The sequence below is a fragment of the Chryseobacterium sp. CP-77 genome (genome assembly GCF_036362765.1).
GTDB classification, from domain to species: domain Bacteria; phylum Bacteroidota; class Bacteroidia; order Flavobacteriales; family Weeksellaceae; genus Chryseobacterium; species Chryseobacterium cupriresistens.
On sequence record NZ_CP143637.1, the window covers coordinates 1 to 57671 of the forward strand.

At 37.4% G+C, this 57671-nt stretch carries 46 protein-coding genes; 33 read left to right on the forward strand and 13 right to left on the reverse strand.

Annotated elements, in window-relative coordinates; genetic code table 11:
• The 5 genes from dnaA (at position 1) to V0410_RS00025 (ending at position 5542) form a co-directional block, all read left to right on the forward strand.
• A complete protein-coding gene (dnaA, locus tag V0410_RS00005) occupies positions 1-1455 on the forward strand; it encodes a chromosomal replication initiator protein DnaA (RefSeq protein ID WP_002980474.1) in 1455 nt (484 codons plus the stop codon).
• Positions 1456-1556: 101 nt separating this feature from the next.
• A complete protein-coding gene (locus V0410_RS00010) occupies positions 1557-2006 on the forward strand; it encodes a low molecular weight protein-tyrosine-phosphatase (RefSeq protein ID WP_330745776.1) in 450 nt (149 codons plus the stop codon).
• A gap of 62 nt (positions 2007-2068) precedes the next feature.
• Entirely contained in the window at positions 2069-2767 is a 699-nt protein-coding gene (locus tag V0410_RS00015) for an SAM-dependent methyltransferase (RefSeq protein ID WP_330745777.1), read from the forward strand.
• Positions 2768-3217: 450 nt separating this feature from the next.
• Positions 3218-5020, forward strand: a complete 1803-nt coding sequence (locus V0410_RS00020) for a lytic polysaccharide monooxygenase (protein ID WP_330745778.1) — start codon at positions 3218-3220, stop codon at positions 5018-5020.
• A gap of 144 nt (positions 5021-5164) precedes the next feature.
• A complete protein-coding gene (locus V0410_RS00025; RefSeq protein ID WP_330745779.1) occupies positions 5165-5542 on the forward strand; it encodes a hypothetical protein in 378 nt (125 codons plus the stop codon).
• 62 nt (positions 5543-5604) lie between these two features.
• Here the strand turns inward: V0410_RS00025 and V0410_RS00030 are convergent, their stop codons facing one another.
• A complete protein-coding gene (locus V0410_RS00030; RefSeq protein WP_330745780.1) occupies positions 5605-6492 on the reverse strand; it encodes a DUF4349 domain-containing protein in 888 nt (295 codons plus the stop codon).
• Positions 6493-6634: 142 nt separating this feature from the next.
• Between V0410_RS00030 and V0410_RS00035 the strand changes: the two genes are divergently transcribed.
• Entirely contained in the window at positions 6635-7702 is a 1068-nt protein-coding gene (locus tag V0410_RS00035; RefSeq protein WP_330745781.1) for a DUF2891 domain-containing protein, read from the forward strand.
• On the opposite strand, the gene V0410_RS00040 is transcribed toward V0410_RS00035, so the two are convergent.
• Positions 7699-8172 carry an Mpo1 family 2-hydroxy fatty acid dioxygenase gene (locus V0410_RS00040; protein ID WP_330745782.1) on the reverse strand — a complete coding sequence of 158 codons (474 nt, stop codon included), beginning with the start codon at positions 8170-8172 and terminating at the stop codon, positions 7699-7701. The two genes, V0410_RS00035 and V0410_RS00040, sit on opposite strands and share 4 nt — an antisense overlap.
• Before the next feature lie 74 nt (positions 8173-8246).
• Here V0410_RS00040 and V0410_RS00045 point away from each other — a divergent pair, with 74 nt between their 5' ends.
• The 7 genes from V0410_RS00045 to V0410_RS00075 all read left to right on the forward strand — a co-directional run bounded on the left by V0410_RS00045 (position 8247) and on the right by V0410_RS00075 (position 17753).
• Positions 8247-9092, forward strand: a complete 846-nt coding sequence (locus V0410_RS00045) for a helix-turn-helix domain-containing protein (RefSeq protein ID WP_330745783.1) — start codon at positions 8247-8249, stop codon at positions 9090-9092.
• 89 nt (positions 9093-9181) lie between these two features.
• Entirely contained in the window at positions 9182-10492 is a 1311-nt protein-coding gene (locus V0410_RS00050) for a TolC family protein (protein WP_330745784.1), read from the forward strand.
• Positions 10493-10514: 22 nt separating this feature from the next.
• Complete coding sequence (locus tag V0410_RS00055; protein ID WP_330745785.1) at positions 10515-11630, forward strand: HlyD family secretion protein; 1116 nt, start codon at positions 10515-10517, stop codon at positions 11628-11630.
• Between the two features lie 108 nt (positions 11631-11738).
• A complete protein-coding gene (locus V0410_RS00060) occupies positions 11739-13331 on the forward strand; it encodes an MFS transporter (protein WP_330745786.1) in 1593 nt (530 codons plus the stop codon).
• Positions 13332-13637: 306 nt separating this feature from the next.
• Positions 13638-15848, forward strand: a complete 2211-nt coding sequence (locus V0410_RS00065) for a TonB-dependent receptor (RefSeq protein ID WP_330745787.1) — start codon at positions 13638-13640, stop codon at positions 15846-15848.
• Positions 15849-15952: 104 nt separating this feature from the next.
• Entirely contained in the window at positions 15953-16765 is an 813-nt protein-coding gene (locus V0410_RS00070; RefSeq protein ID WP_330745788.1) for a siderophore-interacting protein, read from the forward strand.
• 283 nt (positions 16766-17048) lie between these two features.
• Positions 17049-17753, forward strand: coding sequence for a class I SAM-dependent methyltransferase (locus tag V0410_RS00075; protein WP_330745789.1), 705 nt, complete (start codon positions 17049-17051; stop codon positions 17751-17753).
• A 202-nt stretch (positions 17754-17955) separates the two neighbouring features.
• On the opposite strand, the gene V0410_RS00080 is transcribed toward V0410_RS00075, so the two are convergent.
• Together V0410_RS00080 and metG are read right to left on the reverse strand one after the other, a co-directional pair.
• Positions 17956-18621, reverse strand: coding sequence for a hypothetical protein (locus tag V0410_RS00080; protein ID WP_330745790.1), 666 nt, complete (start codon positions 18619-18621; stop codon positions 17956-17958).
• 63 nt (positions 18622-18684) lie between these two features.
• Positions 18685-20721, reverse strand: coding sequence for a methionine--tRNA ligase (gene metG, locus V0410_RS00085; protein WP_330745791.1), 2037 nt, complete (start codon positions 20719-20721; stop codon positions 18685-18687).
• A gap of 336 nt (positions 20722-21057) precedes the next feature.
• On the opposite strand from metG, the gene V0410_RS00090 reads away from it, so the two are divergent.
• The 14 genes from V0410_RS00090 (at position 21058) to guaA (ending at position 41145) form a co-directional block, all read left to right on the forward strand.
• Entirely contained in the window at positions 21058-23796 is a 2739-nt protein-coding gene (locus V0410_RS00090; protein WP_330745793.1) for a SusC/RagA family TonB-linked outer membrane protein, read from the forward strand.
• Positions 23797-23801: 5 nt separating this feature from the next.
• The gene (locus V0410_RS00095) at positions 23802-25400 is read left to right on the forward strand and encodes a RagB/SusD family nutrient uptake outer membrane protein (RefSeq protein ID WP_137904206.1); all 1599 of its coding nucleotides are present in this window, start codon (positions 23802-23804) and stop codon (positions 25398-25400) included.
• A gap of 20 nt (positions 25401-25420) precedes the next feature.
• Positions 25421-26494: a SusE domain-containing protein gene (locus V0410_RS00100; protein ID WP_330745794.1), complete on the forward strand. Its 1074-nt coding sequence runs from the start codon at positions 25421-25423 to the stop codon at positions 26492-26494.
• 81 nt (positions 26495-26575) lie between these two features.
• Positions 26576-28732: a glycoside hydrolase family 97 protein gene (locus V0410_RS00105; RefSeq protein WP_110009357.1), complete on the forward strand. Its 2157-nt coding sequence runs from the start codon at positions 26576-26578 to the stop codon at positions 28730-28732.
• Positions 28733-28970: 238 nt separating this feature from the next.
• The gene (locus tag V0410_RS00110; RefSeq protein ID WP_330745795.1) at positions 28971-30830 is read left to right on the forward strand and encodes a glycoside hydrolase family 13 protein; all 1860 of its coding nucleotides are present in this window, start codon (positions 28971-28973) and stop codon (positions 30828-30830) included.
• A gap of 9 nt (positions 30831-30839) precedes the next feature.
• On the forward strand, positions 30840-31358 hold the full coding sequence (locus V0410_RS00115; protein ID WP_330745796.1) for a nuclear transport factor 2 family protein: 519 nt from the start codon (positions 30840-30842) through the stop codon (positions 31356-31358).
• Positions 31358-32776: an MFS transporter gene (locus V0410_RS00120; protein ID WP_330745797.1), complete on the forward strand. Its 1419-nt coding sequence runs from the start codon at positions 31358-31360 to the stop codon at positions 32774-32776. The genes V0410_RS00115 and V0410_RS00120 overlap by 1 nt, the downstream gene beginning before the upstream one ends.
• A 394-nt stretch (positions 32777-33170) precedes the next feature.
• Complete coding sequence (locus V0410_RS00125) at positions 33171-33899, forward strand: pirin family protein (protein ID WP_330745798.1); 729 nt, start codon at positions 33171-33173, stop codon at positions 33897-33899.
• Positions 33900-33937: 38 nt separating this feature from the next.
• Positions 33938-34489 (forward strand): NADPH-dependent FMN reductase, encoded by a 552-nt coding sequence (locus V0410_RS00130; RefSeq protein WP_110009353.1) that lies wholly within the window; start codon positions 33938-33940, stop codon positions 34487-34489.
• A 308-nt stretch (positions 34490-34797) separates the two neighbouring features.
• Positions 34798-35790 carry a phosphoribosylformylglycinamidine cyclo-ligase gene (gene purM, locus V0410_RS00135; protein WP_330745799.1) on the forward strand — a complete coding sequence of 331 codons (993 nt, stop codon included), beginning with the start codon at positions 34798-34800 and terminating at the stop codon, positions 35788-35790.
• A 74-nt stretch (positions 35791-35864) separates the two neighbouring features.
• On the forward strand, positions 35865-36428 hold the full coding sequence (gene purN, locus V0410_RS00140) for a phosphoribosylglycinamide formyltransferase (protein WP_330745800.1): 564 nt from the start codon (positions 35865-35867) through the stop codon (positions 36426-36428).
• 176 nt (positions 36429-36604) lie between these two features.
• Positions 36605-38122 (forward strand): bifunctional phosphoribosylaminoimidazolecarboxamide formyltransferase/IMP cyclohydrolase, encoded by a 1518-nt coding sequence (purH, locus tag V0410_RS00145; RefSeq protein ID WP_202843950.1) that lies wholly within the window; start codon positions 36605-36607, stop codon positions 38120-38122.
• Positions 38123-38211: 89 nt separating this feature from the next.
• Positions 38212-39450 carry a phosphoribosylamine--glycine ligase gene (gene purD / locus V0410_RS00150; RefSeq protein ID WP_137904208.1) on the forward strand — a complete coding sequence of 413 codons (1239 nt, stop codon included), beginning with the start codon at positions 38212-38214 and terminating at the stop codon, positions 39448-39450.
• A 165-nt stretch (positions 39451-39615) separates the two neighbouring features.
• Positions 39616-41145, forward strand: a complete 1530-nt coding sequence (guaA, locus tag V0410_RS00155) for a glutamine-hydrolyzing GMP synthase (protein WP_330745801.1) — start codon at positions 39616-39618, stop codon at positions 41143-41145.
• Positions 41146-41768: 623 nt separating this feature from the next.
• Here guaA and V0410_RS00160 read toward each other — a convergent pair.
• A complete protein-coding gene (locus tag V0410_RS00160) occupies positions 41769-42095 on the reverse strand; it encodes a hypothetical protein (protein WP_330745802.1) in 327 nt (108 codons plus the stop codon).
• A 90-nt stretch (positions 42096-42185) separates the two neighbouring features.
• On the opposite strand from V0410_RS00160, the gene V0410_RS00165 reads away from it, so the two are divergent.
• Positions 42186-43688 carry a carbon-nitrogen hydrolase family protein gene (locus V0410_RS00165; protein ID WP_062670801.1) on the forward strand — a complete coding sequence of 501 codons (1503 nt, stop codon included), beginning with the start codon at positions 42186-42188 and terminating at the stop codon, positions 43686-43688.
• Between the two features lie 62 nt (positions 43689-43750).
• Here the strand turns inward: V0410_RS00165 and V0410_RS00170 are convergent, their stop codons facing one another.
• Positions 43751-44395 (reverse strand): hypothetical protein, encoded by a 645-nt coding sequence (locus V0410_RS00170; protein WP_330745803.1) that lies wholly within the window; start codon positions 44393-44395, stop codon positions 43751-43753.
• 150 nt (positions 44396-44545) lie between these two features.
• Positions 44546-44710: a hypothetical protein gene (locus V0410_RS00175; protein WP_167497813.1), complete on the reverse strand. Its 165-nt coding sequence runs from the start codon at positions 44708-44710 to the stop codon at positions 44546-44548.
• 212 nt (positions 44711-44922) lie between these two features.
• On the opposite strand from V0410_RS00175, the gene V0410_RS00180 reads away from it, so the two are divergent.
• The 3 genes from V0410_RS00180 to V0410_RS00190 all read left to right on the forward strand — a co-directional run bounded on the left by V0410_RS00180 (position 44923) and on the right by V0410_RS00190 (position 48712).
• Positions 44923-46569: an ABC1 kinase family protein gene (locus V0410_RS00180; RefSeq protein WP_330745804.1), complete on the forward strand. Its 1647-nt coding sequence runs from the start codon at positions 44923-44925 to the stop codon at positions 46567-46569.
• A 122-nt stretch (positions 46570-46691) separates the two neighbouring features.
• On the forward strand, positions 46692-47201 hold the full coding sequence (locus V0410_RS00185) for a hypothetical protein (protein WP_330745805.1): 510 nt from the start codon (positions 46692-46694) through the stop codon (positions 47199-47201).
• Between the two features lie 158 nt (positions 47202-47359).
• Positions 47360-48712: a DEAD/DEAH box helicase gene (locus V0410_RS00190; protein ID WP_330745806.1), complete on the forward strand. Its 1353-nt coding sequence runs from the start codon at positions 47360-47362 to the stop codon at positions 48710-48712.
• Between the two features lie 82 nt (positions 48713-48794).
• On the opposite strand, the gene V0410_RS00195 is transcribed toward V0410_RS00190, so the two are convergent.
• The 4 genes from V0410_RS00195 to V0410_RS00210 all read right to left on the reverse strand — a co-directional run bounded on the left by V0410_RS00195 (position 48795) and on the right by V0410_RS00210 (position 51945).
• On the reverse strand, positions 48795-49451 hold the full coding sequence (locus V0410_RS00195; protein WP_330745807.1) for a GDSL-type esterase/lipase family protein: 657 nt from the start codon (positions 49449-49451) through the stop codon (positions 48795-48797).
• A gap of 63 nt (positions 49452-49514) precedes the next feature.
• Positions 49515-49976: a lipocalin family protein gene (locus V0410_RS00200; RefSeq protein ID WP_110009340.1), complete on the reverse strand. Its 462-nt coding sequence runs from the start codon at positions 49974-49976 to the stop codon at positions 49515-49517.
• 252 nt (positions 49977-50228) lie between these two features.
• Positions 50229-51392 carry an iron-containing alcohol dehydrogenase gene (locus V0410_RS00205; RefSeq protein WP_330745808.1) on the reverse strand — a complete coding sequence of 388 codons (1164 nt, stop codon included), beginning with the start codon at positions 51390-51392 and terminating at the stop codon, positions 50229-50231.
• A gap of 151 nt (positions 51393-51543) precedes the next feature.
• Entirely contained in the window at positions 51544-51945 is a 402-nt protein-coding gene (locus V0410_RS00210; protein WP_330745809.1) for a winged helix-turn-helix transcriptional regulator, read from the reverse strand.
• Positions 51946-52047: 102 nt separating this feature from the next.
• Here V0410_RS00210 and lpdA point away from each other — a divergent pair, with 102 nt between their 5' ends.
• On the forward strand, positions 52048-53448 hold the full coding sequence (gene lpdA / locus V0410_RS00215; protein ID WP_330745810.1) for a dihydrolipoyl dehydrogenase: 1401 nt from the start codon (positions 52048-52050) through the stop codon (positions 53446-53448).
• A gap of 248 nt (positions 53449-53696) precedes the next feature.
• On the opposite strand, the gene V0410_RS00220 is transcribed toward lpdA, so the two are convergent.
• On the reverse strand, positions 53697-54302 hold the full coding sequence (locus tag V0410_RS00220) for a hypothetical protein (RefSeq protein ID WP_330745811.1): 606 nt from the start codon (positions 54300-54302) through the stop codon (positions 53697-53699).
• A 37-nt stretch (positions 54303-54339) separates the two neighbouring features.
• Positions 54340-54744: a hypothetical protein gene (locus V0410_RS00225; RefSeq protein ID WP_330745812.1), complete on the reverse strand. Its 405-nt coding sequence runs from the start codon at positions 54742-54744 to the stop codon at positions 54340-54342.
• A 222-nt stretch (positions 54745-54966) separates the two neighbouring features.
• Here V0410_RS00225 and V0410_RS00230 point away from each other — a divergent pair, with 222 nt between their 5' ends.
• Positions 54967-57501 carry a phosphoenolpyruvate carboxylase gene (locus V0410_RS00230; RefSeq protein WP_330745813.1) on the forward strand — a complete coding sequence of 845 codons (2535 nt, stop codon included), beginning with the start codon at positions 54967-54969 and terminating at the stop codon, positions 57499-57501.
• Positions 57502-57671 lie beyond the last annotated feature (170 nt).

Here is a 57671-nt window from a genome sequence, read left to right on the forward strand (position 1 = left end):
ATGGATGACAATTTAATGATGATATGGCAGAAATGCCTTCAGTTTATGCGTGATAACCTGAACGCTGCTGAAGACAATTCTGACCTTAAAAAACTTGAAAAATCTTTCGATATGCTATTCGATAAGGTTCAGCCGCTTTCATTGGTGGCCAACAACCTTACGCTGATCGTGCCGAGTGATTTCTACAAGGAATATATAGAGGACAATTACCTGTCCTTACTTTCTGCTGCCCTGAAGAAAAATATTGGAAAAGGAGTGAAATTATGGTATTCTGTGATGGAAAACAGACCAAAAGGTGAAGAAAAACCTGTTACCATGAACATCAAGGGACAAAGCGTTCCTACTCCGAAAACACAGGAAACCATGCCGCAAGGTTTTTCTGCTAATATTGTAAACCCGTTTGTCGTTCCTGGAATTAGAAAAGTAAATATAGATTCTAACCTGAAGCCTGACTATTCGTTTGATAGTTATGTAGAAGGAGAAAGCAATAAATTTGCAGCCACTGTAGCCAGATCCATTGCCAAAAGACCTGGAGCAACAGCTTTCAACCCGTTATTCCTATATGGAGGTTATGGAGTTGGAAAAACCCACCTGGGACAGGCCGTTGGTCTTGAAGTAAAAAATCAGTTTCCTGATAAAGTAGTTCTTTATCTGTCTTCTGAAAAGTTTATCCAACAGTTTATCTCTGCGGCTAAGGCTCATAAGCAGACTGAGTTTGCGAATTTCTATCAAATGGTAGATGTACTGATTATTGATGATATTCAGTTCCTATCCGGAAAATCGGCGACACAGGACAGTTTCTTCCATATTTTTGATCACCTGCATCAGAACGGAAAACAGATCATCCTTACTTCAGATAAAGCGCCTGCAGATATTATGGATATCCAGGACAGAATTGTTTCCCGCTTCAAATGGGGACTTTCTGCAGAAATCAAATCTCCGGATCTATCTACAAGAAGACAGATCATTGAAGATAAGCTAAGCAGAGACGGAATTGTTCTTCCTGGCGATATGCTTGACTTCCTTGCTGCTGAAGCCAAAACAAATGTAAGAGAGCTTATCGGGGTTATCAACTCTGTGATTGCATACTCTACAGTATATAAGAGAGACCTTAGTCTTGAGTTGCTTAAAGAAACCATCAACAGAATTGCAGCGAACCAGAAGAAGGTGATCAATATTCCTTATATTCAGGAAGTGGTTTGTGATTATTTTGGAATCAAAAAGGAGCAGCTGCTTTCAAAAACAAGAAAAAGAGAGATTGCATTACCAAGACAGCTTGCAATGTACTTCTCCAAAGAGTTTACCAATTCTACATTTACCAAAATTGGTGAGGAAATGGGAGGAAAAGATCACTCTACAGTAATGTATGCTTGTGATACGATCAAAGACGTTTCAAAAATTGATAAAGAAATCAAGAAATACGTAAAAGACCTTACTGAAAGAATCAAACAATAAATAAGGTTGAGCTTACATAAATTAAAATGAAGGATAGTTTTATTCTTCATTTTTTATTTAGTTTTGTCGTAACAAAAGACTTTTTTTAAAAAAAACAGAATATGAAAATTTTAATGGTTTGTCTGGGAAATATATGCAGAAGTCCATTGGCGGAAGGAATTATGAAAACGAAACTACCGGATCATTATTGGGTAGATTCTGCCGGAACTATTTCAATGCATGAAGGCGAGCATCCGGATAAAAGAGCCATTAAAACTGCAGCTAATCATCATATTGATATATCGCAGCAAAGATCAAGACCTATCACCAGGAAAGATTTTGAAACCTTTGATAAAATCTACTGTATGGATGTTGATGTACTCGGAGATGTTGTTTCTAAAACTAAAAATGAAGAAGAACGTCAGAAAGTATCCTTGTTTTTAGAGGTATTGGGAGATCACAAAAATGCTGAAGTGCCGGATCCTTATTGGGGTGATATGAACGATTTTGAAAAGGTTTTCCAGCTTTTGGATGAAGGTTGTGAAGCTATTAAAAATCAATTATCAAAATAATGAGCATGAATATGCAGAATATTTCCAACACCTTCACTTAAAAAGAACTAAAAAATAATACAATGCTTTTTTTACTCCCTGCTTACTTATCAGAAAATACTTCTATCAACCACTTTTCACCTGTTGTGAAGGATTATATCATGCAGACAGATTATTTCTTTGTGGAAAATGAGAAAACTGCCCGAAAGGTTGTGAAATTTTTTGCTCCTGAAAAAAAGCAGTCTGATCTGAAGTTGTTTTTGTTAGATAAATACACGGAAAATGCAGATATTAAGGAAGCTCAGCAGCTGATGCTGAAAGGGCAGGACTTCGGATTGCTGTCAGAAGCAGGATTACCATGTATTGCAGATCCGGGAAATCTGATGGTGAAATGGTGTCATGAGAAAAACATCAGAGTGATCCCGATTTCGGGGCCTTCATCTATTATTCTTGCTTTGATTTCCAGTGGTTTTAATGGACAGGAGTTTACTTTCCACGGCTATCTTCCCATTGATAAAGGGGAGAAAAAGAAACAGATCATGAACCTGGAAAGTCTTGTACAGAAAACAGGATATTCTCAGATTTTCATGGAAACACCTTACCGGAATAACCAGCTGTTTGAAGATTTGTGTAAGTTTTTGTCACCGAATACAAAGCTTTGTATTGCAGCTAATATCAACGATCCGGAACACGAATTCATCAAAACAAAAACCATAAAAGACTGGCAGAAACAAAAACCGGAACTTCATAAAATTCCTGCAGTCTTCGTACTTGGGAAATAACTCGGATTCTTTGTGAATATAATCTACTGCTGAGAGAATGATCAATTCTCTCAGCTTTTTTATTAAATAGTTTTCAGTACTGCTTACAAATTATATAACTGACATCATTTTATATTTCCATTTTCTCTCCACCTTCTGTTACCAACCAATTCCCATGAAAAATATTTCAATAAAGTGTGATTAATTATATATTTTTTTGTATATTTATGTTTTAACATTTTGTAATTATATGTTAAGGATAAGATGTTATGAATTGTAATTTTATGTTTTAATATCAAATATTGACTAATTCATTTAGTTTAATTTGTTTTTTTTATTAAAAATTCTACAATTCAAATCATTTGATGAATTAAAGCTGTTTTCTTTTCCATTTCTTTAGTTATATCGAGGAAAAGGGTTTCAGAAAATAGTTTTACGGAAGATTGATCAATAACACCAAAATATTTAGTTATGAAGACAAGTAAATTTTTTTTTGCGCTATTGCTGATGCTGGCGATGCTGGTACCATCTTTAATTCATCTGTCTGCGCACGGATATGTATTGAGTCCTGCCTCCAGAGGATATCAGGGTAGCCTTGATAAGGCTGCACTAGGTTATTCTGCTGCATTTAGTATCTATGGATCTGTTATTAATGAACCTGGATCTCTTGAAGCCCCAAAAGGGTTTCCTGCGGCGGGTCCTGCAGATGGAAAGATTGCCTCTGCTAATGGAAGCATTGGTGGAGACACTACACTGGACATTCAGACTGCCGATCGTTGGAAGAAAACCAATATTTCCACTGGTGTGAATGGCTTTATCTGGAAATACTCGGCATATCATGCGACAGCAAAATGGCATTATTATATCACAAAGCAGGGCTGGAATCCCAATCAACCACTTTCCCGTCAGGATCTTGAGCTTATTGGAACTGTTGCACATAATGGGACACCTCCGCAGGATAATGTTTCTCATCAGATTACCGTTCCTGCAAACCGTAGCGGCTATCATATTATTTTAGCGGTCTGGGATGTAGCAGATACCACCAATGCATTTTATAATGTAATTGATGTTAACGTAACCTCCGGAACAGGAGTTTCTGCACCTGCCACCCCGACAGGCTTAGCACAGGTAGGAATAACAAGCACTTCTGCCAAAATAAGCTGGAATGCACAGTCTGACGCGGTATCCTATAACGTTTTCCGCAACGGACAAAACATTCAGCAGGTAACTACGGCTACATTCCAGGATACTGGTTTAACAGCCAATACGACATATACCTATGAAATTCAGGCGAAGGGATCTTCAGGGCTTACTTCAGCGAAAAGTGCACCACTCAATGTAAAAACAAACAGTGAAGGCACTCTTGAAAAGCCTACAGCACCCTCCAACCTGCATTCAATGGCCGTTACTGAAAACTCTGTTTCATTAATGTGGACAGCTTCCACCCATTCGCAGGGAATCAAAAATTACCAAGTATTTGAGAATGGAATTAAAGTAGGAGAGACTGTACAAACAAGCTTTTTACGAACCGGATTGGCACAGGACACAGAATATACTTATACGGTAAAATCTGTTGCAATGAACGATCAGCTTTCTGATGTAAGTAATGAATTAAAAGTCAGAACAAAAAAAATTACATCAGGAAATGGCCAGACCTACTGTGGAGCAGAGCAGTATAATGCTGCCAATGCTTATCCTGCAGCCGGAACGAAAGTTTTTTACTCCTGTAAAATCTGGAAAAACAAATGGTACGCAAATCCGGGAGAAATGCCTGGAATCAATATGGTATGGGAGGAAATAAGTACATGTACTGAAGGGACAGGCTGTGAATCAGGCGGTGCGGTTACCTATTGTGGCGCACAGGAATATAATCCTGCAAAAACATATCCAGCAGCAGGAACAAAGGTTTTCCACGCCTGCAAAATCTGGGAGAACAAATGGTACGCAAATCCGGGGGAAACACCAGGAAATAATACTGTCTGGAAAATTGTAAGCGACTGCAATGAAGGACAGAACTGTCAGACATCAGCTCTTACCAATAAAGAAAATGATCTTTCAGTAATTGTATCCGAACATATGATCAATTTTGCACCGGAAACTTATTATGCTCAAATAAGCAGGGTAGATGTCATTACCCCTCACGGACTTCAGATCATGACTTTTATGAATCCCGATAAAAACAGTATGAACATCAGCCGTCTTCAATCCGGAATCTATTTTGTGAAAATCTTTTATAAGGACGGAAAAAATAGTACTAAAACCATCAGAAAATAACAAAGACGATCTGAAATATCAAAAAAGCCGTCCATATTTTGTGGATGGTTTTTTTGGCAGAATTATAAAAATATTTAACAGCCCTTAACAAGACTATTGCATTATTCTTGTTTTTTAGTATTCATCACTTAAAATTATATGATTATGTCTGATAAAAAATTAGCAGGAATCTGGATTGATACAGAAAAAGCCATTGTAGCCAGGAATCACGATACACAAAATGTTTCTGAATTCATCCTTTGCAAACCGGTGAAAGCAGAGATACAGCACGGAAACTCCAGTGAGAATGCAGGAAATAACGCTGAAATTACCAACAGAAACAAGTTTTTTAAAGAAATTGAAAAGTTGCTGACCAATTCTCAGGAAGTGTATATTACAGGACCGGGTGTAACACAGGAGGAGCTTAAGCACTTCCTTCATGATACGGCTCAGTTCAGAGATTTGAAAATTACATTGGGAACCTCACAGAAAATGGCAGATGAAAAGGTCCTCGAAACAGTAAAAGAATATTTTAATAGTTAAATTGTAGATAATGCAATGAAAATCCGGGCATCGAAGATGCCCGGATTTTTAATAAGTTAATTTTAATCCTTTTTCTTTGATCTCCATTTTCTCCAAATAAAAATAATAACAGGAATAAGCAAAAAGAAAGGCCACAGAGAAATGATTCCAAGCATAAAGCTTATAAAACTGTTCCAGCCTTCTGTTACCGAATCTACAAAACGGCTCCCAAAACCTATTTTTGAAGTGGCGGAACTTCTCACTTTTTCTTTGTATAAATTCAAATTCAGAGTACTGTAATTCACCCGGTCATCAATAAAACGAAGTCTGCCTTCGGCCACATCAATCTCATCTTCCAGTTCACGGATATTTTCCTGGATCTCCAGCATATCTTTTGTGGTAGCAGCACTTTTAAGCATATCACGGTATTTTTCAAGATATATCTTTTTGTTGGCCAGCTTTATCGCTACATCAGTATATTCTTCAGTAACGTCATTGGATGAAATGTTTTTAGACAAAACGGTTCCAACGCCATCTGAAAAAGAATTGATCAGAGCATCAAAGTTTTTATGCGGCACACGAATGATCAGACTAAGATTATCATCCATATCCGTATTTTGAAACTCCTCTTGCTGGATATAAGCATTGTTTTTTCTGATGATTTCATTCACCTGGCTCTGTGTCTTTTTAATATCACCCACCTGAATTTTCATATCTCCGTTTTTGATGATTTTTTTGGAGATCGTATCTGTTTTTTTAGGGGTATAAACGTCCTTGTTGGTGCCATTTTCATCAGAAACTACCTTTTCAGAGATAGGAAGTGGTGGAGGAGGAGGCGCCGCTGCAGGAGAAGGTGCTCTATCTTCAGTTATAACTTCCATCAGGTCGGCTTTCGCTTCATGTTTTTCGCCGCCTGATTTGCTGCAGTTGATCAGAATAAGACCTGATAACAGGAAAATAATTTTCTTCATAAGTTAGTTAGTTTTTATGAGTATGATCAAAAAGTGTGCACAAAACTGATGATGGGTAAGATTGATTAAAATTTAAAAATAATTCGCTGTAAAACCGATCTGAAAATTGCTGAGACTGCTAAATTATTTCTATTTTTAATTCATGAAAAAAAGTCTTTTAGCATTAGCATTTTCTCCATTTCTGATGTATGCCCAGGAAGCTCCGAAACTTACAGACGAAATGGCGATGAAATTATCCGATAAACCTCTTCACTGTATCAACCAGGAGTATCCTAATAAAACTGCCCATATCATTAATAACGCAGGCGAAGTTTCTTTAACTCCAAAAGATCTTCACCCTAGTTTTTATGGATGTTTCGACTGGCATAGCTCTGTTCACGGGCATTGGATGCTGACGAGACTTTTGAAAACGAAACCCAATCTCTCCAATGCCAAAGAGATTGAAAAAATTCTGGATGAATCATTTCAAAAAGAAAAACTTCAGACAGAAGCAGATTACTTTACAAAATATCAGCTGACAGGAACTTTTGAAAGAACCTATGGCTGGGCGTGGATCTTAAAGCTGGATGAAGAACTCACAACCTGGGATCATCCGAAAGCTAAAATATGGCACCAAAATCTGAAACCGCTGACAGATCAGATCCTGAAATCATGGAAAACTTATCTTCCAAAGCAAACGTATCCTAACAGAACCGGAGTTCATCCTAACACGGCATTTGCCATGTCTTTTGCCATCGACTGGGCAAGAGCCAATAAAGATAAGGAGTTTGAAAGCCAGTTGACGGAAAAGGCAAAATACTTTTTCTTGAAAGAACAGAAAACACCTGCTTATCTGGAACCGGACGGATCCGATTTCTTTTCGCCAAGTCTTGAAATTGCAGACCTGATGCGAAGAGTGCTTCCTCAAAAAGAATTTGTACAGTGGCTGAATGCTTTCTATGAAAAAAGAAGTCTGGAAAATGTTGAAAAAATTCCTGTAGTAAGTGATCTGAGCGATTACCAAACTGTTCACCTTGTAGGACTATCTTTTTCTAAAGCATGGTGTATGAAAGGAATTTCAAACGCACTTCCGGCTAATCATCCCCTGAAAAAAGATTTTAAGAAAACAGCAGATGTATTTCTCAATAATGGATTACCATTACTTTTTCAGGGAAATTATGGAGGAGACCACTGGCTGGCCAGTTTTGCGGTATATGCGCTGGAAGATTAATATCTGATTCCTGTCTTTTTAAGAACAAAGCCTAAAAGCCATATGGGTCCTATCAGAAGAAACTGGAGATCTTTAAGGAAAGTAGGCTTTTTTCCTTCAATTTTATGCCCGATAAACTGAAAAATCCATGTGATGATAAACACAGAAAGGTAAACCATCCATGATTGTCTTCCGAAACTAATATTGGTGAGATAAATGAAATGTTCCATGATAAGCATAATCACGATCATTATGAGAGCGATCAATAAAGACAGCCTTATATAGAACAGGGTGATCAGAATAATCACAATAAGGCTTACGATACTGGCACATCCGAAATAGGAAGCGCAGAAATGAGGGGAAGGAATCAGGGAGGCAAACCCCAGAATCGTCCAGAAAATTAAGGGTACACAAATCCAGTGAATGAACTTGTTGGTCGGATTTCTATGGCTTTTACTGTATTCTGCAAATAATAGATCAACCTTTCTCATACTAAAGGGAAATTGGATTCCTGCTAAAATAATAAAATTTTGTAATCACTGGTAAGATTGCTTACATTTGTCTTATGTCTGCCCTGGAAAAATTTGGCGTTGATATTTTTACCGAACATAATATTTTCGAGCGAATCGCTGTAGGTAAACCGTTTCGTCCCGAAAATCCTGCATTTATATTTATTAAATCAGGAACTATAAAACTTCGCCAGCACTTCAGTGATCTGGAGGTTTCTGCCAATATGTTTATGGTAACCGATCCCCAAACCATTTATGAAGTGGTGGGAGTGACTGATGATTTTCAGTCGAGAATGGTTTCTTACAAAAGAGAATTTATTTCTGCCTTATCATTAAAATTCAACCGTCTGATAACATATCGGTATTTCAGACAGCAGATGAATAAAGGAGTTCCTTTTCCTGAGGATGAAATGGAAGTCGTATGGAAAAGTGTCAATTTCCTGAAATATATCCTGGATTCTGATACCGAAATGCTTTATAAGAAGGAAATGGTAGAGCACCTTTTTTCTGTTTTCTGCTATCAGATGGCAGGAATTATTTCCAAGGAGGATAACAGCTCTATGAACCAGATGTCCAGACAGGAAGAAATTGTATTTGTCTTTCTTACCGATCTTGCAGAGCATCACCTTACTGAAAGAACTGTTGAGTTCTACGCCGAACGACAATCAATTACAACCAGACATCTTTCTTCTGTAGTAAAGACCATTACGGGAAAATCTGCAAGTCAGATCATTGCTTTAATTGTCATTAATGAAGCGAAAGTGCTCTTAAACTCTTCCAATAAACCGGTTTCGGAGATTTCCGCTATTCTCGGATTCAGTGATCAATACTCATTTTCTCATTTTTTTAAGAAGCATCTTGAGGTAAGCCCTAGACAGTACAGACATCAGTTCGAAAACTAAAATCTTACATTTGAACATCTTTTTCCAAAAATCAAACATTTGATTGATTTTGTTGCTGACCTAACTTTGCATCTGTAAAACAAGGTAAAATGACAAAGAAAATAAAAACAGCACTATCTGTATTGATAGCAGCTTTTCCTGCGCTGTTTTTTTCACAACAGATCAAACAGATGACCGCAGGTGAGGTGGCGGAACTCGCTGTTCAGAATCACCAGCAACTCAAAGTCTCCGCACAGAATATTGATATTGCAAAACAGCACACCAATGTGGTTAAGCTTCAGAAACTTCCCACAATTACGGCTTCTACAAGCCAGTTCTATTTAGGAGATGCAGTAGCCATTGATAAAGATTTTTCGAATTCCACAAACGTTCCGATGCCGCATTACGGAAGTTCGTATGCGGTACAGGCAACACAGCTGATCTTCAAAGGAGGATTGGTGAATAAGTCCATCGAAATGGCAGGGCTTCGCGAACAACTTTCCGAACTGGATTTAGAGAAAAACAAACAGGATGTGAAATTTTTAGTGATTTCCAACTATCTGGATGTCTATAAAATCATCAATCAGGAAGAAGTATTTCAGAATAACAAAAAACTGGCTCTGGAACGTCTGAAAAATATCCAGAAGTTCTATCAGCAGGGAATGGTAACCCGAAACGAAGTGATTCGTGGAGAATTGGCTATCAAAAACCTGGACCAGGGAATTCTTACCCTTACGAATAATAAGAAAATCCTTAATTATAATCTGAATATTGCCTTAGGATTATCTTCTGACACGGAGATTGTTCCTACAGAAAGTCTGGAGACTAAAGAATCCGGAATTGGCATGGAGTATTATACAGATCTTGCACACGAAAGCAATCCTTTGCTGAAATCTGCTCAAAAAAACATTGCGGTAGCAGATAAGAATATTGAAATCATCAAAACAGACAATTCACCTACGCTGGCCGGATTTGGCGGATATACGCTGCAAAGACCGATCACGACGAGAAATCCTGTTTTGGATATGTATTCAGGGGGCTGGCAGACTGGGGTTTCTCTGAGCTACAACATCGATACCCTCTATAAAACAAAAGAAAAAGTAAAATTAGGGGAATTGCAAAAGAATCAGGCAAATGATGCCATGACTCTGGTGCAGCAGAATGTAGATATGGCAGTGAATGCAGCCTATACCAAATATCAGGAAGCGATTCAGCAGGCAGATATTCTGAATGATTCCAAAAGACTGGCGGAAGAAAACTACAAGATTACGGAAGCCAAATATCTGAATCAGCTGGCCGTGCAGGCGGAAATGATTGATGCACAGAACCAGAAACTGCAGGCGGAGCTTGATTACGCCAATGCTGAAATCAATGTTTTATATCAGTATTACAACCTTTTGAAATCTACAGGAACACTTTAATTTAAAACTGAAAATCAACACAATGGAAAACAAGGGACAAACCACTCAAAATACAACATCTACTCCGGCAGCATCTGCTGCAGAGAATAAGAAAAAGAAAAATAAAACCAATAAAATCAGAGCCATTATATCCAATATCATCGTTTTTCTGGTGATCGGTTTCGGATTATTCTGGTTAATACGCGAATATTTCCATATCGGAAGCAAAACCTATACGGAAGCGGCACAGGTAGAAGAATTCATCAATCCTATCAATACCAGAGTTTCTGCCTATATCAAAGAAATTAAGTTTATTGAACATCAGCGTGTAAAAAAAGGAGATACTTTGGTCATCCTTGACGACCGTGAAATTCTTACGCAACTGGGACAGGCTGAAGCCGCTTATCAGAATGCTATGGCTCAAAAAACAGCTACAAGCTCTTCTGTGAACACGGTTTCCAACAATATCAACGTGATGCAGTCCAATATCGCAGGCGCAAAAGCAAGATTGTGGAATGCTGAACAGAATCTAAACCGATATAAAAACCTTTTGGCAGCTGAAGCCGTTACGAGACAACAATATGATCAGGTGAAGACAGAATATGATGCTCAGAAGGCTGCTTATGAAACCTTAGTCAATCAAAAGCAATCTGCAAACCTTTCTACAGCTGAAGTAAAAAGCAGATTGGGAATCAATGATGCTGAAATTAAAAGAACAAAATCTGCTTTGGACATGGCGAAGATCAATCTTTCATATACTGTTATTACAGCGCCTTATGATGGAGTAATGGGAAGAAGAACAATTTCTGAAGGTCAGCTGATCCAACCAGGACAGCAGGTTGCAACAATCGTTCTGAACGGTCAGAAGTGGGTAACTGCCAACTTCCTGGAAAGCCAGATGCCGAATATCAAAGTAGGAGAAAAAATTTCTATGACAGCGGATGCTTTAGGAGGGAAAAAATTCGAAGGAATTGTGACTGCTGTTTCAGCGGCTACCGGATCAAGATACTCAAGCGTGCCTACGGACAATTCTACCGGAAACTTTATCAAAGTACAGCAGAGGATCCCTGTAAGAATTGAGTTTACAGCTTCCAACAAAAAAGAAGATCTGGATAAGCTGAGCGCCGGAATGAATATGAATGTAAATATCGGCCAGTAATTTAAAAATTTAATCATTGAAAGATTAAAAGATTAGAAAATACACAAGTTAAGCTGAAAACTTCAGTTACTAACTTCTAGTTTCTAACCTCTAACTTCTAAATTCATCATGTACAACAAAGGATTATATAGCGACTGGGTACCCAAGCCCGTACAGCTGCTGCTGATTGTATTACTGCTTGCCGTGGTAATGCCCATCGGCGGGGTGTATACGGGAAATATCAGTTCTCTGGTAAGTGGTACCGGCGCCATGACAGAATATTTTATGTGGGCCAATTACGCCACTACCATTGGGATGGGAGCTTGCATGCCTGTTGTCCTGAGAATCAAAATGAGATTCAAAGTAAGGGACAAAATGGTGTTGCTTCTGGTACTTTTAGGGTTGCTGAGCTATGTGAACGGGACTACTTTACAGCCAATGATTTTTATTTTTACTTCTTTAATGATTGGCTTTATGAAAATGATGGTTACCATAGAACTGTTTCTGCCATTAATGGTTATGATCGGAAATCGTGGAGTATTTTACGGAGCTTTCTATACCTTCGTTCTTGTCATGAACCAGGTGGCAACCTATTATGCCGCTGAGTTTGCTCTTCTTTACAACTGGCAGCAGTTCTATCTGCTCACAGCAGTTTTATGCTTTATTTTAGCATTGATACACTGGATTTTTATGCATGACAAATATTTTGCATTAAAAGTACCGCTACATTATATTGACTGGCTGAGTATTTTGCTTTTCATTTCAACATTCATGTTTTCGGCTTATGTGTATTCATTTGGAAGACAGCAGGACTGGTTCAACTCCAGGAACATCATCTATGGAAGTATTGCAGCTTTTGTCAGCTTTGCACTGCTTTCTATCCGTCAGCTGACTTTAAAACGACCCTACCTTTCGTTTAAAATTTTCACAAAAAATAATGTGCAGCACGGTTTGTTCATGCTTTTCTGGCTGGGAATGTTTCTGGGAACAGCTTCTATTCAGAATACGTTTGCGGTAGGAGTTTTGGGATATGATCAATTGACCAATACCAGGCTGAGTCTACTGATGATCCCCGGAATTATCTTAGCCGGAGCTCTTGCTATTTTCTGGTTTAAAAAAGAAAAGCCATTGAAAATGTATATTTTTTCCGGTTTTGCCGCTATGGTTGGATATGCTATTATTATGTACTTTTCCATGGTGCTGGAGTTCAGTTATGACAACTGGTATCTGCCCATGTTTTTAAAAGGCTACGGAATGTGTTCATTGTTTATCTCCGTATGGTTTTATACGCTGGATAAGCTTGAAATGGATGAAATGCTGGCAGCTATCGGACTTGTTCTGGTTTGGAGAACTTTCCTCGCTGTAGGAATCTTTTCGACCCTGTACTCTTGGTTTCAATACCGTTTTCAGGTTACGGCAATAGGAGATCTTGCCGTTTATATGGACGGAATGACGGTGACTCCTCAGAATGTAGCAGCCAATATGAAAGCCATTCAGCTTAATGCCATTATTATTGCCACCAAGAAGATATTCGGATATATTATTTTAGTCGGATTTGGAGTACTGATTTATGTTGCGACTCATCATTTCGGAGCAAAACGATTCCAATATTTCAGATTTGTAAGAGTTCTTGGCGGTAAATCGGTCATAGCGAGAAGAAGACTTCGCGAAAGAAAAAAAATATTAGAAGAAATAAAAGATGCTGCAGGACCTGCAGTATAAAAAGAAACCTTGTTTTTACCAGTAAAATCCTGGTCCTTCGTTGGGCTGGGATTTTACGTTTTTGCTAGGGAAGCTGGATACTGGAAGAAGGAAGTTCTAAAAGACGATTTATAACTATTTGTTTTAACTTAACATTTTTATTCCAAAAGAGGTTCTTAAAACTTATCTTGATTTACAGGTCATCAATAACTTCCAGCTTCCATCTTCCTCCTTCCATAAAAAAAAGAAAAATCTCCTATTTTATTATTTTTATTCTTTCTAAATAAGAATTATCTTTGCAAGATTATAAAACGTTGAATAGAAAGAATGAAAAAGCAGTACGCGTTCATAGGTCTTTTGGTTTCGGGATTGATGCTTTCCCAGACCGTAAAAGATTCTATTGCCTCTAAAGGTATTGAAGATGTGGTAATCGTAGCCTCCAGAAAACCTACAAAAATCTCTGAAGTTCCGGGAACGGTCTGGGTAGTACAGAAAGAAAAGATTCAGGAACAGGCGAAAAGCGGAGTTCCTATCAAAGAAATGTTGTCGATTCTGATTCCTTCCATGGATATTGGTCCACAGGGAAGAACCAATTATGGTCAGAATATGAGAGGACGTTCTGCCTTGGTGATGATAGACGGTGTTTCTCTGAACAGTATCCGTGCGATCAGCCGCCAGCTGGATGCCATTGATCCTTTTAACATCGAAAGAATCGAAGTGCTTTCAGGAGCAAGCTCAATTTACGGAGGTAACGCTACCGGTGGGATTATCAATATAATTACAAAAATACCTTCCAAAAAAGGAATCAGTGGAGAAACAGAATTGGGCGTACGTACAGGTTTTATGGGAAAAGATGACCATGATTTCCGTGCCGCTCAGTCTATTGCGGCTAAAGGAGATAAGTTCTTCGGAAGACTGGGAGTAGCTTATCAGCAGAATGGTGGAGTGTATGGAGCAGATCAGAAACAGCTTTTTACCGATATTACCCAGACTGACCTTCAGTATAATCAGTCTATTGATATCCTGGCTACCGGAGGATATCAGTTTAACAATAAACATAAAATAACAGCCTCTGTTCAGTATTACAATTCTAAATTTAATGGCGACAGAAGCTTATTTTTAGGAGAAAATCTGAGTGCATTTACAACAAAAAATGCTTCATTACTCGAAATGAGAGATGGGTTTTCATCTGATAAAAATGTAGGTACAGAACGTTATATGGCAACTGTAGCTTATAACGCAAACGGAATTTTAGGCGGACAGGATTTATATGTGCAATTGGCTACGCGAGGTGAAAAGTTAGGATTCTACCCATTCCCGGGAAATGTTACCTTACAGACTGGAAAAATACCTTATATGTCTTCTTCTCAGCAGGATACTTATTATTCCGGGATTAAAGCTTTATTGTCAAAATCATGGAGAGGACTGAACGTTACCTATGGAGCAGATTTCGATTTTGAAAAATTTGAAGGAACTCAATCTGTTTATGACATTGCAAAGACAATGTCCAGCGGTGGTTTAGTGAATGAAACAAAGTACAGCTTGGGAAGATATCCGACTAATCATTCGCAGAGCTATGCAGGATATGTTCAGGCAAAATATAATATTCTGCCGAAATTACAATTGAATGCAGGAATCCGTTATCAGCATATCAACGTAAAAATGGATGATTTTGTAGGTTCTGAACAGCAGACCCAAATTGCAATGGGCTATGGAAGCTCAGCATCTGCAATTCCGGGAGGTGAAAGTTCTTATAATGTAACCTTAGCTAATGCAGGGCTATTATACAAATTTAATGAGCAGCATCAGGTTTGGGGAACTTTTTCCCAGGGAGCAAGTTTAGCTGATCCTGCTAAGTTTTATGGAATCGGGCAGTACAAATTGGTAGGAACAAACTGGAATGTTGTATCCAGCATCAATGTTAAAGAACAGCCGCTGCAGGCCATCAAAACCAATCAGTTTGAAGTAGGATACCGTGTGAACAGAGGGGGGTTAAGAGCGCAGATTGCCGGATTTTTAAGTAATTCTGATAAAACGGTTGCTGTAGATAAAAAGACCTTTCAGATTCTTGTGAATGATTTGAAATTAAGAAATATGGGAATTGAAGCTGAGGTTTCTTATTCTTTAAGCAATGGCGTGTATTTCGGTGCCAGCGGACTTTTGATCAAATCTGAGGTAGATAAAGAGGGAGAATGGCAGAAACAGGAGATTTACAATGCTTCCCCTTCAAAATTGGTGACGTATATCGGATATAATATTAAGAACTGGTCATTCAGATTCCAGTCGTTACAGAATTTCAAGCAGAAAGACGAGCTTAATAATGTTGTTGAGGGCTACAATACCTCAGATCTGATAATGGGATACCGTTTCAACTGGGGAAAATTCAACGTAGGAATTCAGAACCTGTTTAATACCGATTATCAGACGATCTGGAGCAAGCGTTCCCAGGTTTTATATGCTACTTACGGACTTCCGGAACTGTTTAATTATAAAGGCAGAGGGAGAACATTCAACCTTTCCTACACTTTTGAATTTTAAAAAAATGATCGGGATTTAAAATACCCTGATCTGAAAACATATTGTATTTCAAATCCGGTTTCTGAGCTTGATCGGAAACCGGATTTTAATTTAAAAAATCAGTTATGGCTAAAATTTCAACAGGGCAGATTGTTGCCGAAGTCACCAGAAAAGAATACATTACTGACCATTTTATCAGAGTGTACCTCTACTCGCCGGAAGTTCAGGTATTCAAAAATACTGTGGTGGGTGATAATAATAAAATTGCAGTTCCTCCGGCTGGTCTCAATGAGATTCATTTTCCGACGCTGGATGAAAACCATCAGTGGGTGTATCCGCCAAAAGATGTGGCTCCTTCCATCAGAACCTATACCCACAGAGGAATTGATCTGGAAAAAAATGAGCTGATCATCGATTTTGTAGATCATGGAGACGGCGGACCTGCTTCCAGATGGGTAAGAGAAGCTGAAGCAGGCTCCAAACTGGGAGTGATGATGCGTCTGGAAGGTAAAGAGCTCTACCCTGCAGCAGATTGGTACCTGCTGGCCGGTGATGCTACGGCTATTCCGGTGATCAGCGCTATTCTGGAAACACTTCCCGAAACAGCAAAAGGAACCTGTATTATTGAAGTTCATGGAAAAGAAGACGAACAGCTGCTTGAAACCAAAGCTCAAATTGATTTTAAATGGTTACACAATCCACAGCCTCAAATCGGCAGTGAAATTTCAAATGCCGTAAAAAGTATTGAAATTCCGGAATCAACAAAGTTTGGCTATGTAGCCTGTGAATTTTCAAGCGTGAAAGAAATCCGTACCTATCTGAGAAAAGAGAAAAACTGGACTTCACAGGAATTGTACGCCTATTCTTACTGGAAAGCAGGTGTAGCAGAAAATGAATCTCAAGCGGACAGACATGAAGAGAAAGAGTCAATAGGATAACCTGAATTTATTCTTTTAATGCTGGGATCGCAAAGTTTTTTAATCTTACTTGAAAATAATTTCGTTCGCTAAGGCATTTCATTTAGCTAAGATATTTACTGTTTCATTGCTGAGTGAAACGCCTTAGCGAACTTAATGAGTACGCGATCTCAAAAAAAATTGCGATCTATTGCGTTATAATAATGGCACCCAACCGCTTTAATGAAAAACAATAAGAGCTCGTAACTCAAAAACCTGAATCACAAACTTTGAACTTTGCATCCCGAAGACCTATCTTTGCACTATGAAAGATTTAATGGGCAGAGCGATCTGGGATTATTACCACAATGAAAATCCGGAGGATCTGCAGACTGAAACGTCAATTTCTGAGCTGGATGAACTTCCGGTGGATTATTTATTCAGAGATTTTGAAGAAATGAATGATATTGAGCAGAAAGCGCTGCAGTTGTCCAACGGAAAAGTTCTGGATATCGGAGCGGGTGCAGGTTCTCATTCTTTATACCTTCAGAATGAAAGAAATCTTGAGGTGACCGCTTTGGATATTTCACCAAAATCTGTTGAGGTTTGTAAGCTGAGAGGGATTAAAAAGGCAGTTTGCGAAAATATGCTTGACTTTTCAGGAGAAACTTTTGATACGATTTTACTGTTAATGAACGGTACGGGAGTTTTTGAAAGCCTGGCAAAAATAGATACCTATCTTCAGAAACTGCATACTTTAATTAGTGATAAAGGGCAGATCCTGATCGACAGCACGGATATCCTGTATATGTTTGATCGTGATAAAGATGGCGGAGTATACATTCCTGCAGGCGGATATTATGGCGAGCTGGATTATGTGGTTCATTATAAAGGCGAATCTGAAGAACCGATTACCTGGCTGTACCTTGATTTCAATACCTTGAAAAATGCTGCCACAAATAATGGTTTCAAAATAGAAAGAGTATTGAAAGATGAGGATTCTTATCTGGCAAAGCTGACCAAAAAATAATTTATAACAAGTCATTGCTGAAAGCGAAGCAATCTCATGAATTCATACATTGTCATTCTGTACACCGGAATGACTTTTTTTGTACTTATCCTAGCCCCGATAGAAACGGTTACCCCGCAGCAAAGAAGAGGCCCTTCGGCTACGCTCAGGGTGACAGCCGGGAGCGAGGAGTAAAAGTGGATAGCGGGAATCAGCTTCTTAATTATTGTCTGAATATATTGATAACCGTTGCCAGCGGATAAAAAGAAAACCATTCCGGGAAATAGAAATACATCATAACAACGGTTACAACACATAAAATTACCGGAAATACATAAGATTTTGCACGGTAAGGGAGTTTTTGAGGAGTTACTAAAACACTGATGACAAGTAAACCCAAAGCTCCTGCTGCAATGACCCCAATTTCGGGACTGTATCGGGAAGTTGTACCGAAATCAAAATGGGAAAACAGAACGTACTTCTGAAATATAAAAAAAAGCACGCCAAATGCCAGTGTCAGAAAGGCAGGAAAGTATTTTCTGAGTTTTATTAAATTAAGAGATAGTAAAATAGCTCCGGGAATCGTACTGAAAAGAACACTGCTGACAAAAATAGTCATTCGTGAATAAAGCCTGATAGCATCCGGATCTTCTGTAATATGATCTTTCCAGACCTCTACTTCTTCTGCATGTTTTGCTTTCTCTTCCTCTTTTTTACGCTGAATCAGCTGCTGAACAGCCGTTTTTTCCTGCTCGCTGAAAACCCGTCCTCTTTCTTCCAGAATTTCCAAAGCTGCCTGAACGGCCTCCGGAACAAAGCGGTTGCCTTCTTTTAAATATCCTTCTAATTCCAGATTGGAAAGCTTTCTTAAAACATTTTTGTTAACCATAAGCTGTAGATAAAAGAAAGGCTGCTTCCAGAGAAACAGCCTGTGATCTTATAAAGATGGTCATTATCCGATTTCAATACCGTTTTCAACATTGCTGTCGTCCGGTGTAACGAAAGATAACTTTCCGTCTGGTTTTGTTGTTAATAATAACATTCCCTGAGATTCAATTCCTCTGATTTTTCTTGGCGCAAGGTTCAGAAGGATCATTACCTGCTTCCCGATTAATTCTTCAGGAGTGAAGCTTTCTGCAATCCCGGAAACAACAGTTCTTACATCTACTCCTGTATCTACAGTAAGTTTTAGTAATTTATCTGCTTTTTCTACTTTTTCAGCTTCTAAAATGGTTGCTGTTCTAAGATCTATTTTAGTAAAGTCATCAAACGTGATCTCTTCTTTCATAGGGTTTGCGTTAGGGTTTGTTTTTTTATTGTTTTGTTTTGTGTTTTCCAGTTTTTGGATCTGAGCTTCGATGACATCGTCTTCAATTTTTGAGAAAAGAAGGGAAGATTCATTGATTTTGTGACCTGTCTCAATTAATACAGATTGGTTTTCAATAGAGTTCCAGTCTTTCTTCTCAACATTGAACATGTTCAATAGCTTATCAGAACTGAATGGCATGAAAGGTTCGCATAACTGAGCCAGAGCAACAGCTATTTGCACCCCAACGAATAAAGATTGAGCCGCTTTTTCAGGATTATCTTTAATCGTTTTCCAAGGCTCTTCCGTCTGAAGATACTGGTTTCCAAAACGCGCAAGGTTCATTAATGCAGTTAATGAATTTCTGAACTCATAATTTTCAAGGAATCCTGAGATTTCTTTTGCAGATTTACTTATTTCCTGCAGTTCAGGGCTGTTTACATCGCCTTGTGGAACAACACCGTCATAATATTTATGAATAAGAACTGCAACTCTATTGATAAAATTTCCGAAGATCCCTACCAATTCAGAATTATTCTTAGTCTGGAAATCCTTCCATGTAAAGTTATTATCCTTAGTTTCCGGTGCTGATGAAAGAAGAGCATATCTTAACACATCCTGCTGTCCGGGGAAGTCTTCCACGTATTCATGAGCCCATACCGCCCAGTTTCTTGACGTTGAGATCTTATCATTCTCAAGGTTCAGGAATTCAAAAGCAGGAACATTAGCCGGCATAATATAATCTCCGTGCGCTTTCATCATCGAAGGGAAAATAATACAGTGGAATACAATATTATCCTTTCCGATAAAATGTACAAGGTCACTTTCTGGACTTTGCCAGTAGTCTTTCCAGTCTTTTCCGTTTTTCTCTGCCCATTCTTTGGTGAAAGAGATATATCCGATAGGAGCATCAAACCATACGTACAATACTTTTCCTTCTGCATTCGGAAGAGGAACCGGAACTCCCCAGTTCAGGTCTCTGGTCATGGCACGAGGCTTAAGGCCATCATTCAGCCAGGATTTAACCTGTCCGTATACGTTAGGCTTCCAGTCATCTTTGTGGCCTTCAATGATCCATTCGTTTAAGAAATCTTCATATTCATTTAATGGCAGATACCAGTTTTTGGTTTCTTTAAGGATAGGAACATTTCCGCTAAGCATTGATTTCGGGTTGATCAGCTCAGAAGGAGAAAGGGTAGAACCACATTTCTCACACTGGTCTCCGTAAGCGTTTTCGTTACCACAATTAGGACATGTTCCTACAATATAACGGTCAGCAAGGAATTCTCCAGCCTGCTCATCAAAATACTGCTCAGAAACTTCTTCCGTGAATTTTCCTTTTTCGTATAAAACCTTGAAGAAATCCTGGCTGGTTTCATAATGCTTCTTAGATGTTGTTCTGGAATATTCATCAAATGAAATTCCCAGATCAGAAAAAGATTTTTTGATGATCTCGTGATATTTGTCCACGATATCCTGAGGAGTTACTCCTTCTTTTTTAGCTCTTATGGTGATAGGAATCCCGTGCTCATCTGAACCACAGATAAACGCTACATCTTTTCCTAATCTTCTCTGAAATCTTGCGTAAACATCCGCAGGAATATAAACACCTGCCAAATGTCCTATATGAACCGGCCCGTTTGCGTAAGGCAAAGCTGCCGTAATCATCTTTCTGTTTGACATTTATAGTAAAGTTTTGACTGCAAAGATAAGGAATATCTGTTGAATACCGCTATTGGTGGTGTTATTATGCTGCAGAATACAAATTTTAAGGGCCGAACACCAAATTAAGTTAAACAATTGTTTAACATTTTCTTAAATTAAAACAAATGTTATGTAATACATAAGACGTTGTAAAATATTGTATCTTAAAAAACTAACTAAAATGGGTTTCGTAATATACATAATTTTAACTAAAATTATATTAAATTTATAATAATTCTAATTTTTTTTTAAATTGCGAGTCTGGCTTGAGGCCTAAACATGACTAAAAAAACGAAACTATAAAAAAATAAGATTGTGAAGAATTTTACAACAGTATTAAAAATCGCGCCCGCTTTTTTACTGGCCAGTACAGTAATGCACGCGCAGAAAAAAGATTCTCTTCCTCAGGAGAAGAAGATTGACGAGGTTGTCTTGATTGGATATGGTAAGCAGAAAAAAACAGATCTTACAGGATCTATTTCTTCTGTGACATCAAAAGATTTCAATGGGGGAGCAGCTACTGCTGATCAACTGATTGTTGGTAAAACTCCTGGGGTACAAATTACCGGCAACAGCGGTGCTCCTGGCTCAGGTTCTACAATTAGAGTAAGAGGAGGTTCTTCATTTATTAATAATGATCCGCTAATTGTTATTGATGGTGTTCCTATTGATTTTAACAATTTAAGCGGAGCAACAAATCCGTTATCATTGATTAATCCAAATGACATCGAGACATTTGATATTTTAAAAGATGCATCTTCTGCAGCTATTTACGGTAATAGAGCTTCGAACGGGGTTATATTAATTACAACGAAAAAAGGTACCGCAGGAAAATTCAAAGTTAATTTCAATACTAATTTTTCTGTGTCTACAAAAATGGGTAATGTAGATGTTTTGGATGCTGATCAGTTTAGAAGTTTTGTGAATACTTTTGGTACAAATGTTCAGAAGTCTTATCTCGGTACTGCAAATACTAATTGGCAGGATAAAATTTATCAACAAGCCTGGGGAACAGATAATAATGTTGCATTTTCAGGTGGTGTAAAAGGTTTGCCATATAGAGTATCTTTGGGGTACAATGAGCAAAACGGGATCGTAAGGACAAATGAATTCAGAAGAACTTCATTAGGGTTAAATTTTTCGCCTAAATTTTTTGATAATCATTTAACTGTTAATGGTAATTTTAAAGGAACTTTTTCTGAGAACAGATTCCCAGATGCTGGAGCTATCGGCGCTTCTATTTATTTTGATCCAACGCAACCAGTATATTCAGGGAATTCTAAGTATGGAGGATATTATGAATGGTTAGATCCTGCCAATACTGCTACAGGTTTAAATGTAAATGGAACAAGAAATCCATTAGGTTTATTATATGGTAAAAGAGATATTTCATCTGTCTTTAGGATTATTCCAAGTTTACAACTAGATTATAAGTTTCATTTTTTACCTGAATTAAGATTGAACATAACAGGATCTTATGATTATGCAAAAAGTGATGGTTCTGTTAACACATATAAAGAATACGCTCAAGGTATTGGAACTTTAGGATCTTATCGTTCATATTCTCAGGAGATTAAAAGTAAATTATTTGAATCTTATCTAAATTATGTAAAAAAGATTAATGCGATTAATACCACTGTAGATATAATTGGTGGTTACTCTTATCAAGATACACGATCGATTACTCCAGCAGCGCCTACATATTATGGAAATGGTCAAAAGACCGATTTTTCAACTGCTGGAGATACGCAGAGAACTTTACTATCTTTTTACGCCAGAGGTATTTTTACCATAGCAGATAAGTATATTATCAATGGTTCTATCAGAAGAGACGGTTCTTCAACATTCTGGAATGGAGCAGATAAGAACCAGTTATGGGGTAATTTCCCAGCAGTGTCAGTTGCATGGAAAATTAATGAAGAAAGTTTCTTAAAAAGTATTTCATCGATTAATTCATTAAAAATAAGAGCAGGTTGGGGTAAGACCGGTCAGCAAGAGACCGGTAATTTCTATCCTGCATTTGGTTCTTATTCTTATAGTAATAGTAGTACTGCACAGTATCAGTTTGGTAATAGTTTCTATACATTACTTCGTCCGGATGTTTACAATCCAAACTTGGTTTGGGAAACAACAACTACTAAAAACATAGGTTTAGACTTTGCGATTTTAAATAATAGAATTAGTGGTTCAATAGATTATTTTGATAAAAAATCTGAAAACCTTATTGCAAAAGTACCTACATGGGCAGGTGATTTAAGTAACTTTAATATTAAAAATGTTGGAATTATTGCCAACAAAGGTTTTGAAGCTAACTTGAATTTGGTTCCTGTAAAAAATGAAAGTATAACCTGGGATGTAAATCTTAATGCTACTAGATTTAATCCTAGGGTTACAAGCTTATCTCAATATGTAGATTCATCATATAAAATTCAAGTAGGGACACTTACCGGTATTAATAACTATATTCAAGCAATTACAGTGGGTCAGCCCCTTAATGCATTTTATGTTTACCAGCAAGTTTATGATAATAATGGAAAGCCTTTAGAAGGAGCTTATGTTGACAGAAATGGTGATGGAAAATCTACTGAAGATGATAAATATTTCTATAAATCTCCAAATCCTGATGTAATCCTGGGTTTTTCTACAAAGGTAAGTGTAAAAAAATGGGAATTTAGCACATCGCTTAGAGCTGTTTTAGGAAATTACGTTTATAATAATTCTGCGTCTAATAGTTCAATTGCAAATATTCAGGCGAATAATTTCTTGAGCAATACAAATTCAAGTGTTCTAACAACACAGTTTGCTACAACACAACTTTTCTCGGATATGTTTATTGAAGATGCATCCTTTCTTAGAATGGATAATTTATCAATTGGTTATAATGCAGGAGAATTTATGGGAAAAGGAACAAATTTAAGAGTAAATGCAATGGCACAAAATGTTTTTGTGATTACAAAATATAAAGGTGTAGATCCTGAGGTATTTGGAGGAATTGACAATGGTTTCTATCAAAGACCGAAAGTGTATTCAGTAGGGTTTAACTTCCAATTTTAATCAACATGAGAAATAAATATTTATATAAAAAAATAATAATAGGGTCTATTACTCTAGGGGCTCTATTCTTTGCAGGTTCTTGTACCCAAGATCTTGAAAGAGAACCAAGTTTAGGATTAACAGCTACAGTGTTATACAAAGATTTTAGTAACTATAAACCTGCCTTAGCTAAAATTTATGCAGGGCTAGCAATCGGGGGGCAGGGAGATCAAAATAATGCAGATGGAAATACGGATATAGGTGGAATCGACGGCGGTTTCTCAAACTATCTTCGTCAAATGTACAGTATGCAGGTTTTAACAACAGACGAAGCTGTTATTGCTTGGGCTGATGCAGGTCTTCCAGATATGCATAATATGACTTGGAATGCTTCCAACCCTTTTGTTGCAGCAATATACTATAGAATATTCAATGTAATTGCTGTAAGTAATGAATTTATTAAAAATACGACTGACGAGAAACTTTCCACAAATGGAATCACAGGAAGTAATCTTACAGAAGCGAAATATATGCGAGCTGAAGCTCGTTTTCTAAGAGCTCAATCTTATTATCATGCAATGGATTTGTTTGGAAATGTACCAATGGTAACTGAGGCTACTGATATCATTAATACTCCTCCTCCGAGAATTGCAAGAGCAGAACTATTCAAATATATAGAGTCTGAGCTTTTAGCTTGTGCAAATGATCTTAAAGATGCTAGAAGTAATGAATATGGCAGAGCAGATAAAGCTGCTGCTTGGTCTTTATTAGCAAGACTATATTTAAATGCACAAGTTTATACGGGCACAGCAAGATATACGGATTGTATTACATACTGTAATAAAGTAATAAATGCTGGATATTCATTAAAGTCAAACTATTCATCATTATTTATGGCAGATAATAATGTAAATAATCCTGAAGTTATTTTATCTGTAAACTACGATGGTACAAGTACAAAAACTTACGGAGGTTCAACTTTTATGGTACACGCTGCAGTGGGAGGTTCTATGCCTGCTTCTGAATTCGGAATCAATGGAGGTTGGGGTGGTATAAGAACTACAAAATCTTTTGTTAATCTATTTGCTGGTTCCCCAAGCGACAAAAGAGGAAATTTCTATACAAATGGTCAAAATTTAGAAATAAATAATATATCAACATTTACAGATGGCTATGCGTTTATTAAGTATAAAAATATAAAGTATTCTAATGGTGCTCCTGGATCAGATGTATCAGGTAATTTTGTTGACGCGGATATTCCTTTATATCGTTTAGCGGATATTTATCTTATGTATGGTGAAGCTGTTTCAAGAGGTGGATCAGGAGGAGATGCAGCCACTGCACTAGGGTATGTAAATGCCTTAAGGACGAGAGCGGGGGGAACTACTGTTGCTTCAGTTAATACCGATTTTTTCTTAGACGAGAGATCTAGGGAAATGTCTTGGGAAGCAACGAGAAGAACAGACCTGATTCGTTATGGTAAATTTACGTCAGGTTCATATCTATGGCCTTGGAAAGGTGGTGTAAAGGAAGGTAAAGGTGTAGATGAATATAGAAATCTTTTCCCTATACCGGCAAATGATATAGTGGCTAATCCTAACTTGGTTCAAAACCCTGGATATTAACTTTTAAACAGAATCTAAAAATGAAAAATTTTTTTAAAATTTTAGCAATAGTATGTATTGGAATTTTTGTTATTTCATGTGAAAAAGATGAAGATCAGGTAATTATTACAGAAACTGTAAAAAGTAAGATTACACCAGATAAGACAACTATTGTTTTAGATAAGGCTAATCCTGACAATGTAGCTCTAAACATCACTTGGAATAAATCAACCTTTAACGTAGCTGTAGTTTATACACAACAGTTACAATTTGCAATAAAAGGGAAAAACTTTAAGGATGCTTCTACTATGGAAGTGACAACTTCTCCTCTGAGCTTTACTAATAAACAGCTTAATAATATAGCATTAGGATTAGGAGCTGCTACTAATGTAGCTGCTGAGATTGAGGTTCGGTTAAGAACTTTGGTTGGTGCTGCACCTTTCTATTCTGATGTTAAGACCTTAACAGTAACGCCCTATCTTTTAGGTCCGGTTTACAATTATAATGATCTATATCTGATCGGGGATGCTACAGCGGCTGGATGGGATAATACAAATACAAATACGAAGTTTCTTCCATTACAAAAAACAGCTGCAGCAGGAGTGTATTCTTATACCGGATATTTTGCACAAGGCGGTTTTAAAATGATTAAAACTCCAGGATCCTGGAATACTCAATATGGAATGGGTAGTATTTCAGGTACATTAAGTACAAGCGGTTCTTCAGGAAATATTTCTGTATCTGCTGCTGGATATTATAAACTGACAGTTGATACCAATACTTTAACATATACCTTTACTTCAATTGGATCTCCAACAGTTACCTATAATACGATTTCAATGATCGGAACTGCATCAGGAGATTGGAATACAGATCTGGATTTACAGAAGTCAACTTTTGATTCTCACATTTGGGTTAAGAAAAATGTTACTCTGAATTCAGGTGAATTCAAGTTCAGGGCAAATCATGATTGGGGAACAAACTGGGGAAAAGCTCAGGAGTTTTTTGGTGTAGCTGAGCTCAGCGGAGGAAATATTCCGGTAAGTGAAACCTTTAAGTATGACGTATATTTCAACGATATAACCGCGGAGTATTCGGCAATTCCAATATTTTAAAACAATTAGAAATCAAACTCAAATAAAGCAAAGTGCTGCTTTACCGCAGCACTTTATTTTTTAAGTTAATAAATAGTCATTATGAAGAAAATTACAGTTGGAGCGCTTTTGCTCTCAATGATGTTTACAGGTGTGAAAGCCCAATCTTTAAAGTCTCCGGACGGGAAGTTCGAAATGAACTTTCAGCTGAAAGAAGGAGTACCTTACTATAACCTAAAGTATAATGGTGCGGTAGTGGTGGAAGATTCTAAATTGGGATTGCGATTATTTAAAGACACAGCCATAAAATTTGCTTCTGAGATTGCCAAACCAGAAGATGCAAAATACGATCTGAACAACGGTTTTGCAAAGACAGATGAAAAAAGAGACTCTAAAAATGAAACCTGGCAGCCGGTTTTAGGAGAAAAGAAAAATTATATCAATCATTACAACGAGCTGGCAGTTACCCTGAACCAGGCTTCTACAGACAGAAGTATTGTGGTAAAGTTCAGATTATTCAATGATGGATTGGGTTTCAGATATGAATTCCCACAGCAGAAAAACCTTAATTACTTTGTGATCAGAGAAGAAGACTCTGAAATCGATTTCCCTACCGATATGAAGGCATGGTGGATGGTTGCCGATTACGACTCTCAGGAGTATCAGTATCAGGAAACTAAAGTATCCGAGATTCCTTCAAAATGGGATAAAGCATATGATGCCAACGCTTCCCAGTCATTGGTGAAAAATGCAGTTCAGTCTCCTTTAATGCTTAAAAAAGAAGGAAAAGAACCATTGTATATTAATGTTGCAGAAGCAGCCGTATTGGATTATCCGGCTTCACATCTTGAGGTAGATGCACAGAATTATAAATTCAAAACGCATTTGACTGCCGACAGACAGGGAGCGAAAGGATATATTCAGACACCGTCAGTAACGCCTTGGAGAACGATTATCGTTGCGCCGAAAGCAGAGCAGGTAATGGATTCCAAAATGATCTTCAATCTTAATGAGCCTACAAAATATACCGACACTTCTTACATTCACCCTACAAAATACATGGGAGTCTGGTGGGAAATGATCATCGGAAAATCACAATGGGCTTATTCTACTGCTGAAAATGTGCATTTAGGTAAAACGGACTTTGCAAAATTAACTCCAAACGGAAAGCATGCTGCTAATAATACAAAAGTTAAGGAATACATTGACTTTGCGGCAGAAAACGGATTCCAGGGATTACTGATCGAAGGATGGAACATCGGTTGGGAAGACTGGTTCGGACACTCAAAAGAGTTTGTTTTCGATTTCATTACTCCTTACCCGGATTTTGATATTAAAATGTTGAATGAATATGCGCATTCAAAAGGAATCAAGCTGATCATGCACCATGAAACTTCAGGTTCTGCCACAAACTATGAAAGATGGGCTGATAAAGCTTTCCAAACCATGAATAAATATGGATATGATGCTGTGAAAACAGGATATGTAGGAGATATCATTCCTAGAGGAGAACATCACTATTCTCAATGGACAATCAACCATTATTATAGAATTGCAGAAAAAGCAAACGACTATAAAATCATGGTGAATTCTCACGAATCCGTGCGTCCTACAGGAGAAAGCCGTACCTATCCGAACTATATCTCTGCAGAAGCAGCTCGTGGAACGGAATATGAAGCATTCGGAGGAAATAAACCGGACCATCAGACGGTTCTTCCGTTTACAAGATGGATGGGAGGTTCTATGGACTATACTCCGGGAATTTTCCAGACAAAACTGGACTATTATTTCCCTGGAGATAATCGTTTCGTAAAAACTACGCTGGTAAAACAGCTGGCGCTTTATGTAACGATGTATATGCCGCTTCAGATGGCTGCAGACCTTCCTGAAAACTACAAAAAGCATATGGATGCGTTCCAGTTTATCAAGGATGTAGCAGCAGATTGGGATGATACAAAAATATTATCTGCAGAACCAGGTGATTATGTGGTGACAGCAAGAAAAGCAAAAGGAACTGAAAACTGGTTTGTAGGAGGTATTACCGATGAAAACAAACGTGAGTATACAGTAGATTTCTCATTCCTGGATAAAGGAAAGAAATATGAGGCAACCATCTATGAAGATGGAAAAGATGCCGATTATATCGATAATCCTCAAAGCTATAACATCTACAAGAAAGAGATTACAGGAAAATCGAAAATTAATTTTAAAATGGCAAGAAGCGGCGGTTTCGCAATTTCTATTAAACCAGTAAAATAATTGTAAGATACACTAAGGTGCCCCGGTTCATTGATTTTTTAATGTTCCGGGGTATTTTTTTAAGTATTTATCCGCAGTCTGGCTGATTTTCACATTTTGTCCAAATCCAATTATTCATGATGAAATCTATATGAAGATACCTAATCTTATCGTTGTTGTAAAAAGAGATCAAAAAATAGACTTTCTCTTATATTTTTCGATGTATATATAAAAATTTAATGCTAAATTGAACACTAATATGAAGACAATATATGCAGCATTCGCCATTTCTATAGCTTCTTTCGCTTTTTCCCAGAAAAACCTGGAAAGAGTAGAACCGGCTTTCTGGTGGAAAGGAATGAAAAATCCTGAACTTCAGATTCTTGTGTACGGAAAAGATGTGGCTAAAAACGAGATTACGCTTTCAGATGGAATACAGATTAAAGACATCCGGAAAGTAGATAACCCCAATTATGTTTTTATTACAGTTGATACCCATGAAATAAACGTCCCGAAGTTTATCATCAATATTAAAAAAGGTAAAAAGAATCTTACTTCGTACACCTATGAATTAAAACAAAGAAATCCCGGATCTGCGAGCCGCGAGTCTTTTACTTCAAAAGACTTTATGTATCTGATCATGCCGGACCGATTTGCCAACGGGGATGAAAAGAATGATTCAAAACCGGAACTTACCGAAAAAGCGAACCGCAGTCTTCCCAACGGCAGGCATGGAGGGGATCTTCGCGGAATTATCAACAACCTTGATTATATTCAGAATCTGGGCGCAACAGCAGTCTGGCTTACTCCTGTAAATGAGGATAACGAAAAAGTGTATTCCTACCACGGCTATGCTCAAACTGATCTCTATAAAATAGATGCCCGCTACGGAACCAATGAAGACTATAAAACATTATCCCAAGAGTTGAATAAACGAAAGATGAAGCTCGTGATGGATTATGTAACCAACCACTGGGGTGGATCACACTGGATGATCAAAGACCTTCCTTCAAAAGACTGGATTCATTGGTTTGATGAAGGAGAAAAAGGATTTAAACGTTCCAACTATAAAACGACAACACAGTTTGATACCAATGCTTCAGATATTGATAAAAAATACGCACTGGACGGCTGGTTCGATACGACCATGCCTGATATCAACCAAAAAAATCCTTTAGTCCTGAAGTATCTGATTCAAAATGCAATCTGGTGGATAGAATATGCAGAACTGGGAGGATTTCGTGTAGATACCTATCCCTATAATGATAAAGATGCCATGGCCAAATGGGCCAAAGCAATCACTGATGAATACCCAAAATTCAATATCGTAGGAGAAACCTGGCTTTATACAGCAGCACAAATTGCAGCATGGCAGAAAAATTCGAAAATAGGAGAAATAGAAGGGTACAATTCAAACTTACCTTCTGTGATGGATTTTATGCTGTTTGAAAATATGCCTAAAGCCCTTCAAGAAAAAGAAAGCTGGGATAAAGGAATGATTCGTATTTACGATTCTTTTACCAGCGATTTCCTTTATCCGGATATCAATAATACGCTTGTTTTCTTTGAAAATCATGATACCGAAAGATGGAACGAAATCTTTAATGCAAATCCAGATGCCTATAAAATGGCACTTACCCTGATCTCGACAGTAAGAGGAATTCCGCAGATTTATTACGGATCAGAAATAGGAATGAGAGGAGACAAAAAGACAGGCGGCGATGCAGATATCCGCAGAGACTTTCCCGGTGGCTGGAAATCTGATGCACAAAATGCTTTCAATCCATCCGGTCAAACTGCGGAGCAGAAAGAATTTTTCCGGTTTACTCAGAAGTTATTGAACTGGAGAAAAGGCAAAGACGTGATACATCATGGAAAAACTAAAAATTTCGTTCCTCAGGATGGTGTTTTTGTTTATTTCCGATATAATGAAAAAGAAACGGTAATGGTGGTGGTCAACAATAATGAAAAAGATCAGACATTAGATATGAAACGGTTTGCAGAATCACTGAATGGATTTACAAAAGGAAAAGAAATCATTTCAGACAAAGAAATTTCATTGCAAAATACAATGAATATTCCTGCAAAAACTCCACTGATTATTGAACTGGAAAAATAATTAATACATATGAAAAAATTAACGACTGCTTATACACTCATCCTTTTTTTACTGGGATTTTCTTTACTTACGGCACAGTCGAAAATCGGATTTGAAAAAGAAAAATCGGAAATCAGTACCATGCTTGATACCTTCAATGCAATGGCGGCAAAAGCAGATTACAATGCGTATTTTAACCTATTTGCGGATGAATCTACCTTCATCGGAACAGATGCTACCGAAATCTGGGATAAAAAAGCATTTATGGTGTGGGCAAAACCTTATTTTGACAAAAAGAAAACCTGGAATTTTAAAGCCCTTAAAAGAAATATTTACTTCAGCAAAGACGGAAAACTGGCATGGTTTGATGAATTACTGGATACCCAGATGAAGATCTGCAGAGGCTCGGGAGTGGTAGAGAAAATCAACGGAAGCTGGAAGGTTAAGCAATATGTTCTTTCTGTGACAGTGCCGAATGAGGTGGTAGATAAAGTGGTTATTGAAAAAGCACCTATTGAAGATGCATTAATTCAAAAACTGAAGTTGTAATGGCAATAATGATGAGGAAATATGATACTGGGAAGGTAGGAAAAAGGAAAAAACCAGACCTATCCATGCTCCAGATTATCAATATGAGCATGGGATTCCTGGGAATTCAAATGGCATTCGGATTACAAAATGGAAATGCAAGCCGTATTCTGGGGAATTTAGGAGCAGATGTTCACGAATTATCCTGGTTCTGGCTGGTAGCTCCCATTACAGGTCTGATTGTCCAGCCTATCATCGGTCACATGGGAGACAATACCTGGAGTCCGTTGGGAAGAAGAAAACCTTATTTCCTGATTGGAGCTGTCCTGTGTGCAATAGGGTTGGTTTTACTTCCGAATGCAGCTTCTGTTACTCAGATGTTTGCGGCCAATGCGCTTTTGTTAGCCGTAATATTTCTGGCCATGATGGATGCTTCGGTGAATATTGCAATGGAGCCATTCAGAGCTTTGGTAGGAGATATGCTTCCCAAACATCAAGGTACGATAGGATTTTCTGTACAAACAATTCTGATTGGAATCGGAGCAGTACTAGGCTCTTATCTGCCGGATTGGTTAACAAAAATGGGAATTTCCAACGAAGCACCAGCAGGATTTGTAGCAGATAATGTCATTTATTCTTTTTATATCGGTGCGGGATTGCTTATCATATCAATTCTATACACCATCATGACAACCAGAGAATATTCCCCACAGGAATTTGCTGATTTTGAAGATGGAAAAGAAGTAGAAAAACATGAGTCTAAGTTTTCAGATATTTTCAAAGACTTTGCAGCGATTCCTTTGCAGATGAAAAAACTGGGAATTGTTCAGTTTTTCTCGTGGTTTGCCTTATTTACCATGTGGGTTTTCACAACCAGTGCACTGGCAACTCATCATTTTGGTCTTTCTCCTGAAGATACCCATTCCAAAGCATTTAACGATGCTGGTGACCTTACCGGAAAGCTTTTCGGAATGTACAATCTCTGGGCGATTCCGTTTGCATTTCTGCTGACTCCAATAGCAAAAATGATTGGTAAAAAGCAGACTCATGCTTTAGCCTTATTGTGTGGAGGTTTGGGACTGGTTTCCATGTATTTCATTAAAGATGTCAACAATTTATGGATCTCAATGATCGGATTAGGCTTTGCCTGGGCAAGTATTTTAGCAATGCCTTATGCAATGCTTATTGAGGTGATTCCACAACGGAAAATGGGCGTTTATATGGGAATATTTAATTTCTTTATTGTGATTCCGCAGATCATCAATGGTTTGTTCGGAGGTCCTATCGTAAGCGGGATTTTCGGAAAACAGGCGATGGATTATGTTGTGGTAGGAGGCGTTTGCATGCTGATCGGAGCCGTAGTAACCATGATTTTTGTGAAATCTGAAGATGAAACTCCAAAGGAAATTGAAGAAGAAATCAAGCAGGTGCATTTTTAAAATTAAATAATTTTAAATATCAATAGGAGCGGGCTTTAGCCCGCTTTTCCTATAAGCACTCATCAATGGCTTTAGCCAAAACTTACATCAATAATGGGATACTACAATCTCCCACAGATTTTCATAAATAACACAGATGTTTGCATTTATACAATTGGTTCAATCCATCAATCTTTAGAAGAAAAAATATTTGACATAAAATTTTACCGCAGATAAAATCCTTGCGCCGTAAAAACATATCAAATGCAAAAAAAATTGCGTCTTTGCGTAATCCAACCTAGCCTATATTTTCACTTTTTGACCCTTTTTACTTCTCCAAATTTCCTTTCTTAACCTACATCAACTTTTTAAACGTTCACATCCCGTACATTTGTACCATAAATAATCACAGAAAATGAAAACAGTATATCATAAAGCAGATTCAAGAGGCCATGCCAATCACGGATGGTTAAATTCTTACCATACATTCAGTTTTGCCAACTATCAAAACAGAGACAGAACAAATTTTGGCGTTTTAAGAGTATTGAACGATGACACCGTTTCTCAGGGAATGGGCTTCGGAACACACCCGCACAGAGATATGGAAATTATATCCATTCCTCTGGAAGGCGATCTGGAGCATAAAGACTCCATGGGGACCACGGCAGTGATCAGAAAAGGAGAAATTCAGGTGATGAGTGCCGGAACCGGTGTTATGCACAGCGAATACAATAAAAATAAAGATGAAGAAGTAAAATTCCTTCAGATCTGGGTGTTCCCAAAAGAACAGAATGTTGAACCGAGATACGATCAGAAAAGTATCAAAGAAGGGGAAAAAATCAATGGATTCCAGCAGATTTTATCTCCCGATAAAAATGATGACGGAGTTTGGATTCATCAGGATGCCTGGTTCAATCTGGCCAACTTTAAAAAAGGAAATGGCAAAAACTATATGCTCAACAAAAAAGGAAACGGAGTGTATGCATTTGTATTAAAAGGAAGTGTAAAAATCGGAGACCGCGTTCTGAACGAAAGAGACGGATTAGGAATCTGGGATACTCAGAGCTTTAATATCGAAGCCGTGGAAGACACTGAAGTATTATTAATGGAAGTCCCAATGGAACTGCCGTCTTATCTTAAATAAAAGACTAAATTTGTAATTTTAAAAAATAAACCTCACCTATGAAAATTTTAGCAATAGCAGGAAGTAATTCAGAAGTTTCAATGAACAAGCAGTTGGTAGCCTATGCATCAACTTTATTTGAAAATGCAGACGTAGAAGTGATCGATTTGAATCCTTTCGAAATGCCAATCTATAAACATGAAAGAGAATTAGCGGGCGGTGTTCCTCAGGAAGCTCATGATTTCGCAGCAAAAATTGACGGTGCTGATGTATTACTGGTTTCTTTGGGAGAGCACAACGGAACGTATTCTACAGCATTCAAAAATGTGTTCGACTGGGTATCCAGAATCAAAGACAGAACAGTTTGGAACGAAGTACCAATGCTATTGATGTCTACATCTCCGGGCGGTAGAGGTGGAGCAGGTGTTTTGGAAGCAGCATCAAAGCGTTTCCCTTTCCACGGAGGAAATGTGGTGGAAACTTTTTCACTTCCTTTCTTTAATGATAACTTTGATAAAGCCGCTCAGAAAATTTCTAATGAAGAGAAAGACAGCGAGTTAAAAGAAAAAATTAAGAAGATTGCAGCCATTGAAACAATCCTTGAAAAATAGAATTTGAATATTCATTTAAAATTACTATTTTTGCAAAAAGAAAAGAGATGAAAATTCAGACCTCCTATAAACAATGTTTTTCTCATAAAGGGAAAGTTGTGGGCTCTGAAATTCTGAGATAAAATAACGGCCGATAATCTGAAAAGATTGTCGGCTTTTTTGTTTTCTAAAATCGAGTATAAAAGTAATTATTAAAATAAAATGTATCAATATACTAATGTACCAGTTTACCAATTCTCCGGTTTCCAAAGTGAAGCTATTGTTACATTGCTAAACTGATATATTGTTACATTATTAAATTATTAAACATGAGCAACACTTACAAATCAGCAGGAGTAGACAAAGAAGAAGGATACAAAACGGTTGACAAGATCAAAAAAGCGGTCGGTGAAACCCACAATTCCAATGTACTGAACCACTTGGGAAGTTTTGGTGCTTTCTATGAAATCGGTGGATACAAAAATCCGGTTCTTGTATCAGGAACAGATGGAGTAGGAACAAAGCTGAAAGTAGCTTTAGATACTAAAAAATATGATTCTATCGGGGTAGATTGCTTCGCAATGTGTGCCAACGATATTCTTTGTCACGGTGCTAAACCTTTATTCTTCTTAGATTATCTGGCTTGTGGAAAGCTGGATTCAGAGATCGCTGCAGAAATCGTTTTAGGAATGGTTGCTGCTTGTAAGGATAACAACTGTGCACTGATTGGCGGTGAAACTGCTGAAATGCCAGGGATGTACCAGCCTGGAGATTATGATGTTGCAGGATTCTGTGTAGGAATCGTAGAAAAAGACCAGATCATTGACGGTTCTAAGATCAAAGCTGGTAACAAAATTATTGCATTGCCAAGCTCAGGATTCCACTCAAACGGATTCTCTTTAGTAAGAAAAGTATTCCCGGATTTTGAAGAGGAGTTTGAAGGAAAACCATTATATGAAACACTTCTGGTTCCTACAAGACTATACTACAAAGATATTCACAAAGTATTGGAAGAAGTAAGAGTAGAAGGAATTGCCCACATTACAGGAGGTGGTCTTTACGAAAACGTTCCTAGAATTATTCCGGAAGGACTTTGTGCTTCTATTGACGAAACAAAAATCAGAATTCCTAGTGTGATGCTTGAACTTGAAAAAAGAGGTGGAGTGGCACGTGAAGAAATGCACGGAACATTCAATATGGGTGTAGGAATGGTAATTGTTGTAGATGCAGAACATGCTGAAAAAGTATTACACCTTTTAGATGACGCTTACGAAATCGGTGAAATCACTGAAGGAGCAGAGAAAATCAATTTGAAATTTTAAATGACATCAGATTTCAGATCTTAGATATCGGACGTAAGTCTGTAATCTTTAATCTGACATCTAACATCTGAATAATGAAGAATATCGTTGTACTCGTATCCGGTTCAGGAACCAATCTGCAGAGAATCATTGACACTATTGACTCAGGAGAAATCCAGAATGCAAAAGTAACTCTGGTGGTAGCAGACAGAGAATGTTTCGGACTGGAAAGAGCAAAGAATCACAATATAGAAAACATACTGATTCCGAGAGGAAAGAACTTCAGCAGTGAGTTGGCTAAAGTAATCCCTGAAAATACAGATTTAATCGTATTGGCAGGATTCTTATCCATCTTAAAATCTGAATTCTGTGAAAACTGGAATGGTAAAATAATCAATATTCACCCGGCTTTGCTTCCGAAATTCGGAGGAAAAGGAATGTGGGGGATGAACGTTCACAATGCAGTTATTGAAGCCAAAGAAGTAGAGAGTGGGGCAACTGTACATTTTGTGACACCAGGGATTGATGAAGGAGAAGCTATTCTTCAGAAGTCTTTCGAAGTAACCGCAGAGGATACTCCTGAAACGCTGGCTCAGAAAGTTCACCAGATTGAATATGAAATATTCCCAGTCGCGATCAATAAGGTCCTGGGAAATTAATAAATATAACCAATGTACCAGTGTACCAATTTACCAATGTTAAAGGTATTGTTACATTGCTAGACTGATACATTGCTGCATTAGCAAATAATCTAAGTAAAATAAAAGTAAGTTCGGAGGTGAAAGACCCGGACACAGTTTGAAATAGCTGTAAAAAGTAAAAAATTGAAAGTAAAATGAGTAAAAAGAGAGTTTTAATCAGTGTTTCTGACAAAAGTGGATTAATTGAATTCGCGCAGTTTTTGGAAGCTCAGAATTATGAGTTGATTTCTACAGGAGGAACGTTCAAACATTTGAAAGACGCTGGTTTAAATCCTATTCAGATTGATGAGGTTACCAATTTCCCTGAAATGTTGGATGGAAGAGTGAAAACTCTACACCCGAAAGTTCACGGTGGATTGCTGGCTGTTCGTAACAATGAAGAGCACATGAAAACCGTTCAGGAACACGGAATTGGTCTGATTGACATGGTGATCGTAAATCTTTATCCTTTCTTTGAAAATGTAAACAAAGACATTTCTTTACATGAAAAAGTAGAGTTTATCGATATCGGAGGTCCTTCAATGCTTCGTTCTGCAGCGAAAAACTTTGATTCTGTAACGGTAATCACTGATGTGGAAGACTATGCAGCAGTGAAAATTGAAATGGAGCAAAACGGTGATACATACATCGAAACCCGTAAAAAACTTGCAGGAAAAGTATTCAACCTTACCTCTGCGTATGATGCGGCTATTTCCAGAATGCTTTTAGATGAAGAATATCCTACTTACCTGAATGCTTCTTATAAAAAAGTAGCAGATCTAAGATATGGAGAGAATCCTCACCAGACAGCAGCTTACTACGTTTCTACTTTCGAAAACGGAGCAATGAAAGATTTCGAGCAGCTTGGAGGTAAAGAACTTTCTTTCAACAATCTTCGTGATATGGACCTTTGCTGGAAAGTGGTAACGGAGTTCAAAGAAGAAATGGCTTGTTGTGCCGTAAAACACTCTACCCCTTGTGGCGTTGCGATCGGAACTTCAGCTTTGGAAACGTATCAGAAAACTTTCGAATGTGATCCGGTTTCCATCTTTGGCGGAATTGTTGCAATGAACTATACAATTGATGCAGCTACAGCTGAAGAATTAAATAAAACTTTCCTTGAAATTGTAATGGCTCCTGAATTTGATGAAGAAGCCCTTGAAATTTTAAGAAAAAAGAAAAACCTGAGAATCATCAAAATCGTAAACCCTGTTTCAGACAAACAGACCTGGGTGAAAGTAGACGGAGGTATCCTTGTTCAGGATAATGACCTTCACTTCTCAGATGATATCAAAGTGGTAACTGAAGTACAGCCTACAGAAGAACAGAAAAAAGCATTACTTTTCTCTCAGAGAGTCGTAAAATATGTGAAGTCAAACGCGATTGTAGTTTCCAACGGAATTCAGGCATTCGGTATCGGGGGCGGTCAGGTAAACAGAATCTGGGCAACTCAGCAGGCTATCGAAAGAGCAAAAGAAAAATTCTCCGGAGATTTAGTACTGGCTTCAGATGCATTTTTCCCTTTCCGTGATGTGGTAGATTTCTGCGCTCAGGAAGGTATCAAGGCGATTATTCAGCCGGGTGGAAGTGTAAAAGATCAGGATAGTATAGAGGCTGCCAACGAGCACAAAATCCCGATGATGTTTACAGGTGTCAGACACTTTTTCCACTAATTAAAATAGAATTAAAAAATAATTAGGGATTGTATTTTTAGCATTCAAAATTATATATTTGTAAAATAAGACTAGATAATAAATAAAGTATGAGAATATTAATCATAGGTGAAGGCGGTAGAGAATCTGCTTTAGCGGCAAAGCTTCAGAATGACCCAAGAATTTCTAAAATGTTTTTTGCCAACGGGAATGCTACTACCGATGTAATAGGGAAAAATGTTCATTTATCAGAAATCAAAGAACTTAGAGATTTCGCGATTAAAGAAAAAATTGATCTTACGATCGTAGGTCCTGAAGCTCCTCTTGTAGCGGGTATCAAGGACGAATTTAAAAAGCATGATCTTAAAGTTTTCGGGCCTACTCAGAAAGTAGCGAGCCTGGAAGGAAGTAAAGCTTTCTCTAAGAAATTTATGCAGACCTATGATATCAAAACAGCTAAGGCTGTCGTATTTGATTCATACAATGATGCTAAAGAATATGTGCAGACACAGCAGTATCCTTTGGTAATCAAAGCTAGTGGTTTAGCAGGCGGAAAAGGGGTGGTTATCTGTGACAACCTTGAAGAAGCTGAAGCTACAATCCACGATTTCATGATCAGAAGAATCTATGGTGATGCCGGTATTCGTTTAGTTATTGAAGAATATTTACAAGGTTTTGAAGCTTCAATCATTGCTTTCTCTAACGGGGAAAAATTGTTCCCTTGTGTAGCGGCAAAAGATTATAAAAAAGCTGGAAACGGAGATACAGGACCTAATACGGGAGGTATGGGTTCAGTAGCGCCAAGCCCGGAATTTACTCAGGAGCACTACGCAGATTTTGAGAAAAATATTCTGGAACCTACTGTTAAAGGTCTTAAAGCTGAAGGTTTCGGATTTAAAGGAATCATCTTCTTCGGATTGATGGTGACGAAAAACGGAGCTTACCTTCTTGAATACAACATGAGATTCGGAGATCCTGAAACTCAGGTGTTGATGGCATTAATGGAAAACAATCTTTTAGATGTTATCCAGGACTGTATGGAAGGGAAAGACATTGAGCTTAAGTTTAAAGACGAAAAAGCAGTTTGCCTTGTTATGTGTTCAGGAGGGTATCCGAGAAATATCGAAATAGGTTTCGAAATTACAGGAGAAGACAAACTGAAACATAGTAAACTTTTATATGCAGGAGCAGTCACGAAAGGTGATAAAGTGGTTTCCAATGGCGGTAGAGTACTGAACATTGTGGCTACAGGAGCTACCTACGAAGATGCCCGCAAAAAAGTTTACGAAGATGCAGCGCACGTACATTTCGATTACGGCTTCTACAGAGAAGACATCGGAAAGTTTTAATAAAAATCGCGAAAAAAGATTTGGAGTCATTCCAAGTCTTTTTTTGTAAAACAGTTAAGTAAGCGATAAGCTTTAGGCTAGAGGCAATATGTGCAGTATAGAAAGCTTATAGCATGAAGCCTATAGCTTAAAGCTTTTAATTTAATCATTTATCAATTATCAAAAATGAACAACGGTATTATTATTTTAGATTTCGGATCCCAGTACAACCAGCTTATCGGAAGAAGAATCCGTGAGATGGGTGTGTACTCTGAAATCTTGCCTTACAATACACCATTACAAGATATTTTAGCAAAACAGCCAAAAGGGATCATCCTTTCCGGTGGACCAAGTTCTGTAAATGCAGAAAATGCCCACCTGGTTGAAAAAGAATTATATGAGCAGGGAGTTCCTGTATTGGGAATCTGCTACGGAATGCAGATGACGGCTCACCTTTTAGGAGGAAAAGTAAACAAAGGAGAGAAAGGAGAATACGGTAAAGCCAATTTAGAGATCGTTAAAGAAAGCTCTTTATTAAAAGGGGTAACTCAGAACTCTGTCGTTTGGATGAGCCACTTTGATGAAGTAGGAGAATTGCCTGCAGGTTTTGAATTAAATGCAAAATCAGGCGTAATTGCTTCTATCTCCAATGAAGATAAAAAAATCTTCTGCGTTCAGTTCCACCCGGAAGTTTCTCATACAGAAGAAGGTGGAAAGATGCTTGAAAATTTTGTTTTCGGAATCTGTAACTCAGAGAAAAACTGGAAACTGACTAACTATATCGAAAAAACAGTTGAGGAAATCCGTGAGAAAGTAGGAGATAACAAAGTAATCCTTGGACTTTCAGGAGGTGTAGATTCTTCTGTAGCCGCTGTTTTGATCCACAAAGCCATCGGTGATCAGTTAACTTGTATCTTCGTAGATACGGGATTATTGAGAAAGGATGAAGGGAAAAAAGTAATGGATCAGTATGGAGAGCATTTCCATATGAACATTAAAATGGTAGATGCTAAAGAAAGATTCCTTTCAAAACTAGCCGGAGTAGACGATCCTGAAGCGAAGAGAAAAATCATCGGAAACGAATTCATCCACGTATTTGACGAAGAATCTCATAAAATTGAGGGCGCTAAGTTCTTAGCTCAGGGAACCATTTATCCTGACGTAATTGAAAGCCAGTCTGTCAACGGACCATCTGCAGTAATCAAGTCTCACCACAACGTTGGAGGACTTCCTGAAGATATGGAATTCGAGTTATTGGAGCCTTTAAGAGAGCTTTTCAAGGACGAAGTAAGAAAAGTAGGAGAAGAATTGGGTATTCCTCATCACCTGGTATACAGACACCCTTTCCCTGGTCCTGGATTAGGAATCAGAGTATTGGGAGCGGTAGATGCTGAGAAAGTAAGAATCCTTCAGGAAGCTGATGATATCTTCATCGAAGAATTATACAAAAATGACCTTTACGAAAAAGTATCTCAGGCATTTGTAGTCCTTCTTCCTGTAAAATCTGTAGGAGTAATGGGTGACGAAAGAACTTACGAATACACAGCGGTAGTTCGTTCTGCTAACACCATCGATTTCATGACAGCAACATGGAGCAGACTTCCTTACGAGTTCCTGGATACCGTTTCCAGCAGAATCATCAACGAAGTAAGAGGAATCAACAGAGTAGCTTACGATATTTCAAGCAAACCGCCTGCAACGATTGAGTGGGAATAATTTTTAACTTGAATTTACTTATATAAATCCTGCCCGCTTTGGGTGGGATTTTTTCGTTAAAACTGTTTTAATGAAAAAACGATCAATAAGATATTTAAAGCAATTAATAAGCAATATATCAGCTTGAAGAGTATATGTTTATGGAAAATGACATAACTTGTTAACATAGTACCTATTAAATAAAAGTAAATAAAACTTTTTGCTTCCTGGGGTTTTATTTCAGATGCTGAAAACAAGTTTAAATTATGCGAAACATTGACTAATGTATCAGCATAAAAGATTCTTAAAATAAACATAATGGTGACGCTTATGAGTAAAATTACTGCGTATGGTTTCATTAGCTAATAAAAAATTTAATGTAATCATTTTAGTCCGATAAAAAGTATAAATACATTGGAAATATCAATACTCATATCATGAATTAACAGGTCGCTCCTCCGTAGCTTTATTTTTATGAGAACTTCTTTTTTCTATTAACAACAGATCCCGATGGGATCAAATCCAGCTCTACTAGGAGCGACCTGTTAATTACGCTTTAATTTTAATCGGATAAGAATGATTTTTAATTTACATTGTAAAAATAAAAATCTTCAGCAGAAAAAACATTCAGGTTTTCCATAAAATCAAAATAAAGCATTATAAATATCAGGATCTACAGTCAAATATGAATTAGATAGTGTATCGACAATAATGTATTCTATATCATGAAATGTATGCAGGATATTTTTTACCTGTAAAGCATATAGCTTTTCTATAAAAATCAGAGGATAATTCAGACAGATATATCCCACAGTTTTATTTCCCAAATTCAGAATAGCAATTTTTTCTGTTTCCTTTTCTATATCAGTGTGATAAGGAAATGAAAGTACCTCGATTACAGAACTGAAATCAGAATGTTTCCAGTAATTATTTGAGTGAACTGCTGCTTGTAAAGTTTCGGTGATATCCACTGTTAAATTTTGTATAAATAGTTGGGGAAGTACTTATCTATAGGGATTTAAGTAAAATATTTTCACTAAATTTAAGTAAAATTACATCAAATGCAAATAGAAACAAGAAACCTGACCCTTCAGGATTATGATGAACTGGCGGAAACGATGAAAAGGGCCTACCCACAGATGTCGGAGTCTATATGGTCCAAAAAAAGTATTGATAAACTGACCAAAATATTCCCTAACGGACAAATTTGTATCACGGTTGATGGAAAACTCGCTGCTGTAGCGCTTTCCATTATCGTCAATTATGAAGAATTCGGGGACGATCATACCTATAGTGATATTACAGGAAATTATACATTCAATACCCATACTTCAACGGGGAATGTTCTCTATGGAATTGAAGTTTTTGTAGATCCTGAGTTTCGTGAGTTACGTTTGGGAAGAAGGCTTTACGATGCACGAAAAGAACTTTGTGAGTTATTAAACCTGAAATCGATTATTCTTGGAGGCAGAATCCCCAATTATCACAAATACAGCCACGAACTTTCTGCAAGAAATTATATCCGGAAAGTAAGAGATAAAGAGATCTATGATCCGGTATTGTCTTTCCAGCTTTCCAATAATTTTCTTCCGATAAAAATCCTGAAAAAATATCTTCCGGAAGATGAAGCTTCCAGAGAAAATGCAGTTCTTTTGCAATGGAACAATATTTATTACAGCAGAAAACCGAATACCATGCAGGACAGCATTATCCGTCTCGGATTGGTGCAATGGCAGATGAGGCATTTTAAAGATATTGAAGCTTTTTACGAGCAGGTAGAATTCTTTGTAAACGTAATGGGAGATTACAAATCTGATTTTGTCCTTTTCCCGGAGCTGTTCAACACACCTTTGCTGGCACCCTTCAATAATCTTTCCGAAAGGGACAGTATGATAGAACTGGCTAAGCTGACAGAGGAAATTAAAGAAAAAATTTCAGAGCTGGCCATCAGTTACAACGTCAATATTATTTCGGGAAGTATGCCTGTTTTTGAAAATAATGAACTGTACAACGTAAGCTATCTTCTTCACCGTGACGGCCGTATGGATGAATATAGAAAAATTCATATTACTCCGAATGAAAAGAGATATTATGGAATGAAAGGCGGAAATGAAATCAAAGTTTTTGATACCGACTGCGGAAAAATAGGTCTTGTCATCTGCTATGACGTGGAATTTCCGGAGTTACCAAGAATTCTGGCCGATCAGGGAATGAAAATTCTGTTTGTTCCTTATCTTACAGACACTCAGAATGCGTATATGAGAGTGCGCCACTGTGCCGCAGCAAGAGCCATTGAAAATGAATGTTACGTTGCCATTGCCGGTTGCGTAGGAAACCTTCCGAAGGTCAATAATATGGATATTCAGTTCGGACAGGCTGCCGTATTTACCCCTTCAGATTTTGCCTTCCCATCCAATGCCGTGAAAGGAGAAGCAACTCCCAATACAGAAATGACCCTGATTGTGGATGTAGATCTGAACCTCCTGAAAGATCTCCATCACAACGGTTCTGTTCAGGTTATGAAAGACCGTAGAAAAGACCTTTACGAAACTTATCTTAAATAATAAAACTTCGGGGCGGCTCCTATGGAGCCGCCCCGAAGTTTTAAGTATTAACACAAACTGAATTATCCTTTCTTAACAGATTCCCTGATTAAATCCTGGTTGTTTTTATACACTTCATATTGCTCAGGACTTAGTACCTTTTTAAAATCTTTATCCAGTGCTTTAAAATCACTGATGATAACCTTTTTTGCCTTATTGCTGTCAGCATCTTCAGGACCTGCATTTTTCTTGTTGAGACGCTTTCCAAAATCTTTCTGAACCTTCTGTACTCCTTTAAAGTTGATCTCATAGGCCTGCTCAACCTGTCTTTCAGTCAGATCCAGAATAGGGATCATAATCAATGTTCTGAAAAGAGCAATCTTTTCTGCTCTGTCTTGTTTTACAATTGCCATCTGCTCAGGAGTAAGGATCTGTTCCATCGCCTGATGACGTTGGGCAATGATGCCTACAAATTCGTCAGCAATAATTTTGTTGTTTTCAGGGCTGTTATTGTTACCGGCTTTGTTATCAAGAGCAATAAGTGCATCTGCTGTAGTATTATTGATCTCTACAACTTTATTCACCTGCGACTCTGTAAGTCCCAAATAACTCATTTCTTTTGTGGCTACTTCGGCAATAGAACGAGCTGATGCTACCTGAGCTTTTATTTGTGTTGTAAACAGAACTGCCGATACAATAAGACCAGCTGAAATAATTTTTTTTAACATAGTGTTGTATTTAAATATTATAAATTTTTTTTGTTCTTCCAGATAGAAATAATGTGCCAGAAATTGAGGTACGTAGGCATTTTTTAGGGCAAAAAAAATACCCGAAGAATATTTCTTCGGGTACTGTATAATTCTGTATAAAATCTGATCTTACATATACTGAGGGCATACTACAGCAGGGCAGATCAGTCCAGGACATTTTGGTCTTCCGTCTGTAGGGCAGCATTGGTTTGAGCAGTTTCCGATAATGATTCCGCTTCCTGCAATTCCTTTTAATTGCTCTCTTGAAAGTTTGTTGTTACGTAAATTTTTCATGTTCTAATACTTTTGATTTGTTTTAATTTGTACGTTGTAAATATATTAATTTTTACAATATATGATGTGTTTTTATTGATATTGGTGTATTTTATTCTTTAAAATGCTGATTATGTGTTGTTATTTTTAATTTTATTTGTTGGCGTTGTTGTCATAATTGTTTTCATAAAGGAACAATTTTTGGAGTAAATTGCACCTACTATTGATACACTATGTTTGATAAACCTCAAAGAAAACTGAAAAGATCCGCAAGACTGATTTCCGTACTCAGTAAATATGGATTCAAAGATCTTCTGGCCAGAATGAACGGGAATAAGCAGGAAGAAACTTCCGGTCATTCAGATGAAATCATCTCAAAAGGAACCGTTTACGAAAGAATTAGACTGGCTCTTGAAGAGCTGGGGCCTACCTTTGTAAAATTGGGTCAGACATTCAGTAACAGGGAAGATTTATTGCCGCCGGAAATGATCCAGGAACTGCAGAAACTTCAGGACAAAGTGGAAACAGTAGATATGAATGTGGAGGAAGCACTGGAAAGTGAATTTAATATTTCCGTGAAAGACTATTTCCGTGAAATTCAGAAAAAACCTTTGGCTACAGCTTCTATTGCTCAGGTTTACAAAGCTGTTCTGCTGGATGGCAGCCCTGTGATTTTAAAATTGAGAAAACCCGATGTACAGTCCGTCATTGAAGATGATTTACTGTTGATTAAAGATATTGAAAAACTGATATCCGCTTATTCGGAAATAGGAGAAAAACTGAATCTGAAACAGGCCATTTCTACCTTTGAAAAATCTTTACTGGAAGAAGTTTCTTTGATCAATGAAAAAAACAATATCCAGCAGTTCCGTGTGAATTTCAAGAACAATAAAGAAACTTATGTTCCCAAAGTGTACGAAGAATTTTCCAACAACAATATTCTTTGTATGGAATTTATCGATGGGATCAAAGTAACCGACAAATCTGTTTTGCTGGCCAATGGTATTGATCCTGTAAAAGTTTCGGAAGAAGGACTAAGGCTTTTTGTATCGCAGATTTTAGATTATGGATTTTTCCATGCCGATCCTCATGCCGGAAATATTCTGGTAAAAAAAGATGGCAGAATTGTTTTCATTGATTTTGGAGCGGTAGGGAAAATTCAGCCAAACGATAAAGAAATTCTTGAAAATCTTATTGTCAGTTTTGTTGCTAAAAATTCGCATAAAATAGTCCGTTCACTCAAAAAAATGGCCATAAGCTATGAAATTCCGGACGAAAGACGCTTTGAAAATGATGTGGAAGAAATTCTGAATTTTGTACACAGTTCATCATTACAGGACATTAATGTACAGGTAATCATCAATAAGATGAAAGACATTTTAAAAGACAACAGGCTTTATATGCCGGATTATTTCTATCTTCTGTTCAAAGGAATCAGCCTGATAGAAGGAGTGGGAAGGAGCATTAATCCTGATCTTGATATTGTTAAAAGTCTTCATCCTTACACCAAAAAGATTTTTACCAAGAAAATCAGCCCTAAAAATCTTTTAAAAACAGGGATGGACCGTATGATGAATTTCACGGATAATGTAGATGAAATTCCGAAAGAACTTCGTTCCGTTCTTCAAAAACTGGATGATAATAAATTCACTGTTTCCAGCGAAATCAAAAATATAGAGAAGACCAACCAGCTCATCAAATCCAGTGTCATCAATCTGATTCTGGCCATGGTTTTAGGAGCGAATATCATTGCCACGGCTATCGTTTTTTCCTCAGAATCCGGACCAAGAATCGGAGAACTGTCGTTAGTTGCAGTTCTAGGTTTTATTTTTTCAATTCTTTTAGTCATTATCCTTCTGCTAAGAGTAACCAGAAAATAAAAAGGAAGTTGACTTTGAACTGGAAGAATGTATAAACGCAAATCCCACACCTCGTAACCCGCAACCCGAATCCCGCCACCCCGTAACTCCAATCCCGCCACCCCGTATTTAAACCAAAAACAATGAAAACACTTATTATAACATCCATCACCTTATTCAGTTCACTTTGTATGGCTCAACAAGGAAATGAAGAAAAACTTCAGGGAGATTTTGACGGAAACGGAACAAAAGAATACGTTTACACAAAAGTCACCGACTGTGGCGACGAATGTGAAGGAAAGTGTGAAACCACCATTTATTTCAGCGATAAAAATATACAGCCGATCACTATTACTCCTGCAAACCAGGGAAGTCTGTATAACTTAGGAGATCTTAATGGTGACGGAAAAGAAGAGATCGGTTTTTATCCCAATTGGTGCACCAGCTGCTGGCATCCGTTCTATGTGTACACTTTAGGTAAAACGGGTTGGAAGCCATTATTGCCTTCTATCTCAACCCATTGTAATCAGTGGGAAGAAGATCAGTTTCCTATTAAAAAAGATCCGAAAAAGAAAGGATATGTTATTGTTACCTCCAGCAAATGGGAAGATGATGATATTAAAATCAGTAGTAAGAGTGTAAAAGTGAACTGATTACAATCGCTTGAGGCTGGAAGAGGGAAGGAAATGACCTGTGTTAATACATTAATCTGTTTCATTGTACATTCAAAAAATTAAAAGAACGCTTGATAATCTTCCAGCTTCAGACTTCGTGCTTCCATACTACAAAATTAAATACCTATCTTTGCAAAATGGAAAAACTCACTTTTGCGGATTTTGACCTTCCGGTTAAAATTCTCGATGTTTTAGCGGATCTGGAATTATTTGAACCTACTCCAATTCAGGAGAAGAGCTTAAAGCCTATACTTTCGGGAAGAGATGTAATGGGAATTGCGCAGACAGGAACCGGGAAAACATTAGCTTATCTTTTACCTGTTCTTAAAACATGGAAATACAGCAAGACAGGAAATCCAACTGTTTTGGTGCTTGTTCCTACAAGAGAACTGGTGGTACAGGTAACAGAAATCCTTGAAAAACTGACAGAAAATATTACGGCAAGAGTAATCGGAATATACGGTGGAAAAAATATCAATACTCAAAAACTATTGTTTAATGATGGTTGTGATATTCTGGTAGGAACACCGGGACGAGTGATGGATCTTTCCATAGACAACGCAATTTCTCTGAAAGAAGTTCAGAAGCTGATCATCGATGAGTTTGATGAGATGCTTAACCTTGGTTTCAGACCACAGCTTACCCACATTTTTGAAATGATGAAGGAGAAGAGACAGAATATTCTTTTCTCTGCAACCATGACGGAAGCGGTAGACGAAATGCTGGATGTTTATTTTGCCAATCCGATTGAAATTTCATTGGCTAAATCAGGAACACCACTTGAGAAAATCGAGCAGATTGGTTACAAAGTAGAAAACTTTAATACCAAGATCAATTTACTGGAGCATTTGCTTAAAAGTGATGCAGATATGTCCAAAGTATTGATATTCAATAACAATAAAAGACATGCAGACCTTCTCTTTACTAAAATCGATGAGCTTTTCCCTGAACAGTTTGATGTGATTCACTCTAATAAATCGCAGAATTACAGACTGAAAGCGATGAAGAGGTTTGAGAACGAAGAGATCAGAGGTTTGATTACTACAGATGTCATGGCAAGAGGTCTCGATATCTCGAACATTACACACGTCATCAATTTTGAAACACCTGATATTCCGGAGCAGTATATCCACAGAATCGGGAGAACAGGTAGAGCAGACAAAGAAGGGAAAGCTTTGGTTTTTGTAACAAAAAAAGAAGAACCTTTGCTTCTTGATATTGAACTGTTGATGGATAAGGAATTGAAATTTAATGAATTCCCTGAGGAAGTTAAAATCAATCCTAAAAAGATTGCTGCCGAAGAAGATCAGGTAGTTATGAAAAATCCTGTACAGGTAAAACTGAACGAAGGAGGAGGAGCTTTCCACGAGAAAAAGGCTAAAAATACCAAAGAGAACTGGGGTGGTCCTTCCAAAAGAAAAGCTCCTAAGAAGTTTGGAGCCAACAGAGCGCAGCAGAAGGCAAAATCCAAATCGAAAAGAAAGAAATAAAATAAAAAAACGATTCCAATTTCAGGAATCGTTTTTTATTTTTAATCGAATTTGATATTATTGTTTTTATCATGGATTGAGCTTACTTCATATAAGGAGTGATCACCTCAGCCCAGATTTTATATCCTTCCGGCTTAAAATGAAGCATGTCTTCCACAAAAATATCTTTTCTTACATTTCCGTTAGCATCTTCCATTGCCTTGGTAACATCAATAAATTCTGCGTTTGGTTCCTTTTTCATAAAAGCAGCAATTTTTTTATTGGCAACTTTCATCTGTGGCCAGATCACTTCTCGGCTCGGCGAATATTTGATGGAGATATAATCTACTTCAATATCAGGAAACCGCTCACGGATTTTTTTGTAGAAAGCTTTGAACCGGTCAACGACTACTTTGGCTTTTAGCTTATGATTATCTGCAAAATCATTTTCACCACAGTAAATGATGATCTGTTTGGGCTGATAAGGCGCTAAAAGGTCATTCGCAAAATCATTAAGATCTGTAAGTCTGGATCCTCCAAACCCTCTGTTAATGATTGTTTTACCAGGAAAATAATCTGCTACATCAGTCCACTTTGTGAATGATGAGCTTCCGATAAATAAAATAGCATCCTTTTGAGGCGGGTTTTGCTGGTCCAGCTTTTTAAACTCCTGGATGTCCTGCCAGAACATCGGTTTTTTCTCCTGTGAAAAGGCAATAGCAAAATACAGCAATAGAAATGCTGATAGAATCTTCTTCATTATATTCAGTTTTAAATTAGATATAAAAGTAATAAAAAACTCCCGATTAGCGGGAGTTATAATTTATCTTTTGTAGGTAACGTAAGGTACATCCGGTATTTTATCTCCATCCATATCAAAGATTCCTGACTGCTGGGCAAGTTTAAGATCTTTGGCTGTCAGAATATCAATTCTGTAGTTTACTGATCCTTCATCACCAAGTTTAATTCCAATGATTTTTGAATCGGCATCGTAGGTAAATGTTCCTTCAGTTTTTGGCGATGGGGTACAGTCTGCACCTTCTCCCGTATACGCTGTATAGCTTACATAATAATCTGTTCTGAAGAAAAGAGTATTTTTAGCTGCACATCCTGTTAAAGTTTCAGTATAAAGCACTGTTTTATTATCTTTTCCGGAAATTACTTCCCTTTTAACTTCCTTCCAATCTCCCTTCATGATTTCCATATCATAAGCTTCGAGATTGTCATCTTTACAAGAAGTAAGCGCCAAGGCAGAAAAGGCAAATAAAAGTAGCTGTTTTTTCATTTTCACAAATTTAAGAATATGCTAAAATATAAATAAATTTGAAATATATGTAATGAAATAATGAATTTTTAAACGAATGTTTGTAAATTAAATAATTTTATGAATGCCGCGATACGAGATACGAGTTTTGGGTTATATATTTTCAACTTGAAAATGAATATAAACATTTTCGTTTTACTACAAACCCATTCACCCAAATCTCGAAATAGCGTAGCTCAAACCTGGTACCGCGAATCCCGCACCCCGAATCCCTTAATAGCTCATCTCTACAATCTTATAAGCATCCTGCGGAGTCAGTTTTTTATATTCTCCAAGGCCTAGCCAGTTTCTGTCTGTAAAGGCTTTTTCAACCTTTTCAGCGGTTCCTTTAAAGTCCTCCGTATATTCAGAAAGCTTGGTTTTGATATGAAGACTGTGGAAAAATTCTTCCAGTTTTTTAATGCCCAGTTCAGCCTTTTCCTCTACACTTCCGTCTTTGATTCCCCAAACTCTTTCAGCATACTGAGCCAGTTTTCCTTTTTTATCTTCAAAGTTGTAACGGTAATGGGATGGAGCAATAATGGCCAGTGTTCTTGCATGATCAATTCCGAAATAAGCGGTCAGCTCATGTCCCATTGCATGCACGGCCCAGTCTGTAATAACTCCTTTCTGGATCAATCCGTTTAACGCCATGGTACAGCACCACATAAAGTTTCCTGCAGCATCGTAGTTGAAATCATCAGCCAATACTTTTGGAGCCGTTTCCTGCAGGCTGATCAGGATGCTTTCTGCAATTCTTTCCTGAAGGTCGGCAGAAGAAGGAGCAGTCATATATTGTTCCAATACGTGAGTATAGGCATCTGTGATTCCGTTCACAATCTGATTTTTTGGAATAGATCTTATTACTTCCGGATCCAGTACAGAAAATTGTGGGAAAAGTCCCGGTCCTCCTGAAGATAATTTCTCATGGGTTTCCCTTCTGGAGATCACATACCCGGAATTCATTTCTGATCCCGTTGCAGGCAGTGTTAAAATACTTCCGAAAGGCATTCCTTCTCCTTCAAAAGTTCTTACCGATTTTCTCAGGATATCCCATGGCTCACCGTCATAATTGGCTGCTGCAGAAAGGAATTTTGTACCATCAATGACAGATCCGCCGCCTACAGCAAGAAGGTAAGTAATGTTTTTCTCTTTAATAAAGCTTAAAGCATTGATCAGAACTTCATATTCAGGGTTGGCAGGAACTCCGCCAAACTCGTATAATTCATGATCTTTTAAAGCCTCTTTTACCTGATCGTAAACACCATTGTTTTTGATGCTTCCGCCACCATAAATCATTAATATTCTTGCGTCTTGAGGAATTTCTTTGGAAATTTTAGCGATTTCGCCTTTCCCGAAAAGTATTTTTGTAGGGTTTTTAAACTCGAAATTAAGCATTGTTCTAAATTTATTTAAGTCAAATTTACGGAATGAAAAAAGAAAAGTAGGTTAATGAAATTTTAAAATTGCTATTATTCCATTTTATGAAAGCTATTGCTTTCAGCTTTTCCGATTCCTATTTCCGATTCTCTTGTAACATGTATTATGTCTAAGAAGAAAGAAAGGCCTTTGCTCTTTTTATAAAAGCTTCCTTATCCTTTTTAATCTCGTCCAGCAATTTTTTCCGGTCATCAGGAATCGTAAGATACTGATCACCCCAAAGATTGATTTCAACGATTACAGGAATCAGGTCAATTCCTTTCTGAGTCAGAAAATAAAGAATCTTCAGCTTACTGTCCGGATGTTTTTTTTTATCAATGATTCCATGGTCCAAAAGGTTTTGAAGTCTTGCAGCCAGAATATTTGTTGCAATTTTTTCATCAGCTTTGAGGAAGTCTCCGTAAGTACATTCCTTTTTCAGCATGAGATCTCTTATGATCAACAGAGACCATTTGTCTCCCCACATTTCAAGTGAGCAGCTGATGGGGCAGTCTGATCTTTTTTTACTCATTTTGTTAATTTAAAAAAAATAATACTTGCAAATTGAAAGTGTTTGATTTAAATTTGCTTTTGTTTTGCAAGTAAATTTAATCATAAAAAATTAATAAATCAAATGGATCATTATGACATTGCCGTAATCGGCTCAGGACCCGGCGGATATGTAGCGGCAATACGAAGCGCTCAGCTGGGATATAAAACCGTGATTATCGAGAAATATGATACTCTGGGAGGAACATGTACCAATGTGGGCTGTATTCCGACTAAAGCTTTATTGGACAGTACACATCATTATTCAGAAGCACAGCATCAATTCAATGAACATGGGATTAAGCTGGATCATATAGAACTGGACTTTTCTCAGATGTACAGAAGAAAAGCAGATGTAGTTTCAAAAAATACAGGAGGCCTGGATTTTTTAATGAGTAAAAATAATATTACAAGATTACAGGGAACGGCTGGATTTATCAATAATTCTACCATCAGAGTTGTAAACGGATCTGAAGTTAAAGAAATAACTGCCCGAAATTATATCATTGCTACAGGCTCAAAACCATCAACTATTCCAGGAGTAGAGATTGATAAAAAAAGAATTATTACGTCTACAGAAGCATTGTCATTAAAGGAAAAACCGGGATCTATGGTAATCATAGGCGGGGGAGTAATCGGGGTGGAAATGGCTTCTATTTTCAACCGCATCGGAACGAAAGTCACTATCCTTGAATATGCTGATCATCTGATCACTGCTATGGATCATGAATTGGGGAAAAGCCTTCAGAAAATCCTGAAAAAAGGAGGTATTGATATCCGCCTTAATCATGCAGTGTATAAAACCGAGAATACCGGATCTGCTGCTAAAGTGTTTTTTAAAGATAAAAACGGAACAGAAGGTGAGCTGGAAGCAGATTATGTATTGGTAGCGGTGGGAAGAAGTCCTTATGTAAAAGATTTGGGTCTTGAAAATACAGCAGTACAGCTGGACGAAAGAGGGTTTATTAAAGTAAATGAAAATAATCAGACATCAGTGCCTGCTATCTATGCAATAGGAGATGTTATTGGTGGAGCAATGCTGGCTCACAAAGCTGAGGAAGAAGGCGTTTTTGTGGCGGAAACAATCAATGGACAAAAACGTCATATTCATTATAACCGTATTCCTTCAGTGGTGTATACCTGGCCGGAAGTAGCTTCAGTAGGCTACACCGAAGAATATCTGAAACAAAATAACATTGCGTACAATGTAGGGAAATTTCCATTTTCTGCCAGTGCAAGAGCCCGTGCTTCAATGGATATGGAAGGTTTTGCGAAAGTTTTGGTGGACCCGAAATATGGCGAAGTGCTGGGAGTTCACATCATTGGAGCCAGAGCTGCCGATTTGATTGCACAGGGTGTCATAGCTCAGGAATATGAAGTGACCGCCGAGGATATGTTCCGTATTTCCTATGCGCACCCAACCTATTCCGAAACGTTGAAGGAAGCTTACCTGATTGCCTCCGGACAAGGCGCCATTAATATATAAAGAAGTCATGCTAAAATTTAAACCATTAAGATCTGTGAAGAGCATAAGAATAATTAAGATTCATCTTAGATGAAGAAAAAAATCTTGCTAAAAAATAGCTTTAGCTATTCCCTTAACTATCCTTATCAACTTAAAAAATCTTAATGGTTTACATTAGCAGTTTGTAAATTTTATCGCAGATAAAATCCTCGCGCCTTAAAGCTGTATGTTGATAAATTAATTTGCGCCTTGGCGTTTTTTTAATTCAGTTACAAAGAAGTACAGTTTTCATCCTTGGCATAAACTCCATTGCTTTTTGCCTCCATTTTTCCTGTCTTTCTGTTGATTTTAACCCAAAAAGATTCTTTCACAGCGGGACAACCCTTAGATTGCATAAGGTACATTGAAATATGACGGTCTTCAATTTTATATGATCCGGTAAAGTGATTGCCTGTATCCACAGAATACCCATATGTTTTAGCCAGTAAAATAGCCTCCGGAAGATTGTCTACTGTTCCGATAAAATCTCTCAGTTGCTGTTCATTGGAAAAATATACTGATCTTTCATTCTTACACGCCAGAATGTATGAAAAACAGTTGTTCCCGATACATTTCTGGAAAAAGCCTCTTTCAGGAACAGGTTCATTGATGGTCATAAAATCAGGAGCCTGGCTTTCATAGATAATTGCTTTTTCATAATCCATATCATTGCTGAGAACACGCCAGTATGCATACCCTTTATCAGGAATAATGAAAGGGTAGAGGTATTCTGCAGTATCAAGAATATCGGGAATTTTTTTATAATCATCGGGAACCTTGATCTGGCTGTAAAGCAGATTGGAGAGAATCAGGGAAAATGCGATGATTACTTTCATAAAGAGTGGGTTTCCGGTGCAAATGTAAGAAAGAGAATTATTCCAGTACAATTTTATAATATCCTTTTTCAGCAGTTACATCAATATCTATACCTGTAAACGTTAATTTATTAATTTGATAGCCATCACAGCCTCCATTAAACTCCGATGACTGGATGGAAAAGTCGATATCTTTAATATTAGAATAAAATTTGTAATTTTTTGTTCCGTTAAAAGCACCTACATTTTCTAAAAGAATTCTGTTCTCGGATGTTTTGGATAATTGTACACCAACATTATTTTCATCCTGAACAGAATACGTTGTTAATGTTCCATTGGTGATAAGATTTTCATTATTGGAATTGACGAACTCAAAAATGACTGGTAATGGTGGATTGTAACAATCTTTTTCACATGAGATGAAAAGAAGGGCTACGAGTAAAAAAGTAAATATTTTTTTCATGGATTATGGATAGCGTTGAAAGTAAAGTTAATCAAAATTATATTAATCCTGAATGAGTAAAACAGATTTCTATGAATTTAAAACTGCACAAATATTTATAATTAATCGTTCGTTTATTCTGAAAAGTACTTATAAAATGTAAATATCTTTTTTTTGATTTTCGTACTTAATTTTTGCCATTTGTCAACTCAACTAATTTGAAAATCGCTTACATTTGTTAGTATGATACATGACCAACGCGCAGAAAAATTCAGGCAGATTGTGGAAAATAAGTTCCAGATCTATAATTCATTATTTATGAGCCTGCCTTATGATAAAATGACGAATATCGGAATGCTGCTTCCATTTCTTTATGAGGAAAGCAGGACCGGCTATGAAGCAGGAAAAACTCCTGAAAATATCGTCGAAGAATTCTTTAAAAACCATACCGATCTTCAGACGGAAGAGCAGAAACTGGAATTGCTTTTCAAGATCATACAATATATAGAAAGACAGGTTGTTTTGTTTGACAGTATTGAGGATGCTGCATTTCCTAATCTTCATTCAGAAAGTGATAATGGAACAGTAACCAATCTTTTTGAACGTTCTTTTCAGGATCATAAAATTGAAAAAGTACGCGAGAAATTAAAGGACTTTAGCGTTAAGGTCGTATTTACGGCACACCCGACTCAGTTTTATCCAAGTTCGGTACAAAGAATTATTCAGGATCTGAGAGGGGCTATTACCAGTGACTCGGTGACGCAGATTGATATGCTCCTGCAGCAGCTGGGGAAAACTCCTTTTGTCAATAAAGAAAAACCTACTCCGATAGATGAAGCGCTGAGCATTATTTCTTACCTGAGATATGTATATTATGATACCATTGGCGAATTGTTTACGAAGATCAAAAAGACTTTCGGAAACGGTCATTTTCATCTTCATGAAGATATTATCCAGCTTGGTTTCTGGCCGGGAGGAGACAGGGACGGAAATCCTTTTGTAACTGCGGAAGTAACGAGAAGAGTAGCGGAAGAACTTCGTTCAGCGATTCTGAAATCATACTACAGCCATTTGAAATTTATCAGGAGAAGATTGAGTTTCAGAGGTGTTTCTGAAGTCTTAACCCAATTAAGTGAAGAATTGTACGCAGCCATTTTTGACGGAAAGAGCATTAAAGCAGAAGATATTTTAAATAAAGCTGCTGAGGCAGAAAAAATATTGGTCAACGAACATAACTCTTTGTTTTTAGATCTTTTGGTGAATTTCAGGGATCGTGTGATGATCTTCGGAACTCACTTTGCTACGCTGGATATCCGCCAGGACAGCAGAATTCATCAGAAAGTGATTGATGAGGTTTATGCGAAAGTATACGGAAATGAAGAGGCTGATTACGAACAGAAATTCAATAAGCTTATTCAGATTTCAGAAACGGTAGCTGCCGAAGATTTTGAAGACATTGTGAAAGATACTTTGTTAACGGTTTCACAGGTTAAGGATATCCAGCATCTGAACGGATTAAGAGGAATGAACCGCTATATTATTTCCAATTCTGATGCCGTAAAGGATGTTATGAATGTATATGCCTTCTTTAAAATCTGCGGTTATCAGGATGAAGCGATCAATATGGATATTGTTCCGCTTTTTGAAACCATGGAAGGACTTGCCAATGCAGAAAATGTAATGAATGAGCTATATCATAATCCTGTTTATAAAAAGCATCTTGAAAAAAGAGGAAATCAGCAGACGATTATGCTTGGATTCTCTGATGGAACCAAAGACGGAGGTTATTTAAAAGCCAACTGGGAAATTTATAAAGCCAAAGAAGTACTGACAAAACTTTCCGAGCAGAATAATATCAAAGTCGTATTTTTCGATGGCAGAGGAGGCCCGCCGGCAAGAGGAGGTGGAAAAACCCACGATTTCTATGCTTCCCAGGGGAAAACGATTGCCAATAATAAGATTGAATTAACCATTCAGGGGCAGACGATTACCAGTATTTTTGGAAACAAAGAGCAGGCAAAATACAACTTTGAACAGCTTCTGACCGCTGGTGTTGAAAATGATGTATTCAAAAATTCTAAAAAAGAACTTACTGAAAAAGAAAGAGCTTTGATTATTGAGTTGGCGGATATCAGCTATAAAAAATATTCAGATCTGAAAGCGCACCCTATGTTTGTTCCTTACCTTCAGGAAATGAGTACACTGGAATACTACGGAAAAACGAATATCGGAAGCCGTCCATCCAAAAGGGGAAATGGCAGCGAACTGAAATTTGAAGATCTGAGAGCCATACCGTTTGTAGGATCATGGTCGCAACTGAAGCAAAACGTACCAGGGTTCTTCGGTTTTGGATATGCGATGCAAAAGATGAAAGAACAGGGGAGATTTGAAGAAGTAAGAGAGCTGTATAAAGGTTCAGATTTCTTTAAAACTTTAGTTCTGAACTCCATGATGAGTATGAACAAGTCTTACTTCCCATTGACTTACTATATCAAAAATAATCCGAAGTTCGGTGCTTTCTGGAATGTGCTTTTTGATGAATATGAGCTTTCCAGAGATATTATGCTGGAACTGACAGGATTTAAAATGCTTCAGGAAGAAGATCCGTTATCCAGAAAATCTGTGAAGATCCGTGAAAAGATTGTACTTCCGTTGTTAAGTATTCAGCAATATGCCTTAATGAAAATCCAGAAAGGAGAAGGAAATAAAGAAGCGTATGAAAAGCTGGTGACCCGTTCTTTATTTGGGAATATTAATGCCAGCAGAAATTCGGCATAAGCTATTTTTAAAACAAGAATGATCATAACGAAATGATAATCCATATCAATAGAAACGGGCTTTAGCCCGTTTTTTTATTATAAACCATTCAATGAGCTTTAGCTCAAATTTATTTTGTAGTAAGACCCAAAATAGTAATATATCTCCCACAGATTGCACAGATGTTTATG

Coding starts and splice junctions, on each gene's coding strand:
- V0410_RS00105 (WP_110009357.1), top strand. CDS start 26,576: ATGAAGAAAATTACAGTTGGAGCGCTTTTGCTCTCAATGATGTTTACA.
- V0410_RS00170 (WP_330745803.1), bottom strand. CDS start 44,395: ATGTTAAAAAAAATTATTTCAGCTGGTCTTATTGTATCGGCAGTTCTG.
- V0410_RS00100 (WP_330745794.1), top strand. CDS start 25,421: ATGAAAAATTTTTTTAAAATTTTAGCAATAGTATGTATTGGAATTTTT.
- V0410_RS00010 (WP_330745776.1), top strand. CDS start 1,557: ATGAAAATTTTAATGGTTTGTCTGGGAAATATATGCAGAAGTCCATTG.
- V0410_RS00095 (WP_137904206.1), top strand. CDS start 23,802: ATGAGAAATAAATATTTATATAAAAAAATAATAATAGGGTCTATTACT.
- V0410_RS00070 (WP_330745788.1), top strand. CDS start 15,953: ATGGCTAAAATTTCAACAGGGCAGATTGTTGCCGAAGTCACCAGAAAA.
- V0410_RS00020 (WP_330745778.1), top strand. CDS start 3,218: ATGAAGACAAGTAAATTTTTTTTTGCGCTATTGCTGATGCTGGCGATG.
- V0410_RS00230 (WP_330745813.1), top strand. CDS start 54,967: ATGATACATGACCAACGCGCAGAAAAATTCAGGCAGATTGTGGAAAAT.
- purN (WP_330745800.1), top strand. CDS start 35,865: ATGAAGAATATCGTTGTACTCGTATCCGGTTCAGGAACCAATCTGCAG.
- dnaA (WP_002980474.1), top strand. CDS start 1: ATGGATGACAATTTAATGATGATATGGCAGAAATGCCTTCAGTTTATG.
- V0410_RS00205 (WP_330745808.1), bottom strand. CDS start 51,392: ATGCTTAATTTCGAGTTTAAAAACCCTACAAAAATACTTTTCGGGAAA.
- V0410_RS00035 (WP_330745781.1), top strand. CDS start 6,635: ATGAAAAAAAGTCTTTTAGCATTAGCATTTTCTCCATTTCTGATGTAT.
- V0410_RS00220 (WP_330745811.1), bottom strand. CDS start 54,302: ATGAAAGTAATCATCGCATTTTCCCTGATTCTCTCCAATCTGCTTTAC.
- V0410_RS00030 (WP_330745780.1), bottom strand. CDS start 6,492: ATGAAGAAAATTATTTTCCTGTTATCAGGTCTTATTCTGATCAACTGC.
- V0410_RS00200 (WP_110009340.1), bottom strand. CDS start 49,976: ATGAAAAAACAGCTACTTTTATTTGCCTTTTCTGCCTTGGCGCTTACT.
- V0410_RS00040 (WP_330745782.1), bottom strand. CDS start 8,172: ATGAGAAAGGTTGATCTATTATTTGCAGAATACAGTAAAAGCCATAGA.
- V0410_RS00060 (WP_330745786.1), top strand. CDS start 11,739: ATGTACAACAAAGGATTATATAGCGACTGGGTACCCAAGCCCGTACAG.
- purH (WP_202843950.1), top strand. CDS start 36,605: ATGAGTAAAAAGAGAGTTTTAATCAGTGTTTCTGACAAAAGTGGATTA.
- purM (WP_330745799.1), top strand. CDS start 34,798: ATGAGCAACACTTACAAATCAGCAGGAGTAGACAAAGAAGAAGGATAC.
- V0410_RS00195 (WP_330745807.1), bottom strand. CDS start 49,451: ATGAAGAAGATTCTATCAGCATTTCTATTGCTGTATTTTGCTATTGCC.
- V0410_RS00210 (WP_330745809.1), bottom strand. CDS start 51,945: ATGAGTAAAAAAAGATCAGACTGCCCCATCAGCTGCTCACTTGAAATG.
- V0410_RS00055 (WP_330745785.1), top strand. CDS start 10,515: ATGGAAAACAAGGGACAAACCACTCAAAATACAACATCTACTCCGGCA.
- V0410_RS00025 (WP_330745779.1), top strand. CDS start 5,165: ATGTCTGATAAAAAATTAGCAGGAATCTGGATTGATACAGAAAAAGCC.
- V0410_RS00110 (WP_330745795.1), top strand. CDS start 28,971: ATGAAGACAATATATGCAGCATTCGCCATTTCTATAGCTTCTTTCGCT.
- V0410_RS00175 (WP_167497813.1), bottom strand. CDS start 44,710: ATGAAAAATTTACGTAACAACAAACTTTCAAGAGAGCAATTAAAAGGA.
- V0410_RS00015 (WP_330745777.1), top strand. CDS start 2,069: ATGCTTTTTTTACTCCCTGCTTACTTATCAGAAAATACTTCTATCAAC.
- lpdA (WP_330745810.1), top strand. CDS start 52,048: ATGGATCATTATGACATTGCCGTAATCGGCTCAGGACCCGGCGGATAT.
- V0410_RS00075 (WP_330745789.1), top strand. CDS start 17,049: ATGAAAGATTTAATGGGCAGAGCGATCTGGGATTATTACCACAATGAA.
- purD (WP_137904208.1), top strand. CDS start 38,212: ATGAGAATATTAATCATAGGTGAAGGCGGTAGAGAATCTGCTTTAGCG.
- V0410_RS00225 (WP_330745812.1), bottom strand. CDS start 54,744: ATGAAAAAAATATTTACTTTTTTACTCGTAGCCCTTCTTTTCATCTCA.
- V0410_RS00120 (WP_330745797.1), top strand. CDS start 31,358: ATGGCAATAATGATGAGGAAATATGATACTGGGAAGGTAGGAAAAAGG.
- V0410_RS00115 (WP_330745796.1), top strand. CDS start 30,840: ATGAAAAAATTAACGACTGCTTATACACTCATCCTTTTTTTACTGGGA.
- guaA (WP_330745801.1), top strand. CDS start 39,616: ATGAACAACGGTATTATTATTTTAGATTTCGGATCCCAGTACAACCAG.
- V0410_RS00185 (WP_330745805.1), top strand. CDS start 46,692: ATGAAAACACTTATTATAACATCCATCACCTTATTCAGTTCACTTTGT.
- V0410_RS00050 (WP_330745784.1), top strand. CDS start 9,182: ATGACAAAGAAAATAAAAACAGCACTATCTGTATTGATAGCAGCTTTT.
- V0410_RS00190 (WP_330745806.1), top strand. CDS start 47,360: ATGGAAAAACTCACTTTTGCGGATTTTGACCTTCCGGTTAAAATTCTC.
- V0410_RS00125 (WP_330745798.1), top strand. CDS start 33,171: ATGAAAACAGTATATCATAAAGCAGATTCAAGAGGCCATGCCAATCAC.
- V0410_RS00065 (WP_330745787.1), top strand. CDS start 13,638: ATGAAAAAGCAGTACGCGTTCATAGGTCTTTTGGTTTCGGGATTGATG.
- V0410_RS00080 (WP_330745790.1), bottom strand. CDS start 18,621: ATGGTTAACAAAAATGTTTTAAGAAAGCTTTCCAATCTGGAATTAGAA.
- V0410_RS00045 (WP_330745783.1), top strand. CDS start 8,247: ATGTCTGCCCTGGAAAAATTTGGCGTTGATATTTTTACCGAACATAAT.
- V0410_RS00130 (WP_110009353.1), top strand. CDS start 33,938: ATGAAAATTTTAGCAATAGCAGGAAGTAATTCAGAAGTTTCAATGAAC.
- V0410_RS00180 (WP_330745804.1), top strand. CDS start 44,923: ATGTTTGATAAACCTCAAAGAAAACTGAAAAGATCCGCAAGACTGATT.
- metG (WP_330745791.1), bottom strand. CDS start 20,721: ATGTCAAACAGAAAGATGATTACGGCAGCTTTGCCTTACGCAAACGGG.
- V0410_RS00165 (WP_062670801.1), top strand. CDS start 42,186: ATGCAAATAGAAACAAGAAACCTGACCCTTCAGGATTATGATGAACTG.